This is a genomic window from Roseovarius aquimarinus, from assembly GCF_043661195.1.
Classification (GTDB): domain Bacteria; phylum Pseudomonadota; class Alphaproteobacteria; order Rhodobacterales; family Rhodobacteraceae; genus Roseovarius; species Roseovarius aquimarinus.
Window position 1 is genome coordinate 388742 of the sequence record NZ_JBIHMM010000001.1, and the last position, 55947, is coordinate 444688.

Annotated in this window: 51 protein-coding genes and 2 tRNA genes (2 of these 53 only partly in view); 18 read left to right on the top strand and 35 right to left on the bottom strand. The window is 66.8% G+C overall.

Annotation, left to right across the window (positions count from 1 at the left end; genetic code table 11):
- Together ACGRVM_RS01865 and ACGRVM_RS01870 are read left to right on the top strand one after the other, a co-directional pair.
- Positions 1-388: the end of an inositol monophosphatase family protein gene (locus tag ACGRVM_RS01865; RefSeq protein ID WP_377169258.1), read on the top strand. The gene continues 392 nt to the left of window position 1, outside the view; the window shows 388 of its 780 coding nt (coding positions 393-780); the start codon falls outside the window, past its left edge; its stop codon occupies positions 386-388.
- A gap of 67 nt (positions 389-455) precedes the next feature.
- Positions 456-1457, top strand: coding sequence for a GlxA family transcriptional regulator (locus tag ACGRVM_RS01870; protein ID WP_377169256.1), 1002 nt, complete (start codon positions 456-458; stop codon positions 1455-1457).
- 49 nt (positions 1458-1506) lie between these two features.
- Here ACGRVM_RS01870 and ACGRVM_RS01875 read toward each other — a convergent pair whose 3' ends face one another.
- The 6 genes from ACGRVM_RS01875 to ACGRVM_RS01900 form a co-directional block, all read right to left on the bottom strand.
- Complete coding sequence (locus tag ACGRVM_RS01875) at positions 1507-2496, bottom strand: C45 family autoproteolytic acyltransferase/hydolase (RefSeq protein ID WP_377169254.1); 990 nt, start codon at positions 2494-2496, stop codon at positions 1507-1509.
- A 7-nt stretch (positions 2497-2503) separates the two neighbouring features.
- Positions 2504-3961 carry a biotin carboxylase gene (locus ACGRVM_RS01880; protein ID WP_377169252.1) on the bottom strand — a complete coding sequence of 486 codons (1458 nt, stop codon included), beginning with the start codon at positions 3959-3961 and terminating at the stop codon, positions 2504-2506.
- Between the two features lie 36 nt (positions 3962-3997).
- A complete protein-coding gene (locus tag ACGRVM_RS01885; protein WP_377169250.1) occupies positions 3998-6757 on the bottom strand; it encodes an aminotransferase class I/II-fold pyridoxal phosphate-dependent enzyme in 2760 nt (919 codons plus the stop codon).
- A 97-nt stretch (positions 6758-6854) separates the two neighbouring features.
- Positions 6855-7829, bottom strand: coding sequence for a carbon-nitrogen hydrolase family protein (locus tag ACGRVM_RS01890; protein ID WP_377169248.1), 975 nt, complete (start codon positions 7827-7829; stop codon positions 6855-6857).
- 143 nt (positions 7830-7972) lie between these two features.
- Positions 7973-8047 (bottom strand) — tRNA-Gln (locus tag ACGRVM_RS01895).
- 128 nt (positions 8048-8175) lie between these two features.
- The gene (locus ACGRVM_RS01900; RefSeq protein WP_377169246.1) at positions 8176-8685 is read right to left on the bottom strand and encodes an SH3 domain-containing protein; all 510 of its coding nucleotides are present in this window, start codon (positions 8683-8685) and stop codon (positions 8176-8178) included.
- A 105-nt stretch (positions 8686-8790) separates the two neighbouring features.
- Between ACGRVM_RS01900 and ACGRVM_RS01905 the strand changes: the two genes are divergently transcribed.
- The 5 genes from ACGRVM_RS01905 (at position 8791) to ACGRVM_RS01925 (ending at position 16175) form a co-directional block, all read left to right on the top strand.
- Complete coding sequence (locus tag ACGRVM_RS01905) at positions 8791-9771, top strand: 2-hydroxyacid dehydrogenase (RefSeq protein ID WP_377169244.1); 981 nt, start codon at positions 8791-8793, stop codon at positions 9769-9771.
- Position 9772: 1 nt separating this feature from the next.
- Positions 9773-11506 (top strand): gamma-glutamyltransferase, encoded by a 1734-nt coding sequence (gene ggt / locus ACGRVM_RS01910; RefSeq protein WP_377169241.1) that lies wholly within the window; start codon positions 9773-9775, stop codon positions 11504-11506.
- A 96-nt stretch (positions 11507-11602) separates the two neighbouring features.
- The gene (locus ACGRVM_RS01915) at positions 11603-12790 is read left to right on the top strand and encodes a hypothetical protein (RefSeq protein WP_377169239.1); all 1188 of its coding nucleotides are present in this window, start codon (positions 11603-11605) and stop codon (positions 12788-12790) included.
- Between the two features lie 75 nt (positions 12791-12865).
- Positions 12866-13543, top strand: a complete 678-nt coding sequence (locus tag ACGRVM_RS01920; protein ID WP_377169237.1) for a hypothetical protein — start codon at positions 12866-12868, stop codon at positions 13541-13543.
- Between the two features lie 121 nt (positions 13544-13664).
- Positions 13665-16175, top strand: coding sequence for a GcvT family protein (locus ACGRVM_RS01925; RefSeq protein WP_377169235.1), 2511 nt, complete (start codon positions 13665-13667; stop codon positions 16173-16175).
- A 150-nt stretch (positions 16176-16325) separates the two neighbouring features.
- On the opposite strand, the gene ACGRVM_RS01930 is transcribed toward ACGRVM_RS01925, so the two are convergent.
- From ACGRVM_RS01930 to ACGRVM_RS01945, 4 genes are read right to left on the bottom strand one after another with little or no spacing between them, the layout of a single operon-like run.
- A complete protein-coding gene (locus ACGRVM_RS01930; RefSeq protein WP_377169233.1) occupies positions 16326-16571 on the bottom strand; it encodes a MoaD/ThiS family protein in 246 nt (81 codons plus the stop codon).
- 2 nt (positions 16572-16573) lie between these two features.
- Complete coding sequence (locus tag ACGRVM_RS01935; protein ID WP_377169231.1) at positions 16574-18817, bottom strand: xanthine dehydrogenase family protein molybdopterin-binding subunit; 2244 nt, start codon at positions 18815-18817, stop codon at positions 16574-16576.
- Position 18818: 1 nt separating this feature from the next.
- Positions 18819-19295 carry a (2Fe-2S)-binding protein gene (locus ACGRVM_RS01940; RefSeq protein ID WP_377169229.1) on the bottom strand — a complete coding sequence of 159 codons (477 nt, stop codon included), beginning with the start codon at positions 19293-19295 and terminating at the stop codon, positions 18819-18821.
- A 57-nt stretch (positions 19296-19352) separates the two neighbouring features.
- On the bottom strand, positions 19353-20216 hold the full coding sequence (locus tag ACGRVM_RS01945; RefSeq protein WP_377169226.1) for an FAD binding domain-containing protein: 864 nt from the start codon (positions 20214-20216) through the stop codon (positions 19353-19355).
- 230 nt (positions 20217-20446) lie between these two features.
- On the opposite strand from ACGRVM_RS01945, the gene ACGRVM_RS01950 reads away from it, so the two are divergent.
- From ACGRVM_RS01950 to ACGRVM_RS01960, 3 genes are read left to right on the top strand one after another with little or no spacing between them, the layout of a single operon-like run.
- Positions 20447-21151: an ABC transporter permease gene (locus ACGRVM_RS01950; protein ID WP_377170040.1), complete on the top strand. Its 705-nt coding sequence runs from the start codon at positions 20447-20449 to the stop codon at positions 21149-21151.
- Positions 21148-21861, top strand: coding sequence for an ATP-binding cassette domain-containing protein (locus ACGRVM_RS01955; protein ID WP_377169224.1), 714 nt, complete (start codon positions 21148-21150; stop codon positions 21859-21861). The genes ACGRVM_RS01950 and ACGRVM_RS01955 overlap by 4 nt, the downstream gene beginning before the upstream one ends.
- 35 nt (positions 21862-21896) lie before the next feature.
- Positions 21897-22727: a substrate-binding domain-containing protein gene (locus ACGRVM_RS01960; protein WP_377169222.1), complete on the top strand. Its 831-nt coding sequence runs from the start codon at positions 21897-21899 to the stop codon at positions 22725-22727.
- A 64-nt stretch (positions 22728-22791) separates the two neighbouring features.
- On the opposite strand, the gene ACGRVM_RS01965 is transcribed toward ACGRVM_RS01960, so the two are convergent.
- The gene (locus ACGRVM_RS01965) at positions 22792-23721 is read right to left on the bottom strand and encodes a 3-hydroxyacyl-CoA dehydrogenase NAD-binding domain-containing protein (protein WP_377169220.1); all 930 of its coding nucleotides are present in this window, start codon (positions 23719-23721) and stop codon (positions 22792-22794) included.
- Positions 23722-23831: 110 nt separating this feature from the next.
- Complete coding sequence (locus tag ACGRVM_RS01970; RefSeq protein WP_377169218.1) at positions 23832-24368, bottom strand: RNA polymerase sigma factor; 537 nt, start codon at positions 24366-24368, stop codon at positions 23832-23834.
- A gap of 289 nt (positions 24369-24657) precedes the next feature.
- Between ACGRVM_RS01970 and ACGRVM_RS01975 the strand changes: the two genes are divergently transcribed.
- Complete coding sequence (locus tag ACGRVM_RS01975) at positions 24658-24894, top strand: EF-hand domain-containing protein (protein ID WP_377169216.1); 237 nt, start codon at positions 24658-24660, stop codon at positions 24892-24894.
- A 244-nt stretch (positions 24895-25138) separates the two neighbouring features.
- On the opposite strand, the gene ACGRVM_RS01980 is transcribed toward ACGRVM_RS01975, so the two are convergent.
- The 3 genes from ACGRVM_RS01980 to rocF are packed head-to-tail and all read right to left on the bottom strand — an operon-like array spanning position 25139 to position 28072.
- Positions 25139-26194, bottom strand: coding sequence for an ornithine cyclodeaminase (locus tag ACGRVM_RS01980; protein WP_377169214.1), 1056 nt, complete (start codon positions 26192-26194; stop codon positions 25139-25141).
- A complete protein-coding gene (gene ctlX, locus ACGRVM_RS01985; protein ID WP_377169212.1) occupies positions 26191-27132 on the bottom strand; it encodes a citrulline utilization hydrolase CtlX in 942 nt (313 codons plus the stop codon). The genes ACGRVM_RS01980 and ctlX overlap by 4 nt, the downstream gene beginning before the upstream one ends.
- 10 nt (positions 27133-27142) lie before the next feature.
- Positions 27143-28072 (bottom strand): arginase, encoded by a 930-nt coding sequence (rocF, locus tag ACGRVM_RS01990; RefSeq protein WP_377169210.1) that lies wholly within the window; start codon positions 28070-28072, stop codon positions 27143-27145.
- Positions 28073-28187: 115 nt separating this feature from the next.
- On the opposite strand from rocF, the gene ACGRVM_RS01995 reads away from it, so the two are divergent.
- Positions 28188-28616: an Lrp/AsnC family transcriptional regulator gene (locus ACGRVM_RS01995; RefSeq protein WP_377169208.1), complete on the top strand. Its 429-nt coding sequence runs from the start codon at positions 28188-28190 to the stop codon at positions 28614-28616.
- Here the strand turns inward: ACGRVM_RS01995 and ACGRVM_RS02000 are convergent.
- The 3 genes from ACGRVM_RS02000 to ACGRVM_RS02010 are packed head-to-tail and all read right to left on the bottom strand — an operon-like array spanning position 28613 to position 30726.
- The gene (locus ACGRVM_RS02000; protein ID WP_377169206.1) at positions 28613-29638 is read right to left on the bottom strand and encodes an aromatic ring-hydroxylating oxygenase subunit alpha; all 1026 of its coding nucleotides are present in this window, start codon (positions 29636-29638) and stop codon (positions 28613-28615) included. The genes ACGRVM_RS01995 and ACGRVM_RS02000 overlap by 4 nt on opposite strands.
- A 42-nt stretch (positions 29639-29680) precedes the next feature.
- Positions 29681-30148 (bottom strand): disulfide bond formation protein B, encoded by a 468-nt coding sequence (locus ACGRVM_RS02005; RefSeq protein ID WP_377169204.1) that lies wholly within the window; start codon positions 30146-30148, stop codon positions 29681-29683.
- Positions 30148-30726, bottom strand: a complete 579-nt coding sequence (locus tag ACGRVM_RS02010; RefSeq protein ID WP_377169202.1) for a YqaA family protein — start codon at positions 30724-30726, stop codon at positions 30148-30150. Before ACGRVM_RS02010 ends, ACGRVM_RS02005 begins: the two co-directional genes overlap by 1 nt.
- A 170-nt stretch (positions 30727-30896) precedes the next feature.
- On the opposite strand from ACGRVM_RS02010, the gene ACGRVM_RS02015 reads away from it, so the two are divergent.
- Both ACGRVM_RS02015 and ACGRVM_RS02020 read left to right on the top strand, forming a co-directional pair.
- A tRNA-Leu gene (locus ACGRVM_RS02015) sits at positions 30897-30982 on the top strand.
- 827 nt (positions 30983-31809) lie between these two features.
- Positions 31810-35235, top strand: coding sequence for a Hint domain-containing protein (locus tag ACGRVM_RS02020; protein ID WP_377169200.1), 3426 nt, complete (start codon positions 31810-31812; stop codon positions 35233-35235).
- Positions 35236-35361: 126 nt separating this feature from the next.
- Here ACGRVM_RS02020 and ACGRVM_RS02025 read toward each other — a convergent pair whose 3' ends face one another.
- From ACGRVM_RS02025 to lptF, 7 genes are read right to left on the bottom strand one after another with little or no spacing between them, the layout of a single operon-like run.
- The gene (locus ACGRVM_RS02025) at positions 35362-35955 is read right to left on the bottom strand and encodes a nucleotidyltransferase family protein (RefSeq protein ID WP_377169198.1); all 594 of its coding nucleotides are present in this window, start codon (positions 35953-35955) and stop codon (positions 35362-35364) included.
- Positions 35952-36785, bottom strand: coding sequence for a 16S rRNA (adenine(1518)-N(6)/adenine(1519)-N(6))-dimethyltransferase RsmA (gene rsmA / locus ACGRVM_RS02030; RefSeq protein WP_377169196.1), 834 nt, complete (start codon positions 36783-36785; stop codon positions 35952-35954). Before rsmA ends, ACGRVM_RS02025 begins: the two co-directional genes overlap by 4 nt.
- Complete coding sequence (pdxA, locus tag ACGRVM_RS02035) at positions 36782-37750, bottom strand: 4-hydroxythreonine-4-phosphate dehydrogenase PdxA (RefSeq protein WP_377169194.1); 969 nt, start codon at positions 37748-37750, stop codon at positions 36782-36784. Before pdxA ends, rsmA begins: the two co-directional genes overlap by 4 nt.
- Positions 37750-39066, bottom strand: a complete 1317-nt coding sequence (locus ACGRVM_RS02040; RefSeq protein WP_377169192.1) for a peptidylprolyl isomerase — start codon at positions 39064-39066, stop codon at positions 37750-37752. The genes pdxA and ACGRVM_RS02040 overlap by 1 nt, the downstream gene beginning before the upstream one ends.
- Positions 39063-41270: an LPS-assembly protein LptD gene (locus tag ACGRVM_RS02045; protein WP_377169190.1), complete on the bottom strand. Its 2208-nt coding sequence runs from the start codon at positions 41268-41270 to the stop codon at positions 39063-39065. The genes ACGRVM_RS02040 and ACGRVM_RS02045 overlap by 4 nt, the downstream gene beginning before the upstream one ends.
- Positions 41267-42358 carry an LPS export ABC transporter permease LptG gene (lptG, locus tag ACGRVM_RS02050; protein ID WP_377169188.1) on the bottom strand — a complete coding sequence of 364 codons (1092 nt, stop codon included), beginning with the start codon at positions 42356-42358 and terminating at the stop codon, positions 41267-41269. The genes ACGRVM_RS02045 and lptG overlap by 4 nt, the downstream gene beginning before the upstream one ends.
- On the bottom strand, positions 42355-43476 hold the full coding sequence (lptF, locus tag ACGRVM_RS02055) for an LPS export ABC transporter permease LptF (RefSeq protein ID WP_377170038.1): 1122 nt from the start codon (positions 43474-43476) through the stop codon (positions 42355-42357). Before lptF ends, lptG begins: the two co-directional genes overlap by 4 nt.
- A gap of 231 nt (positions 43477-43707) precedes the next feature.
- Here lptF and ACGRVM_RS02060 point away from each other — a divergent pair, with 231 nt between their 5' ends.
- Positions 43708-45180, top strand: coding sequence for a leucyl aminopeptidase (locus ACGRVM_RS02060; protein WP_377169186.1), 1473 nt, complete (start codon positions 43708-43710; stop codon positions 45178-45180).
- Positions 45180-45650 (top strand): DNA polymerase III subunit chi, encoded by a 471-nt coding sequence (locus ACGRVM_RS02065; protein ID WP_377169184.1) that lies wholly within the window; start codon positions 45180-45182, stop codon positions 45648-45650. Before ACGRVM_RS02060 ends, ACGRVM_RS02065 begins: the two co-directional genes overlap by 1 nt.
- Here ACGRVM_RS02065 and ACGRVM_RS02070 read toward each other — a convergent pair.
- Genes ACGRVM_RS02070 through ACGRVM_RS02080 form a run of 3 tightly spaced genes read right to left on the bottom strand, consistent with a single transcriptional unit; the run spans position 45647 to position 48782 of the window.
- Positions 45647-46231, bottom strand: coding sequence for a retropepsin-like aspartic protease family protein (locus ACGRVM_RS02070; RefSeq protein WP_377169182.1), 585 nt, complete (start codon positions 46229-46231; stop codon positions 45647-45649). The two genes, ACGRVM_RS02065 and ACGRVM_RS02070, sit on opposite strands and share 4 nt — an antisense overlap.
- A 48-nt stretch (positions 46232-46279) precedes the next feature.
- Complete coding sequence (locus ACGRVM_RS02075; protein ID WP_377169180.1) at positions 46280-46897, bottom strand: MarC family protein; 618 nt, start codon at positions 46895-46897, stop codon at positions 46280-46282.
- Between the two features lie 34 nt (positions 46898-46931).
- Complete coding sequence (locus ACGRVM_RS02080) at positions 46932-48782, bottom strand: ABC-F family ATP-binding cassette domain-containing protein (protein WP_377169178.1); 1851 nt, start codon at positions 48780-48782, stop codon at positions 46932-46934.
- Between the two features lie 134 nt (positions 48783-48916).
- Between ACGRVM_RS02080 and ndk the strand changes: the two genes are divergently transcribed.
- The gene (gene ndk / locus ACGRVM_RS02085) at positions 48917-49339 is read left to right on the top strand and encodes a nucleoside-diphosphate kinase (RefSeq protein WP_377169175.1); all 423 of its coding nucleotides are present in this window, start codon (positions 48917-48919) and stop codon (positions 49337-49339) included.
- Here ndk and ACGRVM_RS02090 read toward each other — a convergent pair.
- The 7 genes from ACGRVM_RS02090 to ACGRVM_RS02120 all read right to left on the bottom strand — a co-directional run bounded on the left by ACGRVM_RS02090 (position 49336) and on the right by ACGRVM_RS02120 (position 55529).
- On the bottom strand, positions 49336-49695 hold the full coding sequence (locus tag ACGRVM_RS02090) for a TfoX/Sxy family DNA transformation protein (protein ID WP_377169173.1): 360 nt from the start codon (positions 49693-49695) through the stop codon (positions 49336-49338). The genes ndk and ACGRVM_RS02090 overlap by 4 nt on opposite strands.
- Positions 49696-49734: 39 nt before the next feature.
- Positions 49735-49884 carry a hypothetical protein gene (locus ACGRVM_RS02095; RefSeq protein WP_377169171.1) on the bottom strand — a complete coding sequence of 50 codons (150 nt, stop codon included), beginning with the start codon at positions 49882-49884 and terminating at the stop codon, positions 49735-49737.
- 260 nt (positions 49885-50144) lie between these two features.
- Positions 50145-51320, bottom strand: a complete 1176-nt coding sequence (locus ACGRVM_RS02100) for a pyridoxal-phosphate-dependent aminotransferase family protein (protein WP_377169169.1) — start codon at positions 51318-51320, stop codon at positions 50145-50147.
- Positions 51321-51425: 105 nt separating this feature from the next.
- Positions 51426-53477 (bottom strand): ASKHA domain-containing protein, encoded by a 2052-nt coding sequence (locus tag ACGRVM_RS02105; RefSeq protein WP_377169167.1) that lies wholly within the window; start codon positions 53475-53477, stop codon positions 51426-51428.
- A gap of 140 nt (positions 53478-53617) precedes the next feature.
- Positions 53618-54439 (bottom strand): arginyltransferase, encoded by an 822-nt coding sequence (locus ACGRVM_RS02110; protein WP_377169165.1) that lies wholly within the window; start codon positions 54437-54439, stop codon positions 53618-53620.
- 79 nt (positions 54440-54518) lie between these two features.
- A complete protein-coding gene (locus tag ACGRVM_RS02115) occupies positions 54519-54974 on the bottom strand; it encodes an RDD family protein (RefSeq protein WP_377169163.1) in 456 nt (151 codons plus the stop codon).
- A 111-nt stretch (positions 54975-55085) separates the two neighbouring features.
- Complete coding sequence (locus ACGRVM_RS02120; RefSeq protein WP_377169161.1) at positions 55086-55529, bottom strand: DUF2852 domain-containing protein; 444 nt, start codon at positions 55527-55529, stop codon at positions 55086-55088.
- 165 nt (positions 55530-55694) lie between these two features.
- On the opposite strand from ACGRVM_RS02120, the gene ACGRVM_RS02125 reads away from it, so the two are divergent.
- A protein-coding gene (locus tag ACGRVM_RS02125) for a [protein-PII] uridylyltransferase family protein (RefSeq protein ID WP_377170036.1) crosses the window boundary here: on the top strand, positions 55695-55947 show its 5' end (the start). 2585 nt of this gene lie beyond the right edge of the window; 253 of the gene's 2838 nt are visible here — the first part of the coding sequence; the start codon lies at positions 55695-55697; the stop codon falls past the right edge of the window.

Here is a 55947-nt window from a genome sequence, read left to right on the forward strand (position 1 = left end):
GGGAGGGGGGGCGGTGCTGAACGGCGCGCCCATCGCCGTGCGCGCGACCCGCAGCCTCGCCGAGGCCCGGATTTTCATCAACGAGGCCGAGCGGATGACCGACCTCGATCCGGCGCTTTTCGCGCGGCTTTGCAGGCTCGGGCACACGCGGCGCGTCTCCTACGACTGCTATCCGCATGCGATGGTCGCGGCGGGGCAGATCGACGCGGTCACGGATATCGGTCTCGAGCCCTATGATTTCCTGCCTCTCGTGCCGCTGATCGAGGCGGCGGGCGGGATCATCACCGATTGGGAGGGGCGCGCGCTCTCGCTCGGCTCGGACGGGCGCGTGGTGACGGCCGCGACGCCCGAGCTTCATGCCGCGCTCCTCGACGTAATCGGCGGGTGAGGCCCCTCCTCTGGGCCTCGCCGGAGCGGCGTGATATGATGGGATCGCCCCAACCGCACCGAGCGACATGACCCATTCCGACTACATCCCGAAGGGCGCGGCCAGCTTTCGCATCGCGCGCGTCGCGGCGCCGCGTCTGTTCGAATTCGTGCTGCTCCCGAAGCTCACGATGCTTGCGCTGTCGGCGGCGATCGAGCCGTTGCGGGTGGCCAACCAGATCTCGCAGCAGGAGCTATACCGCTGGCGCACGATGACGCCCGGCGGCGCGCCGGTGCGCTGCTCGAACAATATCTCCATCGTGGCGGATGCGGCGCTGGGTCCGCCGGGGCGGGGCGCGCGCATCTTCATCTGCTCGGGCGTCGAGCCGGCCGAGACGGTCGATCCCGCAGTGGTCCGCTGGGCCGCGCGGCAGGCGGCGCATGGCGTGCCGGTGGGCGCGATCTGCACCGGGGCCTTCACGCTCGCGCGGGCGGGGCTTCTGACCGGGCGCACCTTCACCCTCCATTGGGAGAACCAGCCCGCCTTCATCGAGGCGCATCCCGATCTCGTGCCGACGCCCAACCTCTACGAGGTGGATGGCGAGTTGATGACGGCGGCGGGCGGGTCGGCCTCGACGGACCTCATGCTGAGCGTGATCGAGGATGATTTCGGCTCGGAATTCGCGCTCACGGTGTCGGACATGTGTCTGCATGGCCGCAGTCATTCGGACCACATGCCGCAGAAGACGGCGCATTCGGCAGTCATCGGGAGTCGCAACCGGCACCTCATCGCCGCGATGCGGCTGATGCAGCTCAATCTCGAGGATCCGTTGAGCGTCGAGGAAATCGCGCGCGGGGCGGGCATCTCGAAGCGCCAGCTCGAGCGCAGCTTCGTGCAGCATACCGGTCTCAGCCCGCGCCGATACTATACCGACATGCGCCTTGCGCGCGCCTATTCGCTGCTGAGCGAGACGGATTTGCCCATCGCCGAGATCGCGGCGGCCACGGGCTTCGGCGGCACCTCGGCCTTCGCGCGGGCCTTCCGGCTGAAATTCGACATGGCGCCGGGAAAATTCCGCAAGCGTTGGTAGTGTCTTGCAGGGCAAAGCTGATGTGATGCACGAGCTTTGACTTCCGGCCTTATTTCACCTGCGCCGTTCCCTCCGGCGTGTAGATGATCCGCGTATCCTCGCGGAAATCGTGCAGATCGAAGGGCCAGCGTGCATGCGGCCAGCAAAGCTCCATCTGGTGCTGCCGGGGCCTCAGGACGGCGGTGTAGAGCGTGCCGAAACCCTGATCGAACCGCGTGGAATAGAGGGGCGGGCGCAGGAAGGCGCCGATGAATTTCTCCTCGGCCTCGACATGGAGCGTGAGGCGCCTGAGCAGATAGCGCTCGCGCTCGACCGTCGCGGTGAACCGCGCGTGGCTCGCCCATTCGACGCGCTCCTGATGGTTCGTGGCGACCGCCTGATGAGTGATGACGGTTTGCCGGTCGGGCGCCATGAGCGCGGTCAGGAAGGTGCGCTTTCGGTCGAGCACGGTGACGTTGTAGCTCATGTGGGTGGGCACACGCGCGAGGACGCGGCCCGCCTCGGCGGCGGTCTCGCAGGTTTGCAGAACGTAGCGCAGGATGAGCGGCACGCCGAAGCCGTCCCCGACGACGCGCCGCCCCCCGAAGGTGAGCGAGACGGCGAGCCCCGCATCGTTGATCCCGTCCACCAGCCCCCAGAGCCCGTCCGAGGTGCCCATGACGGCGCGCCCCTGCCATTTGGTGCGCAGCGTCAGGCTGTCGAAAGCCTTGGGCGAGTAATCGTAATTGCGCACCATGACCGGCTCGGCCCCTGGCCAGATCGCCTGACTGCACGCCGAAAGATAGGGCGGCGGACAATAGAAGCTGAGAAAGCGGGCCGCATGATCGGTGCCGCCGGCCAGCTCGACCAAGTCCTCGTAGAGGGGCAGCATTTCGGGCATATGGGCGCGCAAGGCCTTGTGGCTGTCCCAGAAGCCCGGGCGTGCCTCGGCCCCCTCGCGCGCCCACCAGCGGTGATAGGCGGGCCAGTACTCGCGAAAAAGCCCGGCCCATTTCGGGCCGGGATCGTCCTCGGATATCGCGCGCCAGGCGAGCCTCATGCAAAGGCTACATGATCTTGAACGCGGGATCCGCAAGGGCGGGACCGGCCTCGGCGGAGGGCATGGGGCGGCCCTGCACACCCTGCTTGATGCCGTGGATCCAGCGCTTGGCCCGCTCGGTCAGCTTGAAGCCGTTCGTCATCGAGCGCCCGCGCGTCACCAGAATGCCGATATCGGCGCCCTCATAGCGATAATCGCCGGGTTGGAGGATGCGCAGGAAAAACGCCTCGTTCTCGCTCTCCACGGCGCGGCGGTGATAGTCGAAGCGGTTGAAATCCACGCTGCCGTCCTCGCGCATGCGGTAGATGCCCGTCTCGGGCACGTGGGTCGCGATGTCGACGGTGTCATCGGTATGCTTGATGACCATCTGCGACCACGAGTCGATCATCTTGGGATCGGCCCAGCGGCCGTTCAGCTCGTCCACGTCCAGCTTGAACTTCTTCTTGGAGAATTCGAGCAGGTGGAAAAGGAAGAGAGGCGCGTCGGCATGGGCGAAGGCCGCATGATTGGTCATGGACGAGCAGCCGGTGATGCGCGGATTGAGCTCGCCCAGCCAGATGTCGCCGGTCTTCTTGTCGATCAGGAAATCGAGCTCGAAATAGCCGCGATAGCCTTCCTTGCGAAGTTGCTCGCCGAACTTGAACGTGAGCTCTCGGGCCTTCTCGCGCACCTTGGGCGGAAAGGCGGTGGCGAAAATCTCGTTGCCGCACCAGCCGCCGCGATAGGGCGTCAACTCCTTGAAGCCGACAAGCTCGGTCATCAGCGGGCCGACGATCGTGCCTTCCTTGGTGGCGCAGCCCTCGATGGCCGAGCCGCGGCAGTCGATCCGCTTCATGATCTTGATCTCGCCCTCGCCGACGATCTCATGCTCGTGGCGGCGGAAATCGGCCTCGGACTTGATGAAGAAGGTGGTGTGCCCGCTGTCGCCATAGGCCGATTGCAGCACCAGATCATGCCCGAGGCCCGCCTTCTCGCAAATCTCGCGCAGGTGCTTGTAGCTTTCGACCTCGCTCAGCGTATTGGGCACCGACGGCACGCCCGCCTTGTTGCCGATCCGCACGGTCTCGATCTTGTTGTCCATCTTCTGGCGCAGCTTGGCCTTCGGGAACCACACATCCGCGCCCAGCTCCTTCGAGAGCCGCTCGGTCTCTTCGTCGAACATGAGGAAGACGAATTTGGGCTTGCCGCCGCGCCGCTTGACGAGGTCGATCACCTCCTTGTGCTGGAGAAGGTAATTGTTGATGTCCTCGATCGACTGGAATTCGGCATGCGGCTGCTCGGAGGGCACGAAGGTGTTCGGATGCTTGCCGCCATAGCAGTCGATATAGCAGATGTACTTGAAATTCTTGCACCATTCATCGAGGCCCAGCAGGTTGAAATTCGTGGCCGAGATGAAATAGATCGGATCCTCGTTGCGGTGAAAATGCCGGCGGATCTCCGAGATGTTCGCAAGTTCAGTAGCCATGTGTCTGTCTCCCTTGATCGTTTCTTTATCGTTGTCTCAAAGTTTGGCGCGTGCATCGTTGAGCTTGAGCCGCGCGGCATTCGCCTTGCCCTGTTTCTTCAGCGCGTCCTGCGTGAAGACCCGCAGGCCCAGATCGGCGCGGTAGCCGTGGATCTCGCTCACGTCGAGCGCGCGCATGAAGTCGAGGATCTCGGCGCTGACGACCTGGCCGGGCACGAGGATCGGAAAGCCGGGCGGGTAGGGGATAATGAACTGCGCCGAGACGACGTCATCGCCCGAGCGCATCGCCTCGTGGATCGAGCCGTCAAGCTCGAGATAGTCGCAATTCCTGTCGTCGTAGCTGAGAAAGAAGGCCGAGCGGATATCGCCCTCGGGCGTCTCGGCCTCGGAACGGAAGCTGTCGTGGAAGCGGCTGAAATCGGGCAGGGGCGGCAGATCGTCCATGAGGTTGGCCACACGCCGCTCGAAGCCGCGCCGCTCCATCATCGACGCGTCGTCCTGCAATTCATCCAGCTCGCGCGCGATCTCGACCAGCACCTCGATCAGATACGCGACCGAGGAGCGTGTCGTGCCGATATTGGTCATGAAAAGCACGGTGTTGCGCGACGTCTTGTTGATCTGGATGCCGTATTTATCCATCAGGATCTGAGTCTTGAACGTGTCGCCGTCCCAGCCGGTGCCGCCGACGGCTAGCGTCACGCGCGTGGCATCGAGCACGAATTCGTCGCTCTCCCAGCAGTCCCAGATATCGGTCCAGCCTTGCTGCGGGTCGTAATAGCTCGTCACGCCGCTTTCGCGGTGCTCCTCGGGGATCATGTCGCCCGCGGTCAGCACCTTGAAGTATTTCTGCAAGAGCGGATGGGTCGAGATCGCGCGCCGCATCGACATGGCGGCTTCAACCTGTCTTTGAACGAATTCAAAGCCTTCCAGCTCGACTTGGCGGCGCCCCACGTCCAGTGACGCGATGATCTGGTAATTGGGCGAGGTAGAGGTGTGGGTCATGTAGGCTTCGTGAAAGGCCGCTTCGACCTCGCCCTTGAAGTCCTGGTCATGCACATGGATCATCGAGCCTTGGCGCAGCGATGTCAGGGTCTTGTGCGTCGATTGTGTCGCGTAGATGCGCACGCGCGCATCCGGCGGGGGCAAGAGCCGCGTGCTCAGCCACGCTTCGTCGCCCTTGCCTTTCAACTCCGCCTGCTGGGCCTCGTAGGCCTTGACATGCGCCTCGCTGCGCAGCTTCTCGCGCAGGTTGTTCGCCGCGTTCATCGCGGTGCGCTGTCTGTAGGTGGGGCCGAAACGGGCGAAGGCGAACCACGCCTCGTCCCAGAGAAAGACGAGGTCGGGCTTGATGGCGAGGCATTCCTCCATCACACGCTCGACATTGTAGACGATGCCATCGAAGGTGCAGTTGGTCAGCAGGAGCATGCGCACGCGGTCGAGCTTGCCCGCCGCCTTCAGCTCGAGCAGCTGCTTCTTGATGTCCTTCAGCGGCACCGCGCCATACATCGAATATTCGTTGAGCGGATAGCTGTCGAGATAGCAGACCTGCGCGCCCGCCAGCACCATCCCGTAATGGTGCGACTTGTGGCAGTCCCGATCGACCAGAACGATATCGCCAGGCCGAACAAGGGCTTGCACGACGATCTTGTTGCAGGTCGAGGTGCCGTTCGTCGCGAAATACGTCTGTTTCGAGCCGAAGGCGCGGCTGGCGAGGCGCTGCGCTTCCTTTATGGGGCCATGCGGCTCGAGCAGGCTGTCGAGGCCGCCCGAGGTGGCGGAGGTTTCCGCAAGGAAGATGTTCGGGCCATAGAATGCGCCCATGTCCTGGATCCAGTGCGAGCGGCTGATCGACTTGCCCCGGCTGATCGGCATCGCGTGAAAGACGCCGGTGGGCTGCTTGGAATACTCGACGAGCGCGGTGAAGAAGGGTGTCTTGAACCGCGCCTGCACGCCGCGAATGATGTTGAGATGCAGCTCGAGGAAGTCCTCCTGATTGTAGAAGACGCGGCGGCAGATCCCGAGATCGAGCCCCGCGATATCCTCGACCGAGCGGTCGGTGATGAGATAGGCATCAAGCTCGGGGCGCACGCGCGCGATCATGCGGCAGAGCGCGGGGCCGTAATTGCCGGGATCGAGCTCCTCCAGCGCCTTGGCGCCCCCCGCGCGGTTCAGATACCGCTCGAGAATGGGAAGAACCAGTTTCGACTCGAGCGTGAGGCCCGGCCGCACCACGATGGCCTGGATGTTGTGGTTGAAAAGAACGCCCATGAGCGCGTCCTGAAGGCTCGGCACGACGACCGGCTCATAATGGAAGGGATCCTCGGTGCGGCGCATGCGCTGGAAGTTGGATTTCAGCCAGCGTTCCTGATGCTCGTTGAGATTGTCGACGACGAGCACCTCGAAATAGGGCTTGCTGAGCGCACGCGCCTCGAGCGACTGCATCGCCTCGTCCTCGTGATCGTCATTGTCGATCCCCTCGCGGTCGAGCGGGATGTGACGGCGGCGATAGGCGCCGCTGGTCAGGGCGCGCAAGATGCGCTGCACGGTGAAGGCCAGCTCCTCGTGATGACCCGCCTCGAACTGGCGGCGCAGGCTCTCGAAGGCCGTGGTGCCGGGAAAGGCCCAGAAGGTCTCGATCGGGGCGAGCTGATCCATCAGCTCGGCGATCTGCGCCTTCAGCTTCTGCGTGCCGCGCTCGCCGCCCGCGCGGGCCAATTCGCCGGCCGCCTCGCGCAGCGAACTCCAGCGGTCGGCGCGCAATTGGACTGCCGAGTAATAGTCTGCCATCGAGTGCATTTCAGTTCCCCGCGTTGGTGCGGGCGATCAGAAGCTGGCGGTGGTGACGGTATCGGGCAGGGTCTGATCGCCTGCTGTTATTGTCGTTATGGGCTTGTCAGTTGCTGAGCGGCGGCACGCCTCCGACCTTGATGCCGGGCACGGCGTGATCGGCCTCGTGCCGCCCGCGCGGCTCGCCCGGATCGGTGGTGACGCCCGCGCGCGCCGCACCTGTTGTGTCCTGCCCCGGTATGGCCAGCGGGCCAAGCGTGTGAAGATAGGCGTCGGTGCCGCTGCTCCGGTCGTAGACGGAAAAATCGACCTCGCGGTCACGGAAGCTTTTCAGAACCTGCCCCAGCCCCTTCATCCCGCGCTCGCGCTGGCGGCGCACATGGCTGAGGTCCACCTCGATGGGAAACATGTCCTCTTGCCCCGCCGACTGGTGCAGCACGGTCGAGGAGGGATCGACGACGCAGGACTTGCCCACGCCACCGGCGCCGAGCCCGTTCACGTCGAAGATGTAGCACTGGAACTGCGCCGCCGTCGCCCGCGCGATCGAGAGCTCCGCCTCGCGGTCCGTGGTGCCGGTCAGCACGGGGTGCAGCAGCACCTCGACGCCTTGACTGGTCAACTGGCGCGTCGTTTCGGGAAACCACATGTCATAGCAGATCGAGAGGCCGAAGCGGCCCACATCCGGCACGTCGAACACGCAGAACCCGGTGCCCGCATCCACCCCCGCCTCGTAGGGGCGGAAGGGAAACATCTTGCGGTAATGGCAGACGATCTCGCCGGCGGGGTCGATCACCGTCGAGGTGTTGAAGATGCGCCCGTCTTCGGCGGTCTCGAACATCGAGCCGGGGATGAGCCAGACATTGTGGCGCCGCGCCGCCTCCTGAAACCGCTCGACCGTGTCGTTGCGCAGCGGCAGCGAAGACTTGGTCAGCGGACCGAAGGGCGCAAGCTCGGAAAAGAGCACCATCTGCGTCCAGGGAAAGCGCGCCATCAGCAGATCGAGACGGTGGATCATTCCGTCCACATTGGGGTGCAACGCGTTCACGTACATCTGAACACCTGCAATCGCGAATGGCGTCATCTAGAGGATACCCTTTGCGTTTCGCATGACCGGACCGCCAGCTTACGCCGACGTTTTGCTAAATAACAACAGGGCAGATAGGCCGTGCGTTCCCTTGACGTAAGGTCAGGGGCGGGTGCGCGAGTGCGGAAACAAGGATGAAATGGCTGGGGTGGTAGGATTCGAACCTACGATACACGGTACCAAAAACCGATGCCTTACCGCTTGGCTACACCCCAACTTGGCGTGGGTGTTAAACCGAGCCGGATTGGGGCGCAAGACCTCTCGGCGAAAAATTCGGCGGAAATTTTCGTGCGCTGGAGGGAGGGCGGACGCGGGCGAGCGTCATGCGCTCCCGCACCCCGTCTCAGTCCAGGATCTCGTCCGGGCCGACGCCCCAGAGCGCCGATTTCGGCACCCATCCGTCGTAGCCGCCGACGTCGAGATGGCACCAGTCCTTGGCGCATTCGTCGATGCGCGCGATCACCCCGAGCTCGAGCTGCGCGACGACGAGCGAGTCGGGGTTTGGCATGGCGCGCATCGGCTGCATGTCGCGCTCGACGATGACGGTGCGCACGCCCGACAGGAGCGAGTAATGCATCCAGCCGCCCGCGCCATCGCGGTCCTGCACCCGGCGCCAGTGGCCATGCTCGGCGGTGATCTCGAGCGGTGTGTCGCGGCGCTTGAAGATCCAGTCGATGCGATGCGTGCGGCTCGGCCCGCGCCGGGCGTTGCCCTCGGCGGCCTTCATCGACACGTAGCGCGGCAGCGGCAGGTTGGTGACGGGGCCGACCGGCCCGCGCTCCTGTGCGGCCGCGCCGAGGGGCAGTGCGGCGCAAAGGGCCAGCACGATTGCGATGCTCGGGATCCTGTTCATCTCGGGAATTCTGTCCGTTCCACCCTGCGGGGTTCTTGTGCCTCGCCCGTTCCTGCGCCACCATGCCATCTCGGCGCGGAATATGGAAGATCAAGGAGGCGCTCCATGCCATCTCAACGACCCAGTGTCGCAGTGACGCGGCGCCTGCCGGAGCCGGTCGAGGCGCGGCTGTGCGAATTGTTCGACACGCGGCTGCGCACGGACGACACCCCGATGAGCCGCGAGGAGCTGGCCGAGGCCGCGCGCAGCTGCGACGTGCTCGTTCCGACGCTGAGCGACAAGGTCGATGCGGGGCTGATCGGGCAGGCGGGCGACCGGCTCAAGCTGATCGCGAATTACGGCGCGGGGGTGGATCACATCGACGTCGCCACGGCGCGCCAGCGGGGCATTCTCGTGTCGAACACGCCGGGGGTGTCGGCGGATGATACCGCGGACATGGCGATGGCGCTGATCCTCGCCACGCTGCGCCGCATCCCCGAGGGTCTGGCGATGATGCAATCGGGCGCCTGGGACGGCTGGTCGCCCACGGCTCTGATGGGCGGGCGCGTCTCGGGGCGCCGTCTCGGCATTCTGGGCCTCGGGCGGATCGGGCAGGCGGTGGCGCGGCGCGCGTCGGCCTTCGGCATGCAGGTGCATTACCACAACCGCAAGCGCCTGCGCCCCGAAACCGAGGCGGCGCTGGGGGCGACATGGTGGGAGAGTCTCGATCAGATGGTCTCGCGTATGGACGTCATCTCGGTCAACTGCCCGCACACGCCTTCGACCTTCCATCTGATGAACGCGCGGCGGCTCAAGCTCATGAAGCCCGAGGCGGTGATCGTGAACACCTCGCGCGGCGAGGTGATCGACCAAAACGCGCTCACCCGGATGCTGCGCGCGGGCGAGATCGCGGGCGCGGGGCTCGATGTATACGAGGACGCGGCCAATCCGCGCCTGCGCGAGCTCAAGAACGTGGTGCTCCTGCCGCATATGGGCTCGGCCACCACCGAGGGGCGGATCGAGATGGGCGAAAAGGTGCTTTTGAACATCAAGACCTGGGCCGACGGGCATCGCCCGCCCGATCAGGTCGTCCCGGCGATGCTCTGACATGCGCGCGCTGCTGATCCTCCTGGCCTTCTGGGGCGCGGGCGCGGCGGCGCAGCAGGCCGCCGATGCCGTCGCGCCCGAGCAGGGCGCCTTCGAGCGCAGCGCGCCCACGGCCCCCGTCGAGGCCGAGGACTGGATGATCGTCACAGCGCACCCGCTGGCCAGCCGTGCCGGGGCGCGCGTTCTGCGCGAGGGCGGCAGCGCGGCGGATGCGATGGTGGCGGCGCAGCTCGTGCTGGGGCTGGTCGAGCCGCAAAGCTCGGGCCTCGGCGGCGGCGCGTTCCTTGTCTGGTACGACGCGCGCAGCGGCGCGCTCACCACGCTCGACGGGCGCGAGACGGCGCCGCAGGGCGTCTCGCCGACGCTGTTTCAGCAGGGCGGCGCGCCGATGGGATTCTTCGAGGCGGTCGTGGGCGGCCGTTCGGTCGGGGTGCCGGGCACGCCGATGCTTCTGGCCGAGGCGCATGCGCGTTGGGGGCGGCTCGACTGGGCCGATCTCTTCACCGAGGCGCAGGACCATGCCGCGAACGGCTTCGAGGTCAGCCCGCGCATGGCGGCCTCCATCGCCGCCAATGCCGACACGCTCGATCGGTTTCCCGCCACGCGCGACTATTTCCTCCCGGGCGGGCGCGCCTTGACGGCGGGCGAAAGGCTGAGCAATCCGGACTATGCCGAGACGCTGGCGCTCTTCGCCACCGAGGGCCCCGCACCGTTCTATACCGGCGAGATCGCCCGCAAGATCACCCGCGCGGTGCAATCGGCGCCGGGAAATCCCGGCACGCTCGGCCTGCTCGATATGATCCTCTACAGCGTCAAGGAGCGTCCGGCGGTCTGCGCGCCCTATCGCGGCCATGGTGTCTGCGGCATGGGCCCGCCCTCGTCGGGCGCGCTCGCCGTCGGCCAGACGCTGGGCGCGCTGGCCGCGTATGATCTGGCCGCGCTCGGCCCCGATGCGCCGGACGCGCGGCGCCTCATCGGCGACGCGAGCCGGCTCGCCTTCGCGGACCGGGGCCGCTATGTCGCCGACCCCGATTTCGTGCCGGTCCCGACCGAGGGGATGCTCGATCCGGCCTATCTGGCCGAGCGGGGCAAGCTGCTGGACGAAGGCCGCGCGCTCGAGACCGTGGCGCCGGGACGCCCCGAATTCGATCACGCGCTTCTCTGGGCCGACGGCCTCTCGCCCGAACGTGCGTCCACCTCGCACATCTCCATCGTCGATGGCTACGGCAACGCGCTCTCGATGACGACGACGATCGAGAACGCCTTCGGCTCGCGCCTCATGGCGGCGGGGTTCCTGCTCAACAACGAGCTGACGGATTTCAGCTTTGCGAGCCACGAGGACGGCCTGCCCATCGCCAATGCTCCGGCGCCGGGAAAGCGCCCGCGCTCGTCGATGGCGCCGACGATCGTGATGAAGGACGGCGCACCGCGCCTCGTCCTGGGCAGTCCGGGGGGCAGCCGCATCATTCCCTATGTCGCGAATGCGATCGTGGGGCATCTCGACTGGAGCATGGATGTGCAGGAGGTCGCGTCGATGCCGCATGCGGTGAACCGCTTCGGCACGTATGATCTGGAAGCGGGGACCCGCGCCGAGGCGCTCGCCGGCCCCTTGCGCGATCTTGGCTACGAGGTGGAGCTGCGCGATCTCAATTCCGGGCTGCACATCATCGCCATCGGCGAGACGCTGACGGGCGGGGCCGATCCGCGCCGCGAGGGGCTGGCTATCGGCGACTAACATGCGCGTCGCCGCCGAAGCGCCATGCGGGTATCCTCAAATTGCCGTTCTTTCCGGTCACGATCGACACCATGGGTCTGTGCGGGAAATGACAGGATGAACTATTTTGCTGTAGGTTTCGGGGCGGTCGCGCTGACGGCCGTCGGGGCTGTCGACTATCTCAATCAGGCCAGCGCGGCGGGCAGGGCGCCCGGCAGCTTCTCGGTCGCTCAATACATCGCGAGTTACGGCGCGCGCGCGGATGCGATGCGCGAGGCCCGCGCCGATGCCGCCGCCGACGCCGAGCGGGACGAGCGCCGCACTAGGGGCGCGCGCACCTATCTGCCGGATGCCCCCGAAGGTTGGACCCGCCGCGCCTGGCTGGACGGGGACAACTCTCCGCTGGTCGCGCCGAGCGATGACGGCCTGACCGAGAATGCGCCCGATCTGCTCAGGAACCTTTCCGCCAGGAGCGCCAAGGCCAGCGAAGAGCGCCGCGCCGCTCAGACATGGGTCTATGAACGGGACGGCCAGATGATCGCCATCCGCGCTGAATACATGCCGCGCGACGACGCCCGGACACTGACGAGTGCGGCCACCGATACCTTGGCCGCTCTACCGTTGACGGCGCGGCCAGAGGGATGGGACGTGATCGGCGGCGTCGCCTATGGGCGCCTTTCCGAGGGGATGGGCGCGACGGATTTCACATCGGTGAATGGCACGCCGTTCTCGGCCTATGAGGCGCCGATGGGCCTGCATGACGCCGTGCGTCTCCATGTGCTCAGCACCGCGCCCGAAGCGGATCTTCGCCGGATCCTCGCAAGGGTCGATTATGACGGGCTGAACAGCCTGCTGAGCCATCCGTTGGCCCATGTCGGTCGCAACGCACCGGCCATTCCACCCGAGGTGGCTCCGGCTGCCGCGGATGTGCTGCTGGCGCTCCACGCCAATCTTCTGGCGCGCCGCGGCGCCGAGGCGCAGGCCTGGATCGAGCGCGCGATCACGCCGGAGAACGCGATGAAGATGGCCCTCAACGAATTCACGCAGGGCTGGAGTGCAGACAATATCCCGGCGCTCGACCCGGGCGCCGAACCGGTGCCCTCGGCGGAAGCCGAAACGCAGGGCTCCGCAATCGATGCGTTCGAGAAAATGGCAGGCTCTGTCTTCGGCAGCGCCTCTGGCGGCGCCAACGCAACCTCGACCGCCGCCCCGTCGGCGGACGACGCGTCCAAACCGCGCCGCCTGACCCTGTCCGGCGGCAAGAGCTGCCTCGAGGGCTCGGCCAGCCGTTTCTGCAGAGAGTGATCCCGCGCCCCCTTGGCAGGGGCCACCCGCTTGGGCAAGAGTGACGACACGCGCGGCCAAGGGGGAACGGATAGCATGAGGCGGAAAACGGGCAGGGCAGGCTGCTTCGCCATCGGGCTGCTTGCCCTCGCGGCCCTGGCCGCCTGCTCGCGCCCCATGACCGAGAACGAGCGGCGCTTCGCCGCCGACATCATCGGCCCCACGCTCGATATGGACAGGGTGCGCATCGCGCGGGGCTTCACGCTCATTCCCCCGCCGCCCGAGACGCCGGTCATGTCCGACCTCTATCCCGTTGTCGACGAGAACACCGTGACGGGCCTTTGCACCCGCGCCGCGCCCGAGCCGCGCAGCGGCCCGCCGCCCGGCTGGGCGCTCTGGAACCGCGTGCATTTCAGCCGCGAATTCTACCGCGCGGATCTCGCGGCCGGCTGGCCCGAGGCCGCGCGTTTTCCGCAAGGGTTGGTCCTCGCGCATGAGCTTGTCCATGTCTGGCAATGGCAGAACCGGCGCATCACCGGCTATCGGCCCGCGCGCGCCGCGCTCGAGAGCATCATGAACATGGACCCCTATTTCTACGTGCCGGGCGAGGGCGCGAGCCTTCTCGAGTTCGCCTACGAGCAGCAGGCGGCGCTCCTCGAGGATTATCTTTGCCACGCGCTCTACGATCCCGAGGCGCCGCGCCGGGCCGAGCTGCGCCCGCTTCTCGCGCCGTGGTTTCCCGTCGATCGGCTGGATGCGGCGCTTCGCCGCTGAGGCCGCCCCAGGGGCATGAAGGGGCCATGTCGGTTTCCGCTCTCCATAGGTCGGATGGGCCGCGCGCCACATCATGAAACTGTTAGAACCGGGGCGAGAATGCCTTTCGGAGTCGCAGCGCATGAAAACCCAAGTCAAAGCCCTTGTCGTCGGTGGCGGTGCCGTCGGCACGTCCATCGCCTACCACCTCGCCAAGGCGGGCTGGGACGATGTGATGCTGCTCGAGCGCGACGAGCTGACCTCCGGCTCCACATGGCACGCGGCGGGCCTGCTGCCCTATTTCAACATGAGCTATGCAACGACGCATATCCACGACTACTCGATCAAGTTCTACAAGACGCTCGAGGAAGAGACCGGCCTGAACGCCGGCTTCGCGGTCGTCGGCAACCTGCGCATGGCCCAGACCGAAGAGCGGATGGACGAATACCGCCTCTACGCCTCGACCGCCGAGACCTGCGGCGTGCCCTATGAGTGGATGACGCCGGACGAGATAAAGGCGAAATGGCCGCTGATCCGCACCGAGGACCTGAAGGGCGCGCTTTACCACCAGACCGACGGCTACATCAACCCGGCCGACGTCACCATGGCGATGGCCAAGGGCGCGCGCCAGCGCGGCGTGATGATCGAGCGCAAATGGCAGGCCGACGCATTCCACTGGAACGGCGAGGCGTGGGAGGTGACGGCCACCAAGATGGTCGAGAAGGGCGGCAACCTCGTGCCCTCCGACGAGCAGATCGTCATCACCGCTGAGCATGTCGTGACCGCGAGCGGAAACCACGCACAGCGCACCGCCAAGATGCTGGGCATCAAGATGCCCGCCATCCCGGTCGAGCATCAGTTCATCGTGATGGACCAGGACCCCAAGCTCGTCGAGTTCCGCAAGGAGGCCGGTAATCCCGAGCATCCCGTGATCCGCGACGCCGATGCGCAGAGCTATGTGCGCGAAGAGCGCGGCGGCTGGATCCTCGGCGTCTACGAGAAGGGCGCGCCCGCCTGTTTCGAGCATGGCGTGCCCGACAGCTTCCGGGCGGATCTCTTCCAGCTCGATCTCGACCGGATCGAGGAGCAGTACATGGCGATGAACCACCGCATCCCCTCCTGCGAGGAATGCGGGCTCAAGGACGATTTCAACGGCCCCATCTGCTATACGCCCGATGGCAACCCGCTGGTCGGTCCGGCGCCGGGCCTGCGTAACATGTGGCTCGCCGAGGGTTTCAGCTTCGGGATCACGGCGGCGGGCGGTACGGGCTATTACCTCGCCCAGCTCATGACCAAGGGCGAGGCCGAGATCGACATGGCGAGCCTCGATCCCAAGCGCTATTCGTCCAACTGGATGACCACCGAATTCGCAGCGCGCAAGAACGAGGAATGCTACGAGCACGTCTACATCCTGCACCACCCCGACGAAGAGCGCCCGGCCTGCCGGCCCCTGCGCACCGCACCCGCCTATGACCGTCAGAAGGCGCGCGGCGCGCAGTTCGGCTTCGTCAACGGCTGGGAGCGGCCCAACTACTACGGCCCGCTCGACGCGCCCGAGAATTTCGACCACGACGCGCGCAGCTTCCGCCGCGGCGGCTGGTGGGAGTATGCCGTGGCCGAGGCCAAGGCCGTGCGCGAGGGCGTCGGCCTGATCGACGCGTCGGCCTTCACCAAGCATGTCGTCAAGGGGCCGGGCGCGACGGCCTTCCTCGACTGGTTCACCTGCAACAAGCTGCCGAAGGTCGGGCGCATCAACCTGACCTATGCGCTGACCGCCCATGGCACGACGCGCACCGAATACACCATCGTGCGCCTCAAGGAGCATGAGTATTACCTCGTCTCGGCAGGCGCCTGGACGGAGTACGACGCCGATTTCCTGCGCAAGGCCGCCGAGGACAAGGCGCCCGAATTCGGCTATATCGAGATCCAGGACGTGACCACGCAATGGGGCGTCTTCGCCATCGCGGGTCCGAAATCGCGCGATGTACTGAGCGAGGTGATCGTCGATGCCGATCCGGCGACGGCGCTCTCGAACAAGCGCTTCCCGTGGCTTTCGGCCCGCCAGATCGAGCTGGGCATGTGCCCGGTCAACGCGATCCGCGTCGCCTATACGGGCGAGCTCGGCTGGGAGCTGCACCATCCGATCGAGATGCAGAACTACCTTTTCGATCTGCTCGAGAAGGCGGGCGAGAAGCACGGTATGAAGCTCGTGGGCGCGCGCGCCCAGAACTGGCTGCGCCAGGAGAAGAGCTATCGCGCCTTCGGCAACGAGCTCGGCCGCGATGCCACCCCGCTCGAGGCCGATCTGCCGCGCTTCGTCGATCTCGAGAAGGACTTCCACGGCAAGGACGCGATGGTGAAGACGGGCGTGCGCGCGAAATGCGTGACCTTCCTCATCGACGGTCCGGACGATGCCGATCCCTGGGGCCGCGAAGTGCTCTACACGGCCGAGGGCGAGCGCGTGGGACGTCTCACCTCGGGCGGCTATTCTGTCGCCTTCGGCAAGAGCATCGGCATGGGCTACGTCAAGCCCGAGCAGGCGGTGCCGGGCAAGGTGCTGAAGGTCAAGATCATGGACAAGCTCTGGGACGCGACCGTGACCGAGGACAGCCCCTACGATCCGAAGAACGAAGTAATCCGCAAGGACGGATGACCAAAATGGCCGCCGCGCGTCACCTGCGCGGCGGCCACGTCTTCATCTTGGCGAAAATACTCGAAAACATTGCAATCAGCCGCGCTGGCCACTGATCTGCGCTAATGAAGCGTCGGCTTTCTTTAGCAACGCCGTGAGCTGTTGCCCGCCTCACCCGCCCTTCATATAGGGCATCAGCACCACTTCGCTGTCCGGCTTCACCTCGGTGAACCATGAATTGCGGTAAACCAGACCATCGACCGCGAGGCTGACCCCGCGGTCGATCTGCGGCTTCAAGCCTGGATGTTTCGCGGCAAGAGCGTCCAGCAACTCCTTGAAGTTGCTGGCCTCCACCTCGATCACCTCTTGCCCGTCCGCCAGATCGCGGAGCGAGCCCCAGAGCTTCACTTGAACCATGCTCAGCCCTTGGCCATGATCGCCTTGAGGATCTTGGGCGGCGACATGGGTAGCGAGGTGAGGCGCACGCCCACGGCCCGGCTGACCGCATTCGAAAGCGCGGCGAGGGGCGGCACGATGGGCGTCTCGCCCACGCCGCGCACGCCGTAGGGATGGCCCGGGTTCGGGATCTCGAGGATCACTGTGTCGATATTGGGCAGATCCGACGCGACGGGGATGCGGTAATCGAGGAAACCCGCGTTCTGCAGGCGTCCATCCTCGCCGTAGATATATTCCTCGTTGAGCGCCCAGCCGATGCCCTGCACGGCGCCGCCCTGCATCTGGCCTTCGACGTAATCGGGATGCACGGCCTTGCCCGCATCCTGGAAGACCGTGTAGCGCAGCACCTTGGTGGCGCCGGTCTCGGGGTCCACTTCGACATCGGCCAGATGCACGCCGAAGCTGACGCCCGCACCCTCGGCATTGACCTCGTGATGGCCCGCGATCGGCCCGCCGGTTTCGGATGAAATGGCGGCGATCTCGGCCAGCGTCATCGGCTCGAAATCACCCGCGTTCGGCCCCGAGGGCTTGGCGGCGCCGTCCTCCCAGATGACGGCCTCCTCGTCGATGCCCCAGATCTTCGCGGCGCGCTTGCACATGACCTGGATCGCGGCCCGCGCGGCCTTGATCGTGGCGAGGCCCACGGCGAAGGTCACGCGGCTGCCGTCGGTCACATCGTTCTGACCAAGGCTCGCAGTGTCGGTGATGACGGTGCGCACGCGGTCATAGGGCACGCCGAGTTCCTCGGCGGCCATCATGCTGATCGACGCGCGGCTGCCGCCGATATCGGGATTGCCTTCGGTCACGCTCACCGTGCCGTCGGCGTTGATCGCCAGAGAGACGGAGGTGTTGCCGCCGAAATTGAACCAGAAGCCGCAGGACAATCCGCGTCCCTGGTTCTCGCCGAGGGGCGCGCGGTAATGTTCATGCTCCTTGGCCGCCTCGAGCGTGGCCTTGAGGCCGATCTGGTCGAAGGTGACGCCGTAGGACGCCTTGGTGCCCGCATCGGCGGCGTTCAAAAGCCGCACGTCCAGCGGATCGAGTTTCAGCTCCTGGCAGAGCTCGTCGACGACGCTTTCGACCGCGTAGATAGCCATGGGCGCGCCGGGCGCGCGATAGGCGGCTTGGCGCGGGCGGTTGGTCATCGCGTTCCAGCCTTGGGTGCGCACCGCCTCCAGATCATAGGCAGCGAAGGCGCTCTGCGCGCCCATGTCGACCGTATCGCAGGGGAACGCGCCGCCCTGGTAGCGCAATTTGGCGTCGGCGGCGGTGATGCGGCCGTCCTTGGTCATGCCGATACGCACGTCGATGGAGGACGACACGGTCGGGCCGGTGGCGCGGAAGACATCCACGCGGCTCATCACGATCTTGACCGGGCGGCCGCATTTGCGGCTGAGCGCCAGCGCGACAGGCTCGATGAAGACGGTCGTCTTGCCGCCGAAGCCGCCGCCGATCTCGGAGGCGGTCACGCGCAACTGGCTGCCTTCCATGCCCATGATCCCCGAGCAGAGATCGCGCACGAAATATTGGCCTTGCGTGGTGCACCACAGATCCGCCTTGCCGTCATTGCCGTAGGAGGCGAGACAGGCATGCGGCTCGATATAGCCCTGATGCGTCGCGGCGGTGGTGAAGCTGCGCTCGATGATCTTGTCGGCCTTGGCGAAGCCCGCCTCGAGATCGCCATGCCCGAACTCGCAATAATGCGTGACATTGGGGCCCGAGCCCGCGGGCACGCTCTCATCGGCGCGCGCCTCCTGGACGACGGGCGCGTCCGGCTTCATCGCCTCGTCCACATCGGTGACATGGGGCAGGGGCGTATAATCGACCTTGATGAGTTTCAGCGCCTTCTTGGCGGTCGCCATGTCCTTGGCGGCGACGGCGGCGACGGCATGACCGTCATAGAGCACCTTGCCACGCGCGAGGCAGTTGTCCTGCACGTCGCGCAGGCCCGCATCCTCGGGCACGCCCCAATCGGCGGAGGTCACGACCGCCTTGACGCCCGGCAGGGCCAGCGCCTCGGAGGCGTCGATGCTGTTGATCGTGGCATGGGCATGCGGGCTGCGCAGGATCAGGCCGACCTGCATGCCCGGCACGTTGAAATCCGCGCCGTAAAGCGCGCGGCCCGTCACCTTGTCGACGCCGTCGGGGCGCGGAACGCGCGTGCCGACGACCTTGAAATCAGCCTTGGTGGTGGATTGGAAGTTCATGTCATGCGCCTCTCATGTCGGCGGCTGCGATCTGAACAGCCTTGATGATCTTGTCATAGCCCGTGCAGCGGCAAAGGTTGCCGGCCAGCCAGTAGCGGACCTCTTCGTCGGTGGGGTCGGGGTTTCGCTCCAGAAGGTTCTTCGCGGCGACGAGGATGCCCGGCGTGCAGATCCCGCATTGCAGGGCGGCATGGTCGATGAAGGCCTTTTGCAGCGGGTGCAGGCCCTCGCCGATGGCCATGCCCTCGACGGTCTTGATCTCGGCGCCCTCGGCCTCGGCGCCCAGCACGAGGCAGGCGCAGACGAGACGGCCGTCCATCTCGACGGTGCAGGCGCCGCAATCGCCGGTGCCGCAGCCTTCCTTGGCGCCGCTCAGCCCCAGCCGGTTGCGCAGGCTGTCGAGGAGCGTCTCCTCGGGCGCGCAGACGAATTCGGTCTCATCGCCGTTGATGGTTGTGGATACGTGGATATTCTTCATGTCGGTCTCTCCGGGCCTCCGAGGGCCTCTGAAATTTCAGGCGGGCGCGGGCGGGGCTCAGCCCCGCGCGGCGGCGCGCTCCATGGCGATGCGGGCGGCCCGCTTGGCCAGAACGCCCGCGACGGTGGTGCGGAACTCGACCGTGCCGCGCTTGTCGTCGATGGGCTTGGCCGCGGCCTCGCAGGCGCGGGTGAGCTTTGCGATCGCCGCATCCTCGAGCTTTGTTCCGGTGATGGCCTCGGCGGCTTCGGGCACCAGAATGACGCGCGGTCCGACCGCGCCGAGCGCGACGCGCGCCGATGCGATGCTGCCGTCTTCGGCCAGCACGACATTCACCCCCGAGGAGGCGACGGCGATGTCCATCTCGGTGCGCGGGATGAAGCGCAGATAGGCGTCCGAGGCGCGTGCGGGACGCGCGGGCAGGAAGACCGAGGAGACGAATTCGCCCCGGCCCAGAACGGTCTTGCCGGGGCCGGTCACGAACTCCTCGACGGGGCAGTCGCGCGGGCCGTCCGGCCCTTCGATGCGCGCGACGGCGCCGGCGGCGATCATCGCCGGAACCGAGTCGGCGGCCGGGCCGCCGTTGCACAGATTGCCCACCATGGTGCAGCGGCCCTGGATCTGGGTCGAGCCGATCAGCTCGCAGGCCTCGACGACGCCGGGCCACATGGCGCGCGCGCCCGCATGCTCACCGAGTTGCTGGCCCGGCACGCCCGCGCCGATGCGCAGGCCGCCATCCTCGTCCTTGATCTCGCGCATCCCGTCGAGATGCTTGATATCGACGATCATTCCCGGCTCGATCACGCCCGAGCGCAGGTTGACCAGAAGATCCGTGCCGCCCCCGAGGATGCGCGCCGCACCTTCGTTCCGCGCAAGGATTTCCGACGCCTCCGCGACGGTCTTCGGCTTCATGTATTGCATAACAGGCTCCGTGGCTTGCGCGCAGAAGGCGCGGGGCGCGGCCCCGTGGATATGCGCACGCTGGCATTCGTCGCGGAGTAAAACCCATTCCTCGCCGTCCCGCAATCCATGCAAGCGTGAATTTGCGAGGCGTATCATCGCAGATGCCTTGCAAGGCGCGCGGCCCCGCCATAGGCATGTGCGGGGCAGGCAGGCGCGACGTGGCCCGCAAGCAGGGGCAGCAAGAGACGATGGGCGACGTTTGGGACGGCATGGTGCAGGCGGTCGGGCTGATCCTCAGCCTCGACGCCGATCTCGTCGAGATCGCGTGGCGCAGCCTTCATGTCACCGGCGCCGCCCTGCTGATCGCCTGCGTGATCGCGCTGCCGCTCGCCGCTTTCCTCTCGGTGCAGCGCTTTCGCTGGCGGCGCGGGACGATCGCGGTGCTCAACGCGCTGATGGGATTGCCGCCGGTCGTCGTCGGCCTCGTCGTCTATGTGCTTCTGTCGCGCTCGGGGCCGTTCGGGGTGCTGGGGCTGCTCTTCACGCCCACGGCCATGATCGTCGCGCAGGTCATCATCATCGTGCCGCTCATCGCCTCCATCGCGCATCAATCGCTGCGCGATCTCTGGGCCGAGTATCACGATCTGCTCATCTCCATGAACGCGACGCGCCGACAGCGCATTGGCGCGCTGCTCTATGACGGGCGGCGCGCGCTTCTGACGGCGGCGCTCGCGGGTTTCGGGCGCGGCATCGGCGAGGTAGGCGCGATCATGGTGGTGGGCGGCAATATCGACCACGCCACGCGGGTGATGACCACGGCCATCGCGCTCGAGACGGGCAAGGGCAATTTCGCGCTGGCGCTGGCGCTCGGTTTCATCCTGATCGCCATGTCCATCGCGATAAACATCGCGATCCACGCGCTCAGCCGCACCGAGACGGGAGGCCGCTGGTGAGCGCGCTTTTGCCCATCACCCTGAGCGGCGGCGCCGTGCAGCGGCGCGGCAAGCGCCTCATCGGGCCGATCGATCTGACCATCGACGGGAGCGGCGTGACCGCCGTGATCGGGCCGAACGGCGCCGGCAAATCGACGCTACTCAAGGCGCTTCACGGCCTCGAGCGTCTGAGCGAAGGCACGATCACCTGGAATTGCGGGCGCGCCGAGGCGCTCTTTCGGCAGGCCTTCGTCTTTCAGACGCCGGTGATGCTGCGCCGCTCGGTGCTGGAAAACCTCGCCTTTCCGCTGCGCCTCAACCGCCGCCCGCGCGCCGAGGCGCGCGCGCTCGCCGCCGAGTGGTGTGCGCGGATCGGGCTCGCCGGGATGGAGGCGCGCGCGGCCATGGTCCTGTCGGGCGGCGAGAAACAGAAACTCGCCCTGGCGCGCGCGCTCATCACCGCGCCCGAGCTCCTCTTTCTCGACGAGCCTTCGGCCTCGCTCGACGGGCGCGCCACGCGCGAGATCGAGGCGCTTCTGACGCTTGCAACGCAAGGCGGAACGCGTATCGTGATGGCGACGCATGACATGGGGCAGGCACGTCGCCTCGCGCGGGAGGTCGTGTTCCTGCGCGGCGGCGAAGTGCACGAAATCGCCCCCGCGAGCCGTTTTTTCGATGCCCCCGAAACCGAGGCCGCCCGTGCCTTCCTCGCGGGCGACATCGTCGACTGACCACTATCATCGCGTGAATCACAGGAGAGACCGACATGCGCATCAGAACCCTCGCCGCCGCGCTCATGATGAGCGCCGCCGCCGCCACGGCCCAGGCCGAGGAAATGAAGCTGGCCGTCACCACCAGCTTCCATAACTCCGGCCTCGCCGAGATCCTGCTGCCGGAAATCATGAAGGATACCGGCATCGACGTGCAGCTTCTCGTCGTCGGCACCGGGCAGGCGATCAAGCTGGGCGAGGCGGGGGATGTGGACGCGATCCTCGTGCATGCCAAGCCCGCCGAGGAGAAATTCGTCGAGGCGGGCCATGCCACGCATCGCCGCGAGATCATGTATAACGACTTCGTCATCATCGGCCCGTCGGGCGATCCGGCGGGCGTGAAGGACGCGGACGGCGCCCCCGCCGCGCTCAGCGCCATCGCCGAGGCCGAGGCGCCTTTCGTCAGCCGAGGCGACGACAGCGGCACCCACAAGACCGAGCTGAGCCTCTGGGACGCCGCCGGCATCGCGGTGGACAGCGCGGGCGAGTGGTACAAGGAGGTGGGCGCCGGGATGGGCGCCGCGCTCAACACCGCGGCGGGCATCGACGCCTATGTGCTTTCGGACCGGGCGAGCTGGCTCAATTTCGGCAACAAGGCCGGTCTCGAGCTTCTCTTCGCGGGTGATCCGCTTCTCTTCAACCAATACGCCTATCTGCCGGTGAACCCCGACAAGGGCGATTTCATCAAGAGCGATCTGGCCGCCGAACTGGAGACATGGCTCACCAGCGCGCGCGCGAAGGAGCTGATCGACGGCTACGAGATCGCGGGCGAGCAGCTTTTCGTCTTTAACGCGGACATGGGCGGCGCGGCCAAGGCGGCTGAGTGAGCGAGAAGCCGGGGCGTGTGCGAACGCCCCGGCGATGTTCCTCGCGCAAGACTGCCCGCACCGCTCAGCGGCGGTGCGGCGCAAGCGCCTTCTGAAGCGCGACGATCATCTCGTCGCGCCGGGCCGTCATCTCGGCATGGCTCTCGCCCCGCGCGGCTTCCTCGGCCCCGGCGACCAGCATCGCCGTCGTCTCGGGCGTCAGCCGCGCGTCGCCCAGATCGTCGCACCAGGCGTTGAACTGGTCCCCGAGATGCGCGCAAAAGGCCTGCAATCCGCCCGGCCCCGCGCCCATGCTGAAACAGGCGGTCGGCCCCATCGCGGCCCATCTGAGGCCGGGGCCCGCCCACATCGCCTTGTCGATATCCCCGACGCTCGCCACGCCTTCGGCGGCAAGGTGGATCGCCTCGCGCCAGATCGCGGCCTGAAGGCGGTTGGCGACATGCCCCGGCACTTCCTTCTCGAGCCGGACCGTCACCTTGCCGATGCTCTCGTAGAAATCCGTCGCGGCCTCGACGACGCCCGCGTCGGTGCGCGCGTTCCCCATCACTTCGACGAGCGGCACGAGATGCGGCGGATTGAACGGGTGGCCGAGCACGAAGGGCGCGGGATCGCTCCAGCCCGCCTGCATCTGACCGAGCGTGAGGCCCGAGGTGCTGCTCGCGACGATCGCCCCAGAGGCGAGGGCGGGCTCGATTTCGGCGTAGAGCGCGTGTTTCAGCGCCAGGCGCTCGGGCACGCTTTCCTGTATGAAATCCGCCTCCCGCACGGCGGCTTCCGCCGTGTCATGAAAGCTGAGCGCATCGGGCGTGCCGCGTTCGGTGAGGCCCATGCGCGTGAGGGCGGGCCAGGCGCGTGTGATATAGTCCCGCGCCGCGCGCTCGGCACCCGGCGCGGGATCGAAAATGGCGACCGAGCGGCCCGAGGCGAGAAAGAGCGCTGCCCAGCTTGCGCCGATCACGCCCGCGCCGAGGCAGGCGGTTCTGGGAAATTGCATATGGTTGCCCGAATTGGCCGGGGCAGGGCGCCGCGGCGCCGCCCCGGAGGTGAAAGATCGGGCGCCAGCCTAGCGCAGCGCGGCAGCAGGGCCAAGCGGGCGCGCGGACCTCAGAAAAGGCTGGCCACCGGCGCGCCGGGCGCGAGGTCCATTTCGCGGCGCAGCTGCGCGCGGGCGCGGGCGAGGCGCGACATCACGGTGTTCTTGCCGCAGCCCGTCTGGCCCGCGAGCGCGGCGGGACTCGTCTCGCCGGCCATGACCAGCCCGATGAGCCGGGCCTGATCGACGGGCAGCCGCGCGATGGCGCAATGAAGATGCGCGAGGGCGAGGCTCGCGAAGACTTCGGGCTCGGCGCTGGGGCCGTCCTCTTCTTCGAGCGGCAGATGCGGGGCCCGGCGCAGCCCCTGACGATAGAGGTTGCGCAGCGCGGCGCGGGCATAGGCGCGCAGATCCTCGACGCCGGCCACCTCCGCACGGCGCCGCCAGAGCTTCAGCAGTGTCTCCTGCACGAGATCCTGCGCCTCGGATTCGCTGTCCGAAAGGCGCCGCGCGAGGCGCAGAAGGTCGGGGCGCAGGGCGATGATGACCTGCGCGTCGCCGGGCAGATCGGCGATGGAGACGGGACGGGAAGGAACGGAAACGGGCATTGCTCGAAGATCCTTTCGGCAGGCCCGCATCGGGCCTGCATGGCGGTGATGCATCGCCATATTCTTCCGAAATCGCGCCAAGACAATCCGGGGAATTTCCGCCGAGAGGTCCGATCCGGCCTTTTTGGGCGGAACTGCGCCGAGCCGCGCGGGAAAGGCCGGCGAAGCCTCGCCAACCGGCTGAAATTATTTGCAAAGCCCGGGACGCATCCGCCTCTTCGTGCGTCCTGTGAATTGAAGAGGGCAATCCTGCCCCTTCCCATGAAAAGACTCTCCAAGGAGAAAACACATGACCAAGTATATCGCACTCGCACTGTCCATGGGCGCACTGGCCACCACCGCATTCGCGGACATGGCAAGCGTCGACACCAACGCCGACGGCATGGTGTCCATGGAAGAAGCGCAGGCAGCCTATCCCGATCTGACCGCCGAGCAGTTCAGCGAAATCGACGCCAACGGCGACGGCGCCATCGACGATGCGGAAATGACCGCAGCGACGGACGCAGGCCTGCTGCCCGCAAGCTGAAGCTGACGCTCCGGCCCGCTTACCTCGGGCGGGCCGGGCTACCTCTTTTCTCCGGGCCAAGGTATCCTTCTCCAGCAGGTCTGGCCCATTCGGAGAAAAGGGTGTCGCAGGGCGCCCTGGCAACAGATGGTCGTTCTGCGGCGCCGCCACCCAGTCCAAGTGGCTCCACATGAAAACGGCGCGGACCCTTGCCGGGGCCGCGCCGTTTCGTGTTCGGCGCCGGTTTTTCGTTGCCGGTCCTGCCTCAGGCGGGCGTCGCGCGGCGCAGCATGCCGAAGAGATCGCGCGGATCGTCCGGATCGGCCAGCATGTCGAGCGGCTGGTGGAATTCGGTCCCTGCGATCCGGTCGCGCACATAGCGCAGGGCGCTGAAATCCTCGGTGGCGAAGCCGACCGAGTCGAAAAGCGTGATCTGGCTGTCCGAGGTGCGGCCCTTGGCGGCGCCGGTCATCACCTGCCACAGTTCGGTCACCGCGAAATCCTCGGGCATCTGCTGGATCTCGCCCTCGACGCGGGTCTGGGGCGGGAATTCGACGAAGACGTCCGAGCGCTCGAGAATGGCGGGTGCAAGCTCGGTCTTGCCGGGGCAGTCGCCGCCGATCGCGTTGATATGAACGCCGGCGCCGACCATGTTGTCGGTCAGGATGGTCGCATACTGCTTGTCCGCCGTGCAGGTCGTGATGATCTGCGCGCCTTCCATGCTCTCCTCCGCGCTGGCGCATTCGACGACCTCGAGGCCCATGCCCTGAAGATTGCGCGCGGCCTTTTGCGTCGCGGCCTTGTCGATGTCCCAAAGGCGCACCGTCTTGATGCCGACGATGGCTTTCATCGCGAGGCTCTGGAATTCGGATTGCGCGCCGTTGCCGATCATCGCCATCGTGTCGGCGCCCTTGGGCGCGAGGTATTTCGCAACGAGCGCCGAGGTCGCCGCCGTGCGCAGCGCGGTCAGCATCGTCATCTCGCTGAGCAGCACCGGATAGCCGTTGCCGACATTGGCCAGAAGGCCGAAGGCCGTGACGGTCTGCAGCCCCTCCTTCGTGTTCTTGGGATGGCCGTTCACGTATTTGAAGCCATAGACCTCGCCATCGGAGGTGGGCATGAGTTCGATCACGCCCTCCTCGGAATGGCTCGCGATGCGGGGCGTCTTGTCGAAAAGCTCCCAGCGCTTGAAATCCTGCTCGATATACTCGGCGAGGCCCGTCAGCATCTCCTCAATGCCGATATGGTGGATCAGCTTCATCATGTTCTCGACGCTGACGAAGGGCACATAGGCTTTGTCGGAAGGGGTGGGGATGCTCATTTTGAGGCCTTCTTGGGGTTGGTGGAACGTTTGGCGAGGTGCAGACCGGCGATCATGCAGCGGACCGAGCCGCCGGCGCTCTCGATGGTGGGAATGTCCAGCGGCACGATGCGGGTCGAGCGTTCGATGAGCGCGATCTGGCTTTTGTCGAGCGCGGCGAGCGCGCGGCTCGACATGGCGGTCATGAGGCCGGTGGGTGTGCTCAGCTCGATGGCGTTTCCGGCGAACTCGGCGATCTGGTGGTGGCTGAGGTCGATCACGTCGCGCCCCGGCTCGGCCAGACGCTCGGCGATCTCGGCGCGGCGGCTGGCGTTCTCGATCATGTCGAGCGAGACCATGGCGAAATGCGTGCCGATCGTCATGACGACATTGGTGTGATAGACGGGCGCGCCATCCTCGTCGACGGCGTCGAAGACCATCGGCTCATAGCCGAAATTGGTGCAGAACCGCTCCAAGAGGACCGGATCGGCGCGATGCGAGCGCGCGACATAGGCGATGCGCCCGATATGGTCGATCACCATCGCGCCCGTGCCTTCGAGCGCGAGACCGTCCTGCTCAAGCCCCGAATAGTCCGTCACGACCTGCACGCGGTAGTCGCGTTTCAGCATCTCGATCACGTCGGCGCGCCGCTCGCGGCGGCGCGAGGGCACGAACATCGGATAGATCGCCACATGCCCGCCCGGATGGGTCGAGAACCAGTTGTTCGGGAAAACCGCATCGGGCGTGTCGTCGCGCTCGTCCTGAAAGACGTGCACGCCCACACCCTCGGCGCGCAGGCGCGCGACGGCGCCATCGAACTCGGCGGCGGCGTTCTGCGCCACTTCGTCCGCGCTCAGCCCCGGCTGGGACTGAAAGCGGTTGTCGGCGGCGGTCTCGGGGTTGGGATGGAACCGGTTGGGGCGGATCATCACCACGCTTGCGGGGGCTTGGACTGTCATGGATTGCCTCTCAGGAATAGGCGCGGGTCGGTCGGTCGAAGACGCGGCGTCCGAGCGCCGAGGCGGCCAGATCGACCATCACCTGCGCCGTGCGTCCGCGCTCGTCGAGGAAGGGGTTCAGCTCGACCAGATCGAGCGAGGTCATCAGATCGCTGTCGCAGATCATCTCCATCGCAAGGTGTCCCTCCCGCATCGTGGCGCCGCCCGGCACGGTCGTGCCCACGGCGGGCGCGACGGCGGGATCGAGGAAATCGACGTCCAGTGACACATGAAGCATGCCGTTGGCCGCCTCGACATCCGCGAGGAACTCGGCGAGGGGGCGGGCGATGCCGGTCTCGTCGATGCTGCGCATGTCATGATAGCGCACATCGGTCGCCTGCATCGCCTCGCGCTCGTCCGGATCGACCGAGCGCAGGCCCAGAAGGCAGATGTTGCGATGGGGAACCGGGTGGGCCACCTCGGGGAAGCCGTGAAAGCCCTCGCGGCCGGTGACATAGCCCAAAGGCGCGCCGTGCAGGTTGCCCGAGGCGGTGCTCTGCGGCGTGTGATAGTCGGTATGCGCATCGAGCCACAGAACGAAGAGCGGGCGCCCCTCGCGCGCGGCATGGTTGGCGGCGCCCAGAACCGAGCCGAGGGCAAGCCCGTGATCGCCGCCCATGAAAATGGGCAGGCCGCGCGGCAGCGCCTCTTCGGCGGCGCGGGCGAGGGCGGAGGTCCATCCGATCATCTCGGCGGGCTGGTGCAGATGGGCGGGCAGGTCGGAATGCGCCGTGGCCGCATCGGGCGCGATGTTGCCGATATCCGTGACATCGTGCCCCAGATCGGCCAGCGCCGCGCCAAGGCCGGCGACGCGATAGGCATCGGGGCCCATCAGGCAGCCCTGCCGCTTCTTGCCTGCGTCCATCGGCGCGCCGATCAGAATGCATGTCTTGCCGCTCATGTCGTTCTCCTTGCGTCGGTTGATCGCAATGTGTTGCGCGAATGGGGTGGATGGAAGTGGACAATTCGCACAAATGGGAAGAAGATTGTGCAAAACGGAAGCAAGGATCGGCGATATGGACGATACGGATCTCGCGCTCATCTCGGCGCTCAGGCATGACGCGCGCGCGTCCCTGTCGGATCTCGCGGCGGGCCTCGGCGTGTCGCGCACCACGGTGCGCAGCCGGATCGAGCGGCTTCAGCGCTCGGGCGAGATCGTCGGCTTTTCGGTGGTGCTCAAGGCGGATGCGGCGCGCGATCCGGTGCGGGGCCTCATGATGCTCGGTATCGAAGGACGCGGGACCGAGCGGATCTTTCGCCAGTTGAGCGGCCTCAGCGCGGTGCGCGCCACGCACAGCACCAACGGCCAATGGGATATCATCGTCGAGATCGGCGCGCCCACGCTCGAGGAGTTCGACCGCGTGCTCACCCAGATCCGCCGCATCGACGGGGTGGTGAGCAGCGAGACGAGCCTTCTGCTCAGCACCCGCAAATCGGCGGGTTAGGCCTGCGCCTCGCGCAGCCTCGACTGGAAATAGGCGACGCCCTGTTCGTGGCGGGGCGAGAGCGGCCCGGGGCGATAGCCGCCGCTGGCGTAGTTCTTCTGCGTTTCGAGACAGACCTCGAAATCCTCGCGCACGACCTGAAGATTGCCTTCGATGGTGCCTTGCCGCGCGGCGGCGGTCTCGGGCGAGGTGTCGGCGAAGTAGAAATTGTAGATCAGTTCCGTGCGCTGGTGGTCCACCGGGTTGATGCGCGAGGTGTTCATGCCCCCGTTGAAGAGCGAGAGCGTCCAGTTGGGCCACATCCACATCCACTTGCCGCGATAGAACAGACCCTCGCGCGGCGGCGCGGTCATGCGCACCATACCGTCGCGGGCGACCGTCTCGAAGGCGTCGAATTCGATGGCGCGGTGAAACTCGGGATGGATGCCGGGGATATGATAGCCCTCGACGAAATTGTCGGTGTAGATCTTCCAGTTGGCATCGAAAACCAGCCGCTCCTCATGGACCCAGGCGTAGTTCTCGATCGGCTCGTCCGCGAGCTCGGCGCCGAGGTCGCCCAGCTGCGTCTCGAAGCTCTGCTCGGGCGCGATCGCAACGAAGAGAAGCCCGCGCCAGACATGCCACTCGATCCGGTCGAGCGCCCAGTCCGACAGCTCGAACTCGGCATCGTCGCCCCAGAAGGGCACGTTGAGGAGCGATCCGTCCTCGCCCCAGACCCATTGATGATAGGGGCAGCGGATCGTGTTGCAGCGCCCGGTCCCCTCGGGCAGGAGGCGCGCGCCCCGGTGGCGGCAGACATTGCGGAAGGCCCGGAGGCCGTCGCGTGTGCGCATGACGAAGACCTTCTGCCCCGCGATTTCGGCGGCGATGTAATCGCCCCGCTCGGCCAGCCGCGAGGCGGGGCCGAGAAGCTGCCATGTCGCGGCGAAGATGCGCTCCACGTCGCGCGCGTGGATCTCGGGCGAGACATAGTGGATGGGATCGAGATTGCGCATGGAACACTCACCGGGCAGGGGCCGCATGAGCGGAGGCTAAGCCCCGGCGCCGCGCCCGGTCAAGCGCGCTCAGCGCCGGGCGGCCATGATCCAGAGACCCGCGAGCGCCAGAGAGGCGAGCATGTTCCAGCTCGCCATCGAGAGGCCCGCCATCTGCCAGGCCACCTCGTCGCACATCACGACGCCGAGCGGCCCTTCGAGGCTCAGCAGATCCGCGCCCGAGCCGGCATCGAGCCCGCCGCCCGAACAGGCCGTCGGCCCCTCCCACCAGTCGCGCTCGACGCCGGTGTGATAGGCGGCGATGCCCGCGCTCGTCAGCACGGCGAGGAGGCCCAGCCACGGCATGAAGCGCCCGTGGCTCCACCGCCCCAGCGCCAGCGCGAAGAGGCCGATCAGCGCGGCGGCGGCATGCGGCCAGCGCTGCCAGAGGCAGAGCGAACAGGGCGCGAGGCCACCAATATGCTGAAACGCGAAGGCCCCGGCCAGTAGAAGGGCCGAGCCGAGCGCGGCGAGCGCGATATAGGCGTTGCGGGACATCAGAGCACCTTGACCAGGAAGAAGCCGCCGACGAGGCAGATGAAGAAGAGCGCGAACATGAGGCCGAGCCGCCGCTCGACGAACTCGCGGATCGGCGCGCCGAACTTCCACAAGAGCCCCGCGACGATGAAGAACCGCAGCCCGCGCGCGAGGAGCGACGTGGCGACGAAGGTGAAGAGCGGCATCCCCGTCCAGCCCGACATGATCGTGATGACCTTGTAGGGGAAGGGGGTGATCCCGGCCATCAGCACGGTCCAGAAGCCCATATCGTTGAAGCGCCCCGAGAATTCCGCCATCGCGTCGGTCTTGCCGAGGGCCGCGAGGATGGGCTGGCCGACCTGCTCGAAGGCGAGCGCGCCGATCGCATAGCCCGCGAGCCCGCCGAGAACCGAGGCGATCATGGCGATGCCCGCGATCAGCCACGCCCGCGACGGGCGCGCGAGGATCATCGGGATCATCAGAACGTCGGGCGGAATGGGAAAGACCGAGCTTTCGACGAAGGCCACGAGGGCCAGAACCCAGAGCGCGCGCGGATGCTCGGCCATGGCGATGGTGCTGTCGTAAAGGCGGCGGATCATGGGTGCGGGCACTCCGGCTGGGTCGGAAGGCTCAGACCACGCCGCGCCCCCCGGGGTCAAGCCCTCACGACGCCCGGGCGGCCATCTGCCCGCGTGCGCAAAAAGCCGATCGCGGCGCCATCTCGGGTCTGGACGCGCAATGCGCCATTCGCTAATGCTCGCGCCAATGTGCCCAAGTGGCGGAATGGTAGACGCAGGGGACTCAAAATCCCCCGGCTTAACGGCCTTGTCGGTTCGAGTCCGACCTTGGGTACCATGCACATCCCCTCCCGATCCGAAGCCGATCCGCGCCGCGTGCGCGGGGCCGAGCCGCGTCATGCCAGGCGAGTTGCGCGCGGGCTGTCGCGCTCCAGTGGAGTCGCGAAAGATAGCCGCGTTTACCGAAGGCTCATCGTGATTCTTCTTTCAGACCCGATTCGCACCGCTATTGGTTTCCACCTGCTCCGCAAAACGCGCAATGCGGGAAGATTGGCACGAATTTGGAGACAGAAGCTTTGCCAATGTTCTGCCATAGTTAACCGGCGGCATTCAGCCAACAGATGTGCTCGGTAGAATACCGAACGTGAAAGGCTTACGTAGGGTAACCATATGTCCGAACTCCACAAACGTTATGGTTTCGCCGGTTTTCTCAATAAGTGGTCGAAATGCGAGAGAGTTTTCGCAGGTTGAGCGCGCATCGTGAAACACGTCCATTGCGTGCCGAAATTGAGGCAAGCGGAACGTATTCGAGACACATTTGGATCAAATTTCGCTTTGTGGCCCCGGACGGGTGACCTAAAACGGAGATGCCCAACTGGGGGGCAAAGTCTGTGGTCTAGGGGGCGGCCGCGCGGAACACGCATCGATCTGGTGCGGGAGACGTGTGATCGCCGAAGCGCTGTCTAGGCAGTGTAATCGTCCAATCGCACATGCGGCGCATCGCGTCCGCATGACCGGATGCTCATGCCGGTTTTTCTCCCCATGACGGATGCAGGTTTTGTGCCGGCTGCCGCCGAGGCCGCTCGCCGCGCTTGTGGCACGAGACAATGTAAAACGTCCGCGATCCGCGGTTCGCCGGTGACGGTCGTATATGAGGAGAAGGTGATGGGTATCGATAGAACGGACACCGGCGCGGGCGTTGTCGACGGCACGGCCGGGAACGACACGATCGACGCGGGCTTCGTGACGGATCCGCAGGGCGACGTGATCGACGGCGGCGATGCGAGCCTGCCGGGAGAGAGCGGCGATCAGGACATCGTCAATGCCGGCGACGGCGACGATGTCGTGTCCGGCGGCGCGGGCGACGACGAGATTTTCGGCGGCGCGGGCGACGACTCCCTCGACGGCGGCGCGGGCAACGATCTGCTGGTCGGCGACCGCGACATCACCGACAACACCCCGGCGCGCGAAGTCTTCCAGTGGAGCCAGGCTCCCGATCCCGAGCCGGTGGACAACGGCTATCCCGGCATCGATCCGAAAGAGCCGCTTACCGGCTTCTCGCAGAACACCGGGAACACCACGGTCACCTTCACCACGAACGCCTCGGGCGCATCCGTCTTCAACGACGATTTTCATCTCGTGGACGGGATCGATACCGACGGCGCGGCTGCGGCCAACCCCAACAGCTCGCTCGACAACGTGATCGCGCAGGGCGACACCTCGACCTATGGCCTCGACTTCTCGAACGCGGTCGAGAACGTGTCTTTCCGCATCAACGACATCGACGGCGACGGCGTGGTTCAGGTGCGGGCCTTCGACGCCGACGGAAACGCCATCACCGTCAACCTGACGGGCGGCTCGGGCGTCGCGCTTCAGGACAATGACAGCATCGCGGGCGCCGAGACGGCGGATGCGAACGGCGCCTATGGCGCCGACACCGATCCCAGATACTCGGTCCTCGTGGATATTCCCGGCCCGGTCTCGCGGATCGAGCTGGTGCACAGCCAGGACGGCCCGCGCATTTCGGGCATCAAGGTGACCGACATCTATTTCGACAGCACTCCCGAAGTGGCGGAGGGCGATGACACGCTCACCGGCGGCGACGGCGATGACAGCCTGCTCGGCGAGGGCGGCGCGGATGTGCTGACCGGCGGCGACGGGGCCGACATGGTCTCGGGCGGCGACGGCGCCGACACGATCATCGGCGGCACGGCGGGCGACATGGTCGACGGCGGCGCGGGCGGCGATGACAACGACACGCTCGATCTGTCGGGCAGCGGTCCGCTCCGGGTCGTCGACCAGACCGACGACGCGGACGGAAACTCGACCAGCGGCACCGTCGAATTCCTCGATTCGGACGGCGCGGTCACCGGCTCGATGACCTTCGCGGAGATCGAAACGCTTATTCTCCCTGATGAGAACGAGGCCCCGGACACGACTGCCGACAGCGCCAGCACCGAAGAGGGCGTGCCCGTCGATATCGACGTTCTGGCCAATGACAGCGATCCCGAGGGCGACACGCTGCGCGTGATCGACGTGACGGACGGCGCCAACGGCACCGTCACGATCAATCCCGACGGGACGGTGAACTACGCGCCCGACGCGGATTTCGTCGGTGATGACCAATTCACCTACACGGTGAGCGATGGCAACGGCAATGCCGTGACCGAGACCGTGACCGTCACCGTCGACGAGCCGGCACCCCCGGCGCCGGACGGGATCGTCTCGGGCACCGCGGGCGACGACGATATCGACCTCGCCTATACCGGCGATCCCGATGGCGACCGCGTGGACAACAATGACGCGATCCTCGGCGATGTGGGCTCGAACGACGACATCATCCGCGCCGGTGACGGTGCCGACACGGTGCGCGGCCGCGAGGGCGACGACACGATCGACGGCGGCGAGGGCGATGACAGCCTGCGCGGCGATGCGGGCGACGACAGCGTTCTGGGCGGCGCCGGGAACGACACGCTCCTCGGGGATGCGGGCATCGATACGCTGAATGGCGGCGCCGGCAACGACTCGCTGGTCGGCGGGCCGGGCAGCGACCGGATTCTCGGCGGTGACGGGCAGGACACGGCGATCGGCGGGGACGGCGACGATTTCATCGACACCAGCGCCCCTCTGACCGGCGCGAACGTGCCGCTGCCCGATGACGGGTTCAACGACCCGACCGGCATTCCGGCCGATCTCGACACGGACAACGACCGCGACCTCGTCTCCGGCGGCGCGGGCAACGACACGATCCTGACCGGCGACGATGCCGACACGATCGATGGCGGCGCGGGCGACGACTCGATCGACGGCGGTCTTGACGACGACGAGATCGCGGGCGGCGATGGCGCGGACTTCATCCTCGGCGGCGAAGGCAGCGACACGCTGCTCGGCGGCGCAGGCGACGACACCATCTTCGGCGGCGTGAACAATCCCTCGGCGACCATCCCCGACGCGACGGACCCCGAGCTCGACAATGGCGATGATTTCATCGACGGCGGCGACGGCGACGATTTCATCGACGGCGAGGACGACAACGACACCATCCTCGGCGGCGCCGGCAACGACACGATCTTCGGCGGCATCGACGACGACTCGATCCGCGGTCAGGACGGCGATGATCTTCTGTCCGGCGATGATGGGGACGACACCGTCTTCGGCGGCAATGGCAACGACACCATTCTGGGCGGAGACGGCGACGACCTGATCGAAGGGCGCGCGGATGACGACGTCATCACCGGCGGCGCCGGGGCCGATACGATGCGCGGCGATACCGGGCGCGATACGTTCATCATCGGCTCTGCCGAGGATGCCAACGGCGATATCGCCGATGGCGGCGCGGGCGGCGACGATTTCGACACGCTCGATCTGACCGGCGTGGGCCGTTTCGAGATCGTCGGCGAGACGACCGATCCCGACGGCAACTCGACCAGCGGCACCATTAACTTCCTCGACGACACTGGCGGCGTGACCGGCTCGATGACCTTCTCGGAAATCGAGCGGATCATCCCCTGCTTCACGCCCGGCACCGTCATCGCGACGCCAAAGGGCGAGCGTCTGGTGGAGGAGTTGCAGATCGGCGACCGGATCATCACCCGCGACAACGGAATGCAGGAGATCCGCTGGCTGGGACGCCGCGATCTCGTGGGGGCCGAGCTTTTGCAGGCGCCGCATCTCAAGCCCGTGCTGATCCGCGCCGGAAGCCTTGGCCGGGGTCTGCCCGAGAAGGATCTTCTGGTCAGCCCGAACCACCGCGTGCTCATCAACAACGAGCGCTCCGCTCTCTACTTCGAGGATCGCGAGGTTCTGGTCGCGGCCAAGCACCTCACCGATCTCGAAGGGGTGGATGCGGTGGATACCGGCGCGATCAGCTATATCCACTTCATGTTCGACCAGCACGAGGTCGTGCTCTCTAACGGAAGCTGGACGGAAAGCTTCCAGCCGGGCGAGCAGACGCTGGGCGACATGGGAGACGCGCAGCGCGACGAGATCTATGCGCTCTTCCCGGAGCTGCGGGACCGCGCGGGCATCGCCGCCTATCAGGCCGCGCGCCGCTCGCTCAAGAAGCACGAGGCGCAGCTGCTCACGCGCTAAGCCATTGCAGCCGGGCCGGTCCTCGCCACGCGGGGGCCGGTCCGTGGACTCCGGTTGCGGGGGCTGTCTCGGATCCAGAACATGGACAATCCCGGCTGAGAGGTCGGGATTGTTTCTGTTTCGTGGTCAATCCGCGCTGGACCGCGCGCGCCATTCCGCCCAGGCCTCGGGCGTGTCGAGATCGGTGATCGCCCGCGCGCCGGGAAGGGGCACGGGATCGAAGCCCTCGGCGCGAATGAGCGCGGCAGCGCCGGCATCGCCGGTCAGCTCGGCGAGGCGAGGCCAGAGGCGGGCCGGAAAGAGCGTGGGATGTCCGGGCGTTCCGTCCTCGGCGCAGGCGCGCAGGATGCGCGCGGGGGCCTTGCGATGCGCCTCGATGACCGCGCCCAGATCGGGCGTGTCGATCTCGGGGAGGTCCGGCAGAAGCACCATCAGCGCGCCTATACCGTCCGGCAGCGCCGCCAGCCCCGCGCGCAGCGACGCGGCGATCCCCTCGGACGGATCGGCGACCGGCACGAGACGCACGCCCGTGCCCGCCAGCGCCTCGGCGCGGGCCGGGCGGTCGCGCCGCGTGGTGACCAGAACATGCGCGCCCGTGGCCCGCGCGCGCAGCGCCTGCCGCCGCAAAAGCGGTTGTCCCTCCACCTTCTCCAGCAACTTGTCGCGCCCCCTCATGCGCGCGGACGCGCCCGCCGCCGGAAGAAGGATCGCGACGCTCATCCGAGGGTGCGGGCCAGCGCGCAGAATTGCTCGAGCCCGATGGTCTCGGCCCGGTCGGTCGGCGCGATGCCCGAGGCGATCAGCCGATCCTCGATATCGGGCGCGAGCCCCTTGAGCGCGGCGCGCAGCATCTTGCGGCGCTGATTGAACGCCATGGCGACCACGCGCTCCAGAAGTTTCGGCTGCGCGGGATAGCGCGGCGCGGGCAGGGCGGTCAGATGCACCACCGCGCTCGACACTTTGGGCGCCGGGCTGAACGCTTCTGGCGGCAGCGACATGACGATGCGCGGATCGGCGCGCCACTGGGCCAGAAGGGCGAGGCGGCCATAAGCCTTGGAGCCGGGCGCGGCGACGATGCGCTCGGCCACCTCGCGCTGGAACATGAGCGTGAGAGATTGCCAGAACGGCGGCCATTCCTCGGGCGTGAGCCAGCGCACCAGAAGCTCGGTGCCGACATTGTAAGGCAGGTTGGCGGCCACGCGGATGGGCGAGGAGAGGTGTTTGAGAGGGTCGATCTTGAGCGCGTCGCCGATCATCACCTCGAGCCGGCCGGGATAGGCCGCCGCGATCTCGTCGAGCGCGGGCAGGCAGCGCGGATCCTTCTCGATGGCCAGAACGCGGCGCGCCCCCTCGGCCAGAAGACCCCGCGTCAGGCCACCGGGGCCGGGGCCGATCTCGAGCACGTCGCATTGGCTCAGATCGCCCGCCTGCCGCGCGATCTTGGCCGTGAGGTTCAGATCCAGAAGGAAGTTCTGGCCCAGCGACTTGCGCGCGCTCAGCTCATGCGCGGCGATCACCTGCCGCAACGGGGGCAGCGCATCGATGCTCATGCGCGCGCCGCGCCCATGCGCGCCGCCATCTTCAGCGCCTCGATCAGCGAGGTCGGGTTGGCCATGCCGCGCCCCGCGATGTCGAGCGCGGTGCCGTGATCGGGCGAGGTGCGGATGAACGGCAGACCGAGCGTCACATTCACGCCCCGGTCGAAATCGAGCGTCTTGATCGGCACGAGCGCCTGGTCGTGATACATGGCTATGGCCGCGTCGTAGCGCGCGCGCGCGGCGGCGTGAAACATCGTGTCGGCGGGCAGGGGGCCGATGATGTCCATGCCCTCGGCTTGCAATTCGGCCACGAGCGGCGCGATCAGGTCGATCTCCTCGCGGCCCATCTTGCCGCCTTCGCCGGCATGCGGGTTCAGCCCCGAGACGGCGAGGCGCGGCGCGGCGATCCCGAAATCGCGAATGAGACCGGCATGGGTGATGCGGATCGTGTCGAGCAAGAGCGCGCGGGTGAGCGCGGCGGGCACCTCGGCCAGCGGGATATGGATCGTGGCGGGCACGACGCGAAGCTGATCGCTCGCCAGCATCATCACGACGCGGGGCGTGCCGGTCAGCGCGGCCAGATATTCGGTATGGCCCGGATGGCCGAAACCCGCCCCGTCCTGAAGCGCCTTCTTGTGGATAGGCGCCGTGCAGAGCGCGAGCGCCGCGCCATCGCGCACCAGGGCCACGCCCCGCGCGATGGCGTCGATTACCCCTTGTGCATGGGACGGGTTGGGCGTGCCGGGCGTCAGCGGGCCGGGCATCGCGTGGGGCAGCACCGGCACGCCCTGCGCGGGATCGGCTTCGCCGGGCCGATCGATCAGCTGCACGGGGCACCCCTCGGGCAGATGCGCGGGATCGCCGATCCAGAAGAAGGGCAGGGACGGGCCGAGCGCCTCCCATGCCTTTTGCGCGAGTTCCGGTCCGATCCCCGCAGGCTCGCCGCAGGACAGCGCGATTGGCAGCTGCGCTTGCATCAATATTCGATGATGCGCGCCTCTGCGCGCAATTGCTCGAGATACCCGTTGGCGAAGGACTCGAGCCGCCGCGCGGCGATCTGCTGCGACAATTGGCCGGAATCGTCGACCCCTTGCGCGGCGTCGAGCCCGGCGATCTCCTCATCGCCGTCTTCCGGTGCCGGCGTCGGCGCGGGCGCGCCCTCGATCGCGACGCTGCGCCCGCACATCATCAGCAGAACTAAGGTCTGGCCGTTCGCGCGCGTGACGTCATAAGACACCTCGCCCGGATCGAGCCGCGAGAGCGAGATGGCGATATCGTCCGGGATCTCGCCGGGCGCCTTGGTGCCACGCTCGAGCACGCCTTCGGGCTGGTCCTGCGCCACGCCGTAAAGATCGTCGCACGTGTCGGTGCGCGCGTCGATCGCGGCAGCCGCCGCCAGCGCCTCGGGCGTGCGGCCGCCGGGGATGTAATAGGCCGCGTATTCGATGGCGCTGTACTCGGGATCGGGCGCGTCCGTCTCCTCGATGTCGCGGAGCTGAAAGAGAGCGACGGCGCCCTCGAGCGGCAGCGGCTCGGTCACCTCGCCGGGGGCGAGGCCGAGCACGAGCGGGCGCAGCACGGGCGGCAATTGGGTGATCGGCTGCCACGGAAGCTGCCCGCCCACATCGCGCGTCTGCGTGGCCGAGAATTGCCGCGCCTGCGCGCTGAAGGCGGAGGTCGAGGTCAGCTCGGAAATCTCGCGCGCCTTGGCGAGAACCTGCTCCTCGCCGCGCCCCTCGAAGGGAATGATGATCTCGGACAGGAGGACGCGTACCCCGGTGCCGTCGGAAATGGCCGCGCGCGCGCGCTCGAGATCATCCTCGCTGACCGACACGCGCGCCCCGAAACGCGCCTGGGTCACTTCGCGCCACAAAAGGCCCGAGCGGATGAAGGCTTTGAAGGTTTCCGCGCTGACGCCGCCCCGCTCCAGAAGGGCGATCATCTGCTCGACATCGAGATCGCCCTGGGCCGCGAAATTCTCCATACCGGCGCGCAGCTGCTCGTCATCGACGGTGATCCCCTGCGCCGCCGCCGCGTCGGCCTTGAGCCGGTCCTCGATCAACTGCTCGCGGGCGAGCCGCACCGGATCGGCGGGGGCGCGCAGGAGGCGCAGCAGCGCGGCGCGCTGCGTCAGCTCGTATTGCGTGACGGCGGCACCGTTGACCCTGACCACCGGATCGAAGAGCCCCTGCGCGGCGCCGGGCACGGGCGCGCCCGCCGCTCCGATCGCAAGGAGCGCGGCGAGGCCGACGGCACGCAGATGTGAGGCGGCGGTCTTGGTCTTCATCATCATTTCTTGCATTCCCGAACGTAGCTTTTGTCCTCGGTGCGGGCACTGAAGCCGCGCAGGCCGACGGTGAGCGAAAGGTCCGTCGACGGCTCGAGGATAGTGGAAGAGGTGAAGCGGCGCGAGGCCGAAAGCGTGACATCGATGCATTCATTGGTGTAGGTGAGGCCCACCCCGGCGCTGACATTGCGATCGCTCGCCACGTCGTACCGCCATTCGGCGCTGCCGGTCCAATGACGCGCGATGCGGTAGGATCCGTCGAAGGCCCATTCCGAGATCGTGCCCGGACGTTCCTCCTGCGGGTCCGAGCGCAGCCAGATATAGGTGGCGCCCAAATCCAGCGCCGCGTTGCGCCAGCCGGCGCGCGCCTCGGCCTTGGTCGTGTCGAAGGCGCCGTCGAAAAGGCTCCGCGCGGTGAGGGTGAGGCCGTTCTGCGTGGCGATCTGCCCCGCGATCAGCACGTCAGAGCGCGTGCCGCGCAGCCCCGAGGAGAGCGAGAATGTCTGCTCGCCCGTCGCCTCGCGCTGCGTGCGGTCGCGCACGATCTGCCCGACGCTCAGCGTGCTGCGCAGCCCGCCGGGGGCGAAGCGTGTCCAGCTCAGCCCCATCGCCGCGCTGGCGCCCCGCTCGCGCCTGTCGGCCGAGGCGAAGCGCGAGAGCGACAGAAGATTGCCCTCGTCGAACTCGCTGCGCGTGCTTTCGTCATTGGCGATATTGGGCGTGCTGCCGCCGACCCATGCAAGCTGCACCACCGGCTCGATCATGTGAACGGTTCCGCCCGGCGTCGTCTTGGCGAGCGGATAGCGGAGCGTCAGGGCCGCGCTCGGCGTCGCGTCCGTCAGCTGACTCCGCGTCGTCGGAGCTGAATCGCGCATTTCGATGTGATCGACGGCGACGCCCGTCCGGAACGAGGCCTGCAACCCGCTCGCAAGGCTCCAGCTGCGCATCCAGTCGGCGCTGGCGGTGAGCCGTGCCACATCGCGCCCGTCCGCGAAACGGTCTACATCCGGCCCATCGGTGCGCAGATCGGACGATCGGTAATGCCCATGCGCCTGCGCCGAGAACCGCAGCTCGCCGCCGAGCCGGGTAGGAAAGAAACGCTTCTCATAGTCGATATTGCCCACGCTCGTCGGCAGAGTTGTGTTGACCTCGTTTCCGCGCAGCGTGTGGAAATAGGTGAGTGCGGCTCGCCGCCATTCGTCGCGGCGCACGCGCTCGATTGATATTTCGCTGTCGAGGCGGTCTTTGCTTGGGTACCCGTAGTCGACCAGGTAAGCGTCGTCCTTCACGGATTCGATGTCGAATCGCAGTACGTAGCCGTCCCGAAGCGAGAATACTCCGCGCCCAAAAAGGTAGGCGCGCCGCTCCCGCCTCACGAGATCATCATCGGTGAGCGCGCCCTCGAACTCGATCCCGCCATTGCGAAAGGCCTGCCGGTAGCGGAATTCGAGCGTGCGCGTCTCGGTCGAAAGGTAGGGCGTCAGCGTCAGATCCTTATCGTCGCCGATGCGGATGAAGTAGGGGACCTTTACCCCGGTGCCGAGCAAGGTGGAATTGTAGAGCGTCGGCGTCAGGAAGCCGGTGAGCCGCTCGACCGTCGGATCGGGCAGGCGCAGGCGCGGGAAATAGGCGAGGGGGACGGACCCCACCCTGAATTGCGCGCCTTCAAGGAAAAGCTGGCGCGTTTCGGCGTCGTGGATCACGCGCCGCGCGCGGATCTGCCAGAGCGGATCGTCGCCCTCCTTGCATATCTGGCAGGAGGTCACGGCGGCCTTGTAGAGCTGGCTATAGCGCCCCTCGGTGCGGCTCACCTGATTGGCCGCTAGCTGAAGCTGGTCGTCCATCACGACACGCGCGCCGGTCAGGATGCCGTTGCGCAGATCGCGGCTGAGCTCGCCCGCATCGGCCAGCACGGTCGTATACTCGCCATCATCGAGTGTCAGCGGGCCGATGATCGTCAGCCGCTCGGTCTGGCGGTCATAGGTGATGCTGCGCGCCTTGAGCCGCTGCTCGCCCCAGACAGCCTCGACATTCCCGCTGGCCGTCAGGCTGCGCGCACCGTCCAACGTGACATCGTCCGCGATCAGGACCGCGGGCTCGGTGGGGCGCGCCTGCGGGCGCCGTTCCTGCGCATGAGCGAGGCCAGCGCCAAGGCTCAGCGCGGCGGCGAGGGCCAGAAGGCGGAAGGGAAAAGCAGGCGCGCGCGTCATCCGTCCTCCATATGCAGAACGATGCCGAGCGCAAGCATCAAGGAGGCGACGGGCGGCGCCCATGCAGCAAGAATGATCGGTATTTGCCCATTCTCGCCAAGCACTTGCGCAAAGTTCCTGATGTAATGGAGCGAAAAGCCGAGCATGATCGCGATGAGCACGGAAAGACCGGTATTGGTCGTGCGCACATGGCGCATGGTTAAGGCCGCCGCGACCAGCACGAGGGCCATGAGAAAGACGGGCCGCGCCAGTTCCATCTGGTACCAGACGGAGTAGCGCCGCGCCGAGAAGCCGGCCGCCTCGAGCTGCGCGATGAAGGCCGGAAGATCCCAGATCGGAATGTATTCGGGCTTGCCGAAGCTGTCGACGATCCCCTCGCGGGTGAGTGCCGAGGGGATGACGAGACTGGCAAGACGCTCGGCGCCGGCCTCGGGGTTGAGGCCCGCATCGAGCGTCCAGAGCTTCACATCTTCGAGCCGCCACTCGCCCGTGCCGAGCGTCGCCTTCGCCGCGGTGATGCGGCGCACCGGCTCGCCCATCGGGGAGAAGGAGATGAACGTCGCCTCGTTCAGAACCGACACGTCCGCGCTGGCCGATGCGGCGTGAATGACGGTCTGGCCCTCGGCGCTGCCTTGGCGCAGCCACAGTCCCTCGGCCGAGAGGGCGAGGATGTTCGAGCCGAACCCGCTATAGGAGGCGACGAGGTCGTGATAGCGCTTCGACGAGGCGGCGACGAGCGGGTTGAAGACGGTGATGGATACGAGGCCGATCACGGCGGCCATCATCACGGGCGCGCCCATGCCGCGCAGGCCCGACAGGCCCGAGGCGCGCACGACCACCATCTCGGAAGAGCGCGCGAGGCGCACGAAGACCGCGACCGAGGCGAGGATGATGACGAGGGGCAGGATCTCGTAATTGGCGTGCGGCAGGTTCAGGAGGACGACTTCGGCGACGTCCCAGACGGAAAGATTCGGGAAGTCCTGAAGCTCGTCCACCATGTCGATCAGCCCGAGAATCACCACGAAGATCGCGGTGATGCCGAGATAGGTCCAGAGGAACTTGCGCGCGAAATACCAATGCAGCGTCATGCCGTGGCCTCGCTGCGCCGCCGGACGCCCTGCAAGCGGCGCAGGAGGCCGGGATGGGCGGCGGAGTAAAGCAGCATCCACGCGATGCCGAATCCGATGAGCGAGGGCAGGTAAAGGAGCGGCCACATCATCGGCGCGGCGAGCACCGGCCCCGCGACACCGCCCTCCACCAGCTTGACCCCGATCAGCAGCAGGAACGCGGTCAGGATCTGGCGCCAGACGCCGAAGCGGCTGAAGCCGCCTTGCAGAAGGGTGGCGAAGCCGATCAGCGCCGCCACGATGCACAGAAGCGCCTGCGCGAAGCGCGAATGCAGCGCCGTCACCGCGACGCCGAGCGTCACACCCGTGCGCTCCGCGACGGCGGCGGGATCACGGATGAGATCGGGAGTGCCGGCGAAGTCGATCCGGTCCATGCTGAGCGCGCGCTGCGATACGAGACGGCTGATATCATACGAGAAATCATCGAAATGGGTGGTGAAGAGACGTTGCCCATCCGGCTCGATATTCTGCGCCAGACCCTCCAGCATGACGAGTTTCGTGCCGCCGCCTTCCTGCACGAGATAGGCGCGCGCGGAGGTGTAGGTCGTCGGCGCGTCCGCGCGGCGGCGGTCCGACAGGAAGACATTGCGCAACTCGCCCTCGGGGGTGATCTCGCGGATGTAGAAGGTCACGCCGGCGGCGGGGTGCAGGAATTCGCCCTCGGTCAGAAGCTTGGCGGTGATGTTGCTCGACACCTCGGCGCGCCGCTCCTCGAGTTGCCGGAGGCTGAGCGGGATCAGCACATGCGACAGAAGCGACATCATGAGCGCCACGATCACGCCGAAATAGAGCACGGGGCGCGCCATGCGCCACGGCGAATAGCCCGTGGCCTGCATCACGGTCAGCTCGCTTTCGGTGCTGAGCCGGTTGGTCACGTAGACCGCGCCCGCGAAGGCCGCGATGGGCAGCACGATGCCGATCACACCGGGCAGGGTGAGCGCGGTGAACTCAACGAAGACCCAGGCCGACTGCCCGTCGCTCACGAGCCGGTCGAACATCCGCACCGCCTTGTTGATCCAGAAGATCGAGACCAAGACCAGCGCGAAAAAGCCGAAGAGCACCATGAATTGCGACAGCATGTATCTGTCGAATCTGGCCACGTCTCACCCCCTGAACACCATATCTGGTGGCACGCTATCGCAAATGGCGATGCGGTAAAACTCATAAAGCTTGCGGCTCGGCGGCAAGGCGCGCGCGGCCCCGTGGCGCGCGGGCGCCATTGCACTCGGCGGCAAAATGCGCAGAGTCCGGGCACGATACGCAAATCGGCCATGCCGCAGGGCAGGGGCCGCGCAATTCAGGAGCCGTCCATGACCGCACTCGCATCCACCCGCATCATCGCCACCGATCTCGACGCGCTCGCCGGCGCCAAGGGACGCATCGCCGTTCTCATCGGCAAGGACGGCAAGATGGGCGAGGGCGCACGGCGCATCAACAAGCTGACCAAGGGCGCGCTGGCGCGCATGATCGAAGGCGGCGCGCTCGAGGGGATGAAATCCGGTGAGGTCAAGACGCTGGCATGGCCCACGGGCCTCGCGGCCGAGGCGGTCGATGTCGTCTGCCTCGAGCGGGGCGCCAAGGAGATCGAGGCGCGCAAGGCGGGCGCGGCCCTTGGCAAGCTTCTGGGCGAGCATGGCATGACCGTGCTGGCCGCGCAGCAGCGCCGCCCGGTGGACCTGATGCTGGGCCTCATCCTGCGCGCCTACAGCTTCACCGCGCGCAAGACGGGTGAGCAGAAGGGCCTCGGCGAGGTGACGATGATGGTCTCGAAGCCCGACGAGATCGAGGCCGAGGCGCAGGCCGCGCGGGCCGTGGCTGAGGGCGTCTTCTTCACCCGCGATCTGGTGAGCGAGCCCGCCAACCATCTTACCACGACCGAATTCGCCAAGCGCATCGAGGATATGAAAAGCCTCGGGCTGAAGGTGACTGTTCTGGAGGAGGACAAGCTGGAAGAGCTGGGCATGGGCTGCCTTCTGAGCGTCGGGCATGGCAGCGCCAGCCCCTCGAAGGTCGCCGTGATGGAGTGGAGCGGCGGCGAGAAGGGTGACGCGCCCCTCGCGCTCGTCGGGAAAGGCGTCGTCTTCGATACGGGCGGCATCAGCCTCAAGCCCGCGGCGGGCATGGAGGACATGACGATGGACATGGGCGGCGCAGGCGTCGTCGCGGGCGTCATGCGCACGCTGGCGCTGCGGGGCGCCAAGGCGAATGTCGTCGGCCTCGTCGGCCTTGTCGAGAACATGCCTTCGGACCGTGCAACCCGGCCCGGTGACGTGGTGACCTCGATGAAGGGCGACACGGTCGAGATCATCAACACCGATGCCGAGGGGCGGCTCGTTCTGGCGGATGTCATGTGGTACGCGCAGGAAACCTACAAGCCGCGCGCGATGGTCGATTTGGCGACGCTGACGGGCGCGATCATCATCGGCCTCGGGCACGACAACGCAGGGGTTTTTTCGAATGACGATACGCTCTGCAATGCGTTCCTGAAGGCGGCGGGCGCCGAGGGCGAGGGCGCGTGGCGGATGCCGATGGGCCAGTCCTACGACGATCAGCTCAAGAGCCAGATCGCGGACATGAAGAACGTGGGCGGGCGCCCCGCGGGCTCGATCACGGCGGCGCAGTTCCTTCAGCGTTTCGTCAAGGAAGACACGCCCTGGATGCATCTCGACATCGCGGGCGTCGCTTCGGTCAAGTCGGACACGGATTACGCCCCCAAAGGCGCGACGGGCTGGGGCGTGATGGCGCTCAACCGGCTCGTGGCGGACATGGCCGAGCAGGGGTGATGGGCGAGGCCTATTTCTATCACCTGACGCGCGCGCCCCTCGAGGTGACGTTGCCGATGCTGCTGGAAAAGGCGCGTGGCGCGGGGTGGCGTGTGGCCGTGCGCGGGGTCGATCCCGCGCGCATGGACGCGCTCGACGAGGCGCTCTGGACCGCGGGCGGGCAGGAGGCCTTCCTGCCCCACGGGCGCGCGGGCGAGCCTCATGAGGCGGACCAGCCGATCCTTCTGACGACCGGCCCGGACATGCCCAACGGCGCGAGGTGCCTCATGTCGGTCGGGGGCGCCGAGGTGGCGCCCGAAGAGGTGCAAAGCCTCGAGCGGGTCTGCGTTCTCTTCGACGGCACCGACGAGGCGGCGGTCGATCATGCCCGCGCGCAGTGGAAGGCGCTGACCGATGCGGGATGCGCCGCGCAATACTGGTCCGAAGCCTCCGGCCGCTGGGAGAAGAAGGCCGAGAAAGCCGCCGGTTAACGCTCGAGCACGAGCGTGCCGCCGGTGATCTGCATGCTGCGGAACCGCTCCAGATAGCCCATGCCGAGCAGCGACTCGCGCAGCTCGCCCGAGTTGACGACGGCGCGCACGCCCTCGTCGCGCAGACCGCCGACCGTGATGCTGTCGAGCCGCACCGGCGCGGTGCGCACGATGCCGTTGGCGGTGCTCGCCTGTCCGATGAAATTGAGGTCTGCGGGATTGAGACCGGCGGCCGCCGCATCCTCGCGGCTCAGCACGATGTCGCTCGCGCCGGTATCGACGACGAAGCGGATCGGGGCGCCGTTGACCTCGGCATCGAGGTAGTAGTGCCCGTCCGGTGCGCGGGGCAGCTCGATCCGTCCCGCCTCGGTACTGACCGACTGGCGCGGGGCGACGGTGCCGCGCACATCGTCCCAAAGGCCGATCGCGGCGATGACGCCGATGAAGATCGCGCCCCAGACCGCCGCCTGTTGCAGCGTCTTGCCGAGCGAATGGCGGTTGGCGGCGAAGAACCACATCATGACGGCGCAGCCGAGCACGATGAGATAGACGAGATGGGCGGTGTCGAAATCGCTGTTCATGGCGTCAAGATAGGGTGCCTTGCCGCCATGCGCCAGATCATGCGGCGCTCAGCCCGCGAGGCCGAAGCCGCGCAGCCCGTCCAGCACGAATTGCACCGCCAGCGCGGCCAGCAGCATCCCCAAAACCCGCGTGACCACGGCGATCCCCGTCTTGCCGAGCGCGCGCTCCAGCATGCCTGCGCCAAGGAACGAAATGAAGACGAGCGTCATGACGAAGAGCATGGTGCCCAGCACCCATGCAAGGCCGCTCATGCCCTGATGCTCGCCCGTCAGAAGGATGATGGTGGCGATGGCGCCCGGACCCGCGATGAGAGGAATGGCCAGCGGAAAGATCGACGGATCATCATGGTCGTCCTGCTCGGCGGTATCCTCGCGCCGGGCGGTGCGGCGCTGGAACAGCATGTCGAGCGCGGTCAGAAAGAGAAGGATGCCGCCCGCGATGCGGAAGGCGGGCATCGAGATGCCGATGAATCCCAGCACCGCCTCGCCGAAGGCCCCGAAGACGCAGAGAAGAACCGCGCCCATCAGGCAGGCGCGGATGGCGATCACGCGGCGCATATGCTTGTCCATGCCGCGCGTCAGAGCCAAGAACAAAGGCGCCAGCGCGAACGGGTCGAGCACGATGAAAAGTGTGACGAAGGTGGTGATGAGCGCGGGAAATTCCATGCTGTCTCCTAGCGGATGCGGGCGGGGCGGGCCATCAGGCCTCCGCGCGCTCCAGCTTCTCGAGGGCCCGCATCCAGAGGGCCTCGGCGCGCTCCTGCGCGTCCATCACCTCGGAATACTTCTTCTGCCAGACGCTCGCCTCGTCCTTCTTGTCCTCGTCATACATCGCGGGATCGGCCAGCTTCTTGGCCAGTTTGTCGGCCATTTCATTCAGCTTTTCAACGCGTTCCTCGCATTTTCTCACGTCCAGTCGAAGGGCGGAGATCGCCTCCTTCGACGGGCGCTTCGGCTTTTGCTCCTTTGCCTTCTCCTTGGGCGCGGGCTTGTCGCCCGCCAGCAGCATCGCACGGTAGCTTTCCAGATCGCCATCATAGCTCGCCACGCGCCCGTCCTTGACCAGCCAGAGCCGGTCGGCGACGAGGCTGAGAAGATGCATGTCGTGGCTCACGAGGATCACGGCGCCCGTATAGGCCGTCAGCGCCTCGACGAGCGCCTCGCGCGATTCGATGTCGAGATGGTTCGTCGGCTCGTCGAGGATGAGCATATGCGGCGCGTCGATGGTCGCGAGCATGAGCGACAGACGCGCCTTCTGCCCGCCCGAGAGCTTGCCCACCAGCGTTTCCGCCTGCTCGGCCCCGATGCCGAAACCGCCGAGGCGCGCGCGCAGACGTGACGGCGTCTCGCCGGGGCGCAGGCGGCGGATATGGTCGATGGGCGTCTCGTCGACATGCAGCTCCTCGACCTGATGCTGCGCGAAAAAGCCGACGCGCAGCTTGGACGCGGTGGTCATCTTGCCGCCCATCGCCTCAAGTTTGCCAGCCAAGAGCTTGGAAAGGGTGGACTTTCCTTCGCCGTTCTTGCCCAGGAGCGCGATGCGGTCATCCTGGTCGATCCTGAGATCCAACCGTTGAAGGATCGCCTTGCCGTCATAGCCGACCGAGCCGCCTTCGATATGGATGATCGGCGGCGACAGCTCCTCGGGTGAGGGGAAGGTGAATTTCTTGAGCGCGGCTTCCTGCGGGGTCGTGATCGGCTTCATCTTGGCGATCATCTTGAGACGCGACTGGGCCTGGACCGCCTTCGACGCCTTGGCGCGGAAGCGATCGACGAAACTTTGCAGATGGGCGCGCCGCGCCTCCTGCTTTTTCGCCTCGGATTCGGCGGCGGCGAGCCGCGCGGCGCGCGTCTCGGCGAAGGTGTCATAGGCGCCCTGATAGAGCGTCAGCTTCTTGTCCTCGAGATGTAGGATCGAGCCGACGGCACGGTTGAGCAGCCCGCGGTCATGGCTGACGATCAGCACCGTATGCGGGTAGCGCGCAAGATAGGTCTCGAGCCAGAGCGCGCCTTCGAGGTCGAGATAGTTCGTCGGCTCGTCGAGGAGCAGAAGGTCCGGCGTCGAAAAGAGGACGGCGGCGAGCGCCACACGCATCCGCCAGCCGCCCGAGAAGGCCGAGCAGGGTTGGCGCTGCTGATCGTCGTCGAAGCCGAGGCCCTTGAGGATAGAGGCCGCGCGCGCCTCCGCGCCCCAGGCGTCGATATCGCTGAGCCGCGTCTGAACCTCGGCGATGCGGGCGGGATCGGTCGCCGTCTCGGCCTCGGCCAGCAGCTCGGCGCGCTCGGTATCGGCGGCCAGCACCGTGTCGATGAGCGACACCTCGTTGCCCGGCACTTCCTGGCTCACGCCTCCGATGCGCGCGCGCTGGGGCAGGGTGATGCTGCCGCCCTCGAGCGCCAGCTCGCCCCGGATGATGCGGAAGAGCGTGGTCTTGCCCGTGCCGTTGCGGCCCACGATTCCCACCTTGTGCCCGTCGGGGATGGTGGCCGAGGCATTCTCGATCAGCGGGCGGCCCGCGATGGAATAGGATATGTCGTCGATGCGCAGCATGAGGCGCGACATGCCTTGTCCGCGCGCCCGCGTCAATCGCGCCTTTTCATGGGCCAGCCCCCATGCTATCGGGGCCACGAATTCACCGGGGCGGGGCATTGGGCCTTGCCCGCATGACTAATGAAGAGGCTGACATGGCTAAAGAACGCACGCTGAGCATCATCAAACCCGACGCGACCAAGCGTAACCTGACCGGCAAGATCAACGCCAAGTTCGAGGATGCGGGCCTGCGCATCGTCGCGCAGAAGCGCATCCACCTGACCCCGGCGCAGGCGGGCGAGTTCTACAAGGTCCATGCCGAGCGTCCCTTCTACGGCGAGCTGTGCGAGTTCATGGCCTCCGGCCCGGTCGTCGTGCAGGTGCTCGAAGGTGAGGGCGCCATCGCCAAGAACCGCGAAGTGATGGGTGCGACGAACCCCGCCGATGCCGCCGCCGGCACGATCCGCGCCGAATTCGCCGAGAGCGTCGGCGAGAACTCGGTTCACGGCTCGGATGCGCCCGAAACCGCGAAAGAGGAAATCGCCTATTTCTTCTCGGGTCTCGAGCTGGTCGGCTAAACGCCGGATCGCTTCGGGATCACGCCGATCTCGTCGAGGGCCGCATCCATCGGGGTGCGGCCTTTTTCTTTGGATAGAGAGGCTTGCGCGGCGCTCTTGATCTTGTCGAAACGCGCGCGCAGCGCGGCTTTCTCGTCGCCGTGGCAATCGTTCCACGGGCGTCCCTGAAGGCCCATGACCATCGCGTAGAAGCCGATGAAATGCGGCGGGGTGCCCGAGGCGATGAGCATCGTATAGGCGGCATCCGGGCCGAGGCGGCGCAGCGCTTCGGACGAGTGAATGCCCGCGCGGGCACAGGCGGCCTCGACGGCGGGGCCGAGATTGCGGATGGAGGAGACGGGTTCAGGCGCGCTCATGACCTGAGCTTCGCGCCTGAACGGGTGCCGCGCAAGCGTCTAGATGCTTGCGAAATCGCTGAAGATCTGGCGCGAGATGACTTGCGGCTTGGACTTCACCTTGCGCGGCGCGGCGCGCGTGATCTTGGGTTGGGCGGGGTTTTCCGCCTTGGCGGGCTGGCCTTTGGGCGCGGGGGTGGAATTTGGCATCTGGGTGCTCCTGCTGATAGGGACACGCGCCGGACATGGGCCCAGCTGGCAGCTGGCGATCTTTCCATGCTCGCCTCGAACCGGGGCGTGAATGCGGTGCAATTGAGGCAATTTCGTGACGAAGGCAACAGGATTCGCGCGGCGGCAAGGCGGTTTATGATCGCCGTTCAAGTAATTGTATGTAAGAGATAAAATCAAGGATTCGCAGGGCGCTCCGCCTGCGCGCTGCGCCCAAAGGCAGCGCGCAGGCGGTCTTTCGCTCATATATGGGCGCGGTAATATTCCTGCGCGGCGGCGACACCCGAGCCGGGAGTGATCTTTGCGCCCGCGTCGCGCAGCGCCATTTCCGTCGCCGAGAGCGCACCGCAGAGCATCACCGAATTGAGCGAGCCCAGATGCCCGATGCGGAAGGCCTTGCCCGCCAGCTTGTTCAGCCCGCTGCCCAGCGATGTGCGGTACTTTGAATAGGCCCCGAAGATCACGTCGCGCGCGTCCACGCCTTCGGGCGTGTAGATCGCCGAGACGGTGTCGGATTGCCATTCGGGCGCGGCGGCGACGAGGCGGCAGCCCTCCCACTCGGCGATCGCGCGGCGCACGCCCTCGGCCAGCACCGCATGGCGCTGCCACACCGCTTCCATGCCTTCGCCGAGCATCAGGTCGAGCGAGACGCGCAGGCCGCGCAGAAGCTGGGTCGGCGGGGTGTAGGGGAAATAGCCAGTGTCATTGAGCTTGATCATGTCCTCGAAGGCGAAATAGCTGCGCGCCATTTTCGGGCTGTCCGATGCCGCGATCTCGAGCGCCTTGGCCGACACGCCCAGAAAGCCGAGACCGGCGGGCAGCATGAACCCCTTCTGCGAGCCCGCGACGGCCAGATCGACGCCCCAGGCCTCCTGCTCGAACGGGATCGAGCCGATGGCGCTGACCCCGTCGACGAAAAGAAGGGCCGGGTGCCCCGCGGCATCGAGCGCATCGCGCACCGCCTCGATGTCGGAGGTGACGCCCGTCGCGGTCTCGTTATGAGTGACGAACACGGCCTTGATCGCGTGATCCTTGTCCGCCTCGAGCCGTGCGGCATACTCCTCGACGGGTGTGCCATTGCCCCATTCGACCTCGATCAGATCGACGTCGAGGCCGAGGCGCGTCGCCATCTCCGCCCATAGAAGCGAAAACTGCCCGAAACGCGCCATCAGAACCTTGTCGCCCTTGGCGAGCGTATTCGTGATCGCGGCTTCCCATGCGCCGGTGCCGGAGGAGGGGTAGATGAAGACGCGGCCCGTCTCGGTGCGGAACGCCTTTTTGATGTCCTGCAGAAGGGGTGTCACGAAATCGCAGAAATCGGGTGCGCGCATATCCTCCATCGGGATGTTCATGGCGCGGCGCACCTCTTCGGGGACGTTCGTGGGGCCGGGAATGAATAGGTGGGATATGCCGTGCATGAACTGCGTCTCCTGTTACTGCGCCCATGTATCGGGCGCGCCGGGCGCAGGTGCAATGACGTTTTGAAAAGGGGGCGCGCCGCTCGGCCGCGCCCCATCCCGGTCTCAGCCGCGGCGACGGCGGCGGCGCCCGCCATCCTCGCCGCTGCCGCCGCCCGAGCCTGCGTTGAAGTTGGGGCTGGGCAGGGTGGTGACGAGCGCAAGCTCGGGGAAGCGGTCGGTCTTGTGCGGGATCGCGTTGGCGGCGACGAAATGCTCCTGGAATTTCGGCTCGATCGCGGTTTCGACCTTGTGGATGCGGCGCACCATCTGCTCGATCTCGGCGCGTGCGGCGATGTTGCACAGCGCGATGCGCGCGCCGGTGCCCGCCGCATTCCCCGCCGAGGTGACCTTGCTCAGATGCGCATCGGGGATCATGCCCAGCACCATCGCGTGCAGGTTCGAGATATGCGCGCCGAAAGCGCCCGCCAGCACGACGCGGTCCACCTTATCGACGCCGCGCTCGTCCATCAGGAGGCGCGCACCGGCGTAAAGCGCGGATTTGGCGAGCTGGATGGCACGGATATCGCCCTGGGTCACGGTGATGCGCGGGCCGCCCTCATCGGTCGAATCGTGCACGAGATAGCTATGCGTGCGCCCTTCGGGCACCATGCGCGGCGTACCCGTCGCCTCGGCGCTGCCGAGAAGGCCGTTCTCGTCCATCAGGCCCGCCATGCGCAGCTCGGCCACGGCCTCGATGATGCCCGACCCGCAGATGCCGGTGATGCCAGACGCGCCGATGGCCTCATCGAAGCCCTCCTCGTCGGACCACAGATCGCTGCCGATCACGCGGAAGCGCGGCTCCTTGGTTTCGGGGTCGATCCGGATCGCCTCGATCGCGCCGGGCGCGGCGCGCTGGCCCGAGCTGATCTGCGCGCCCTCGAAGGCGGGGCCGGTGGGCGAGGAGCAGGCCAGAACGCCCTCCTTGTCGCCCAGAAGAATCTCGGCATTCGTGCCGACGTCGATGATGAGCACCAGATCGTCCGATTTGCCCGGCTGCTCGGACAGGGCGACGGCGGCGGCGTCGGCCCCGACATGGCCCGCGATGCAGGGCAGGACATAGATGCGCGCACGTGGGTTGATGATGTCGAGGTCGAGCTCGCGCGCGCCGAGCGTGACGCTCTCGGACGTGGCGAGCGCGAAGGGCGCCTGGCCCAGTTCCACGGGATCGATCCCGAGCAGCAGGTGGTGCATGACCGGATTGCACACGAAGACCGTCTCGACGATCAGCTCGGGCGAGATCTCGGCTTCCTTGGCGATCTCCTCGGCCAGCGTGTTGATCGCCTCGCGCACGGCGCGCGTCATCTCGCGGTCGCCGCCCGGGTTCATCATTGCGTAGCTCACGCGGCTCATGAGGTCCTCGCCGAAGCGGATCTGCGGGTTCATGATGCCCGAGGACGCGATCACGGCGCCGGTGTCGAGATCGGTCAGATGAGCGGCCACCGTGGTCGAGCCGAGATCGATGGCAAGGCCGTAGAGCCCGCCCTCATGCAGGCCCGGCCAGATCTCGACGACGCGGTGAACGTCGTCGTCATGGGCCTTGTTCAGCGCGACCGTGACCTGCCATTTGCCCTTGCGCAGCACGGGCTGAAGCTTGGACATCAGCGTGAGGTCGGCGGTGATCTTCGGGATATCCCATTCGCGCTTCAGCGCGCGGGCGAGGCGCTCGAAATCGCCGGTCGGCTCGTGCATGTCGGGCTCATACACCTCAACGAAATAGAGGCGGGTCGCCGGGTCCATCTCGATCACGCGGGCCGAGGCCGCCTTGCGCACGACCTGCCGGTGCACCTGGCTCTCGGCGGGCACGTCGATCACCACGTCGCGCTGCACGGTGGCCTGACAGCCGAGGCGGCGGCCTTCCTTCAGGCCGCGCTTGTCCTGATAGCGCTGCTCGACCGAATTCCACTCCGACAGGGCGTCGGGGGCGACCGTGACGCCATGCTTGGAGAATTCGCCATAGCTCGGCGTGATCTGGCATTTCGAGCAGATGCCACGCCCGCCGCAGACCGAATCGAGATCGACGCCCAATTGCCGGGCGGCGGTCAGGACCGGCGTTCCGACGGGGAAGCGCCCGCGTTTGCCGGAAGGGGTGAAGACGACGAGGGGATCGGTGCTCATTGAGGTGTCCATTCATTGCGCGTGCTGCGGCTTGGGCGGACATTAGGGGATTATCGCGCCGAGGAAAGCCCGGTTGCGGCGCAATCCGGCCCGCGCGCGGCAGGAATGCGGGCTGCGGCCCTGTGGCGCAGGGCCAGACCCTAGCGGCGCAGCGGCTCGCCGTCCGGCAGGGTGATGCTCGCCACCTGCTCGGAAATCGGATCGTTGTGGAAGGGCTGCGCCTTGGCCGAATAGTCCGAGGGATCGCGCATCGCCTCCCAGCGCCCGCCGACATGCAGCTCGAGCCCCGAAAAGCCGGCCTTGTAGCCCATCTTGGGGCTGCCGGGCACCCAGTAGCCGAGATAGACATGCGGCAATTCCGCCTCGCGGGCGATCTCCACGTGATCGAGGATGATGTAGGTGCCCAGCGAATTGCGCTGCCAGTCGGGATCGAAGAAGGAATAGACCATGCTGACCCCGTCCTCGAGAACGTCGGTCAGGCACACGGCGACGAGCGCGCCGGTCTCGCGGTCGACATATTCGACGACGCGGGTGCGAATCGGCGTCTCCTCGACCATCGAGGCGAATTCGAACGCGTCCATATCGGCCATGCCGCCCGCCGCGTGTCGCGATTCGAGATAGCGCCGGAAGAGGGCGTATTGATCCTCGGTCGCCCAGGGCGAGGTCGCGCGCCGCTCGAGCCGTGCATTACGGCGCAGCGTGCGCTTCTGGCTTTTCGACGGCGTATGCTCGGCGACGTTGATGCGGGCCGACATGCAGGCGGCGCAATCGGCGCAGGAGGGGCGATAGAGCACGTTCTGCGAGCGGCGAAAGCCCTGCTTGCTCAGGCTGTCGTTGAGCCTCTGCGCCCCGTCGCCTTGCAGCGCAGTAAAAAGCTTCCGCTCCATCCGGCCCTCGAGGTAGGGGCAGGGCTGGGGGGCGGTCACGTAGAATTGCGGCGCTATCGTGTTGGTATGTCGCATCAAGACCCGGTTTCGTCAGCGTTTCGCGGAGCCTAGCAACGAAGGCGCCGAAGGCCAAGCCGGGAATCCCGCGCGCGTCTCAGGCACCGGCGGCGCGATTGACCATCGCGGTGCCCAGCACGATATCGCTCAGGCCCTGGCGGCGCTCGGTGATCAGCATCAGCACGACCGAGGCGATCTGCGGCAGCACGAAGGTCATGGAGGCCGCGTAGCCGAGCGAATGGAGCGCCGCCGTCATCGGATCGAGGCGCGATCCGTCATGGCGCCGCAGCTCGATCGCCATGAGCGCCATGCCCCAGGTGGCCGAGCCGCGCGCCAGCGTCGCGATGCGGTAGGCAAGGCCGACGACCAGCACCAGCGCCGGCAGGAAGAAGAACCCGATGCCGAGCGTCAGGATCAGCGCGACGACGCAGAACGCACAGATGAGAAGCGCGTCGATGACCCACGCAAGAAAGCGCTTGGTCGGGACGCCCTCGTAGAATTCGGGCTGCGCGATCGGGTCGGGCAGGGCGGCGGCGGTGGCATGGGTCTGCATCGGAGCGGTCTCGCTGGAGTTGGATCGTAGGGCGCTGAGAGGTATCAAGGCATTGTCGGCGCCGGGATCAAGACGCGGGCGGCGCGGCGCCGCCCGCATGAGGCATTCGGTTCAGTCCTTGGAAGAGGCGGTCTCGTCATCCGCAGTGTCGCTCCGGGATGTCGCGGCGCGGGCGCGCTCGTCGAGGAACTGGTCGAATTCGGCCTTGTCCTTGGCTGCGCGCAGACGCTCCATGAAGGCGTCGAAGCTGGCCTGCTCTTCTTGCAGGCGGCGCAGCGTCTCGTCGCGGTAATTGTCGAACGCGGTGTTGCCGCTGCTGCGATGAAGGCCCATCGACGGGCCGAAGCCGCAGCGCGAGGTGCAGGATCCGAACATGCGTTTGCTCCATATCATATAGGCGAGAAGGGCGAGGCCGAGCGGCGGGAACATCGCGAAGCCGACCACGATCATCGCGATCCAGGCCAGCTTGCCGCGCCGGTCGAGCCATGCGGTGACGGTCTCGAACCAGCCGAGAAGGCCCGAGGCCGCCGGCTGGGAATAGGCGTGAGTGCTCATGAAATGCGTCCTTTCGGGTGCTATGTGAATCTGTTTCACATCCCCTAGATCGGGATGGTCCGTCGCATCCGCAAGAGGCAATGTAAATAATTTTTACATTGCGCCATGCACCCGCCCGGTCTGGGCGGCATTGACCGTATGGCCGGCATGGGTATCACTGGCCCGATGGATTTCGCGCATCGCATCACCCGTATCCCCCGCGCCTTTCAGCCCGAGCCGGCCGAGGAGGCGCGCGCGCTCTTTCCCGGCATGGACGGCGACATGGCCGATGTGATCTCGGGCGCCGCCGGGTCGAGCCCCTATCTGCGCCAGCTCGTGCACAAGGAGGCGGGGTGGCTGCGGCATGCGCTCGAGGCGCCCGAGGAGGGGCTGGCGGATATCGAGACGGGCCTGCGCGCGCTCGAGGGCGATCCCTCGG

Excerpts from the sequence above, each read along its gene's own strand:
- ACGRVM_RS01915 (WP_377169239.1), top strand. The coding sequence starts at position 11,603 with ATGAACTATTTTGCTGTAGGTTTCGGGGCGGTCGCGCTGACGGCCGTC.
- ACGRVM_RS02090 (WP_377169173.1), bottom strand. The coding sequence starts at position 49,695 with ATGAGCGCGCCTGAACCCGTCTCCTCCATCCGCAATCTCGGCCCCGCC.
- ACGRVM_RS02005 (WP_377169204.1), bottom strand. The coding sequence starts at position 30,148 with ATGTCCCGCAACGCCTATATCGCGCTCGCCGCGCTCGGCTCGGCCCTT.
- ACGRVM_RS02070 (WP_377169182.1), bottom strand. The coding sequence starts at position 46,231 with ATGAACAGCGATTTCGACACCGCCCATCTCGTCTATCTCATCGTGCTC.
- ACGRVM_RS02105 (WP_377169167.1), bottom strand. The coding sequence starts at position 53,477 with ATGAGCACCGATCCCCTCGTCGTCTTCACCCCTTCCGGCAAACGCGGG.
- ACGRVM_RS01980 (WP_377169214.1), bottom strand. The coding sequence starts at position 26,194 with ATGAGCATCCCCACCCCTTCCGACAAAGCCTATGTGCCCTTCGTCAGC.
- ACGRVM_RS02045 (WP_377169190.1), bottom strand. The coding sequence starts at position 41,270 with ATGACGCGCGCGCCTGCTTTTCCCTTCCGCCTTCTGGCCCTCGCCGCC.
- ACGRVM_RS01870 (WP_377169256.1), top strand. The coding sequence starts at position 456 with ATGACCCATTCCGACTACATCCCGAAGGGCGCGGCCAGCTTTCGCATC.
- ACGRVM_RS02095 (WP_377169171.1), bottom strand. The coding sequence starts at position 49,884 with ATGCCAAATTCCACCCCCGCGCCCAAAGGCCAGCCCGCCAAGGCGGAA.
- ACGRVM_RS01970 (WP_377169218.1), bottom strand. The coding sequence starts at position 24,368 with ATGCCCGTTTCCGTTCCTTCCCGTCCCGTCTCCATCGCCGATCTGCCC.
- ACGRVM_RS02040 (WP_377169192.1), bottom strand. The coding sequence starts at position 39,066 with ATGATGATGAAGACCAAGACCGCCGCCTCACATCTGCGTGCCGTCGGC.
- ndk (WP_377169175.1), top strand. The coding sequence starts at position 48,917 with ATGGCTAAAGAACGCACGCTGAGCATCATCAAACCCGACGCGACCAAG.
- ACGRVM_RS02115 (WP_377169163.1), bottom strand. The coding sequence starts at position 54,974 with ATGCAGACCCATGCCACCGCCGCCGCCCTGCCCGACCCGATCGCGCAG.
- ACGRVM_RS01935 (WP_377169231.1), bottom strand. The coding sequence starts at position 18,817 with ATGAACTTCCAATCCACCACCAAGGCTGATTTCAAGGTCGTCGGCACG.
- rocF (WP_377169210.1), bottom strand. The coding sequence starts at position 28,072 with ATGAGCGGCAAGACATGCATTCTGATCGGCGCGCCGATGGACGCAGGC.
- pdxA (WP_377169194.1), bottom strand. The coding sequence starts at position 37,750 with ATGCAAGCGCAGCTGCCAATCGCGCTGTCCTGCGGCGAGCCTGCGGGG.
- lptF (WP_377170038.1), bottom strand. The coding sequence starts at position 43,476 with ATGCTGTCGCAATTCATGGTGCTCTTCGGCTTTTTCGCGCTGGTCTTG.
- ACGRVM_RS01890 (WP_377169248.1), bottom strand. The coding sequence starts at position 7,829 with ATGACGCCATTCGCGATTGCAGGTGTTCAGATGTACGTGAACGCGTTG.
- ACGRVM_RS02075 (WP_377169180.1), bottom strand. The coding sequence starts at position 46,897 with ATGGAATTTCCCGCGCTCATCACCACCTTCGTCACACTTTTCATCGTG.
- ACGRVM_RS02100 (WP_377169169.1), bottom strand. The coding sequence starts at position 51,320 with ATGCACGGCATATCCCACCTATTCATTCCCGGCCCCACGAACGTCCCC.
- ACGRVM_RS01885 (WP_377169250.1), bottom strand. The coding sequence starts at position 6,757 with ATGCACTCGATGGCAGACTATTACTCGGCAGTCCAATTGCGCGCCGAC.
- ACGRVM_RS01920 (WP_377169237.1), top strand. The coding sequence starts at position 12,866 with ATGAGGCGGAAAACGGGCAGGGCAGGCTGCTTCGCCATCGGGCTGCTT.
- ggt (WP_377169241.1), top strand. The coding sequence starts at position 9,773 with ATGCGCGCGCTGCTGATCCTCCTGGCCTTCTGGGGCGCGGGCGCGGCG.
- ACGRVM_RS01965 (WP_377169220.1), bottom strand. The coding sequence starts at position 23,721 with ATGCAATTTCCCAGAACCGCCTGCCTCGGCGCGGGCGTGATCGGCGCA.
- ACGRVM_RS01945 (WP_377169226.1), bottom strand. The coding sequence starts at position 20,216 with ATGCAATACATGAAGCCGAAGACCGTCGCGGAGGCGTCGGAAATCCTT.
- ACGRVM_RS01900 (WP_377169246.1), bottom strand. The coding sequence starts at position 8,685 with ATGAACAGGATCCCGAGCATCGCAATCGTGCTGGCCCTTTGCGCCGCA.
- ACGRVM_RS02110 (WP_377169165.1), bottom strand. The coding sequence starts at position 54,439 with ATGCGACATACCAACACGATAGCGCCGCAATTCTACGTGACCGCCCCC.
- ACGRVM_RS01960 (WP_377169222.1), top strand. The coding sequence starts at position 21,897 with ATGCGCATCAGAACCCTCGCCGCCGCGCTCATGATGAGCGCCGCCGCC.
- ACGRVM_RS01940 (WP_377169229.1), bottom strand. The coding sequence starts at position 19,295 with ATGAAGAATATCCACGTATCCACAACCATCAACGGCGATGAGACCGAA.
- ACGRVM_RS01925 (WP_377169235.1), top strand. The coding sequence starts at position 13,665 with ATGAAAACCCAAGTCAAAGCCCTTGTCGTCGGTGGCGGTGCCGTCGGC.
- ACGRVM_RS02025 (WP_377169198.1), bottom strand. The coding sequence starts at position 35,955 with ATGAGCGTCGCGATCCTTCTTCCGGCGGCGGGCGCGTCCGCGCGCATG.
- ACGRVM_RS01875 (WP_377169254.1), bottom strand. The coding sequence starts at position 2,496 with ATGAGGCTCGCCTGGCGCGCGATATCCGAGGACGATCCCGGCCCGAAA.
- ACGRVM_RS02080 (WP_377169178.1), bottom strand. The coding sequence starts at position 48,782 with ATGCTGCGCATCGACGACATATCCTATTCCATCGCGGGCCGCCCGCTG.
- ACGRVM_RS01905 (WP_377169244.1), top strand. The coding sequence starts at position 8,791 with ATGCCATCTCAACGACCCAGTGTCGCAGTGACGCGGCGCCTGCCGGAG.
- ACGRVM_RS01880 (WP_377169252.1), bottom strand. The coding sequence starts at position 3,961 with ATGGCTACTGAACTTGCGAACATCTCGGAGATCCGCCGGCATTTTCAC.
- rsmA (WP_377169196.1), bottom strand. The coding sequence starts at position 36,785 with ATGAGCATCGATGCGCTGCCCCCGTTGCGGCAGGTGATCGCCGCGCAT.
- ACGRVM_RS02020 (WP_377169200.1), top strand. The coding sequence starts at position 31,810 with ATGGGTATCGATAGAACGGACACCGGCGCGGGCGTTGTCGACGGCACG.
- ACGRVM_RS02065 (WP_377169184.1), top strand. The coding sequence starts at position 45,180 with ATGGGCGAGGCCTATTTCTATCACCTGACGCGCGCGCCCCTCGAGGTG.
- ACGRVM_RS02010 (WP_377169202.1), bottom strand. The coding sequence starts at position 30,726 with ATGATCCGCCGCCTTTACGACAGCACCATCGCCATGGCCGAGCATCCG.
- ACGRVM_RS02060 (WP_377169186.1), top strand. The coding sequence starts at position 43,708 with ATGACCGCACTCGCATCCACCCGCATCATCGCCACCGATCTCGACGCG.
- ACGRVM_RS01950 (WP_377170040.1), top strand. The coding sequence starts at position 20,447 with ATGGGCGACGTTTGGGACGGCATGGTGCAGGCGGTCGGGCTGATCCTC.
- ACGRVM_RS01995 (WP_377169208.1), top strand. The coding sequence starts at position 28,188 with ATGGACGATACGGATCTCGCGCTCATCTCGGCGCTCAGGCATGACGCG.
- ACGRVM_RS02120 (WP_377169161.1), bottom strand. The coding sequence starts at position 55,529 with ATGAGCACTCACGCCTATTCCCAGCCGGCGGCCTCGGGCCTTCTCGGC.
- ctlX (WP_377169212.1), bottom strand. The coding sequence starts at position 27,132 with ATGACAGTCCAAGCCCCCGCAAGCGTGGTGATGATCCGCCCCAACCGG.
- lptG (WP_377169188.1), bottom strand. The coding sequence starts at position 42,358 with ATGACGCTGCATTGGTATTTCGCGCGCAAGTTCCTCTGGACCTATCTC.
- ACGRVM_RS02000 (WP_377169206.1), bottom strand. The coding sequence starts at position 29,638 with ATGCGGCCCCTGCCCGGTGAGTGTTCCATGCGCAATCTCGATCCCATC.
- ACGRVM_RS01930 (WP_377169233.1), bottom strand. The coding sequence starts at position 16,571 with ATGGTTCAAGTGAAGCTCTGGGGCTCGCTCCGCGATCTGGCGGACGGG.
- ACGRVM_RS01975 (WP_377169216.1), top strand. The coding sequence starts at position 24,658 with ATGACCAAGTATATCGCACTCGCACTGTCCATGGGCGCACTGGCCACC.